This window comes from Labilibaculum filiforme (assembly GCF_002843315.1).
In the GTDB taxonomy this organism is placed as follows: domain Bacteria; phylum Bacteroidota; class Bacteroidia; order Bacteroidales; family Marinifilaceae; genus Labilibaculum; species Labilibaculum filiforme.
Window position 1 is genome coordinate 57,672 of sequence record NZ_MVDD01000005.1, and the last position, 57,671, is coordinate 115,342.

39 protein-coding genes, 1 tRNA gene and 1 pseudogene (2 of these 41 cut by a window edge) are annotated in these 57,671 nt (G+C 36.6%); 15 read left to right on the forward strand and 26 right to left on the reverse strand.

The window, feature by feature from the left end; translation table 11 throughout:
* From BZG02_RS08430 to BZG02_RS08470, 9 genes are all read left to right on the forward strand, one after another.
* Positions 1-237: the 3' portion of a NifB/NifX family molybdenum-iron cluster-binding protein gene (locus BZG02_RS08430; protein ID WP_101260989.1), read on the forward strand. 201 nt of this gene lie to the left of the window's left edge; the window shows 237 of its 438 coding nt (coding positions 202-438); its start codon lies off the left edge, out of view; the stop codon is at positions 235-237.
* Between the two features lie 25 nt (positions 238-262).
* A complete protein-coding gene (locus BZG02_RS08435; protein ID WP_101260990.1) occupies positions 263-625 on the forward strand; it encodes a CoA-binding protein in 363 nt (120 codons plus the stop codon).
* Between the two features lie 6 nt (positions 626-631).
* Positions 632-1,582, forward strand: coding sequence for an SLAC1 anion channel family protein (locus tag BZG02_RS08440; protein WP_101260991.1), 951 nt, complete (start codon positions 632-634; stop codon positions 1,580-1,582).
* A 23-nt stretch (positions 1,583-1,605) separates the two neighbouring features.
* Positions 1,606-2,109, forward strand: coding sequence for a DUF302 domain-containing protein (locus tag BZG02_RS08445; RefSeq protein WP_180335672.1), 504 nt, complete (start codon positions 1,606-1,608; stop codon positions 2,107-2,109).
* A 68-nt stretch (positions 2,110-2,177) separates the two neighbouring features.
* Positions 2,178-2,645: a DUF1847 domain-containing protein gene (locus BZG02_RS08450; protein WP_101260993.1), complete on the forward strand. Its 468-nt coding sequence runs from the start codon at positions 2,178-2,180 to the stop codon at positions 2,643-2,645.
* 242 nt (positions 2,646-2,887) lie between these two features.
* A complete protein-coding gene (locus tag BZG02_RS08455; protein ID WP_101260994.1) occupies positions 2,888-3,577 on the forward strand; it encodes a TapB family protein in 690 nt (229 codons plus the stop codon).
* An 87-nt stretch (positions 3,578-3,664) separates the two neighbouring features.
* Positions 3,665-5,173, forward strand: a complete 1,509-nt coding sequence (locus tag BZG02_RS08460; protein ID WP_101260995.1) for an ATP-binding cassette domain-containing protein — start codon at positions 3,665-3,667, stop codon at positions 5,171-5,173.
* A gap of 206 nt (positions 5,174-5,379) precedes the next feature.
* A tRNA-Ser gene (locus BZG02_RS08465) sits at positions 5,380-5,464 on the forward strand.
* A gap of 309 nt (positions 5,465-5,773) precedes the next feature.
* Positions 5,774-6,988, forward strand: a complete 1,215-nt coding sequence (locus BZG02_RS08470) for a site-specific integrase (RefSeq protein ID WP_101260996.1) — start codon at positions 5,774-5,776, stop codon at positions 6,986-6,988.
* Positions 6,989-7,450: 462 nt separating this feature from the next.
* On the opposite strand, the pseudogene BZG02_RS21305 reads toward BZG02_RS08470, so the two are convergent.
* The 3 genes and pseudogenes from BZG02_RS21305 to BZG02_RS21315 form a co-directional block, all read right to left on the reverse strand.
* Positions 7,451-7,618: pseudogene (locus BZG02_RS21305) on the reverse strand (TraG/VirB4 family ATPase); the annotation flags it as partial.
* Complete coding sequence (locus BZG02_RS21310) at positions 7,548-7,721, reverse strand: TraG/VirB4 family ATPase (protein WP_425432612.1); 174 nt, start codon at positions 7,719-7,721, stop codon at positions 7,548-7,550. The gene BZG02_RS21310 and the pseudogene BZG02_RS21305, both read right to left, overlap by 71 nt.
* A gap of 148 nt (positions 7,722-7,869) precedes the next feature.
* Complete coding sequence (locus tag BZG02_RS21315; protein ID WP_425432613.1) at positions 7,870-8,028, reverse strand: TraG/VirB4 family ATPase; 159 nt, start codon at positions 8,026-8,028, stop codon at positions 7,870-7,872.
* Positions 8,029-8,136: 108 nt separating this feature from the next.
* Here BZG02_RS21315 and BZG02_RS21205 point away from each other — a divergent pair, with 108 nt between their 5' ends.
* Together BZG02_RS21205 and BZG02_RS08480 are read left to right on the forward strand one after the other, a co-directional pair.
* On the forward strand, positions 8,137-8,265 hold the full coding sequence (locus BZG02_RS21205; RefSeq protein WP_281253667.1) for a hypothetical protein: 129 nt from the start codon (positions 8,137-8,139) through the stop codon (positions 8,263-8,265).
* A 670-nt stretch (positions 8,266-8,935) separates the two neighbouring features.
* On the forward strand, positions 8,936-9,988 hold the full coding sequence (locus tag BZG02_RS08480) for an IS256 family transposase (protein WP_101260998.1): 1,053 nt from the start codon (positions 8,936-8,938) through the stop codon (positions 9,986-9,988).
* Between the two features lie 389 nt (positions 9,989-10,377).
* On the opposite strand, the gene BZG02_RS08485 is transcribed toward BZG02_RS08480, so the two are convergent.
* The 4 genes from BZG02_RS08485 to BZG02_RS08500 all read right to left on the reverse strand — a co-directional run bounded on the left by BZG02_RS08485 (position 10,378) and on the right by BZG02_RS08500 (position 17,686).
* Positions 10,378-11,490 (reverse strand): TlpA family protein disulfide reductase, encoded by a 1,113-nt coding sequence (locus BZG02_RS08485; RefSeq protein ID WP_101260999.1) that lies wholly within the window; start codon positions 11,488-11,490, stop codon positions 10,378-10,380.
* A gap of 148 nt (positions 11,491-11,638) precedes the next feature.
* A complete protein-coding gene (locus BZG02_RS08490) occupies positions 11,639-13,048 on the reverse strand; it encodes a RagB/SusD family nutrient uptake outer membrane protein (RefSeq protein ID WP_101261000.1) in 1,410 nt (469 codons plus the stop codon).
* A gap of 11 nt (positions 13,049-13,059) precedes the next feature.
* Entirely contained in the window at positions 13,060-16,563 is a 3,504-nt protein-coding gene (locus BZG02_RS08495; RefSeq protein WP_180335673.1) for a SusC/RagA family TonB-linked outer membrane protein, read from the reverse strand.
* 202 nt (positions 16,564-16,765) lie between these two features.
* Positions 16,766-17,686, reverse strand: coding sequence for a FecR family protein (locus BZG02_RS08500; RefSeq protein WP_101261002.1), 921 nt, complete (start codon positions 17,684-17,686; stop codon positions 16,766-16,768).
* A 258-nt stretch (positions 17,687-17,944) separates the two neighbouring features.
* On the opposite strand from BZG02_RS08500, the gene BZG02_RS08505 reads away from it, so the two are divergent.
* Complete coding sequence (locus tag BZG02_RS08505) at positions 17,945-18,247, forward strand: transposase (RefSeq protein ID WP_101261003.1); 303 nt, start codon at positions 17,945-17,947, stop codon at positions 18,245-18,247.
* Positions 18,248-18,255: 8 nt separating this feature from the next.
* Positions 18,256-19,065 (forward strand): IS3 family transposase, encoded by an 810-nt coding sequence (locus BZG02_RS08510; RefSeq protein WP_281253673.1) that lies wholly within the window; start codon positions 18,256-18,258, stop codon positions 19,063-19,065.
* Between the two features lie 54 nt (positions 19,066-19,119).
* Here the strand turns inward: BZG02_RS08510 and BZG02_RS21320 are convergent, their stop codons facing one another.
* The 15 genes from BZG02_RS21320 to BZG02_RS08585 all read right to left on the reverse strand — a co-directional run bounded on the left by BZG02_RS21320 (position 19,120) and on the right by BZG02_RS08585 (position 50,493).
* Complete coding sequence (locus tag BZG02_RS21320) at positions 19,120-19,380, reverse strand: DUF6051 family protein (RefSeq protein ID WP_425432614.1); 261 nt, start codon at positions 19,378-19,380, stop codon at positions 19,120-19,122.
* A 172-nt stretch (positions 19,381-19,552) separates the two neighbouring features.
* Positions 19,553-21,631 carry a beta-galactosidase gene (locus tag BZG02_RS08520; protein ID WP_101261006.1) on the reverse strand — a complete coding sequence of 693 codons (2,079 nt, stop codon included), beginning with the start codon at positions 21,629-21,631 and terminating at the stop codon, positions 19,553-19,555.
* Positions 21,632-22,041: 410 nt separating this feature from the next.
* Entirely contained in the window at positions 22,042-23,118 is a 1,077-nt protein-coding gene (locus tag BZG02_RS08525) for an SGNH/GDSL hydrolase family protein (protein ID WP_180335674.1), read from the reverse strand.
* A 31-nt stretch (positions 23,119-23,149) separates the two neighbouring features.
* Positions 23,150-23,713: a hypothetical protein gene (locus tag BZG02_RS21015; RefSeq protein ID WP_218972190.1), complete on the reverse strand. Its 564-nt coding sequence runs from the start codon at positions 23,711-23,713 to the stop codon at positions 23,150-23,152.
* Between the two features lie 12 nt (positions 23,714-23,725).
* Positions 23,726-24,547 carry a sialate O-acetylesterase gene (locus tag BZG02_RS21020; RefSeq protein WP_218972191.1) on the reverse strand — a complete coding sequence of 274 codons (822 nt, stop codon included), beginning with the start codon at positions 24,545-24,547 and terminating at the stop codon, positions 23,726-23,728.
* 104 nt (positions 24,548-24,651) lie between these two features.
* Positions 24,652-28,740, reverse strand: coding sequence for a hybrid sensor histidine kinase/response regulator transcription factor (locus tag BZG02_RS08535; RefSeq protein ID WP_101261008.1), 4,089 nt, complete (start codon positions 28,738-28,740; stop codon positions 24,652-24,654).
* A gap of 68 nt (positions 28,741-28,808) precedes the next feature.
* Positions 28,809-30,986, reverse strand: coding sequence for a beta-glucosidase (locus BZG02_RS08540; protein ID WP_218972192.1), 2,178 nt, complete (start codon positions 30,984-30,986; stop codon positions 28,809-28,811).
* Between the two features lie 28 nt (positions 30,987-31,014).
* Positions 31,015-33,432, reverse strand: a complete 2,418-nt coding sequence (locus BZG02_RS08545; protein WP_180335675.1) for a glycosyl hydrolase family 95 catalytic domain-containing protein — start codon at positions 33,430-33,432, stop codon at positions 31,015-31,017.
* A 67-nt stretch (positions 33,433-33,499) separates the two neighbouring features.
* Complete coding sequence (locus BZG02_RS08550; protein ID WP_180335676.1) at positions 33,500-36,355, reverse strand: TIM-barrel domain-containing protein; 2,856 nt, start codon at positions 36,353-36,355, stop codon at positions 33,500-33,502.
* 86 nt (positions 36,356-36,441) lie between these two features.
* A complete protein-coding gene (locus BZG02_RS08555) occupies positions 36,442-38,124 on the reverse strand; it encodes a cellulase family glycosylhydrolase (RefSeq protein WP_101261011.1) in 1,683 nt (560 codons plus the stop codon).
* Between the two features lie 84 nt (positions 38,125-38,208).
* A complete protein-coding gene (locus BZG02_RS08560; protein WP_218972193.1) occupies positions 38,209-40,062 on the reverse strand; it encodes a hypothetical protein in 1,854 nt (617 codons plus the stop codon).
* Positions 40,063-40,080: 18 nt separating this feature from the next.
* A complete protein-coding gene (locus tag BZG02_RS08565) occupies positions 40,081-41,712 on the reverse strand; it encodes a RagB/SusD family nutrient uptake outer membrane protein (RefSeq protein WP_101261013.1) in 1,632 nt (543 codons plus the stop codon).
* 21 nt (positions 41,713-41,733) lie between these two features.
* Complete coding sequence (locus BZG02_RS08570; protein WP_245868070.1) at positions 41,734-44,934, reverse strand: SusC/RagA family TonB-linked outer membrane protein; 3,201 nt, start codon at positions 44,932-44,934, stop codon at positions 41,734-41,736.
* A 1,241-nt stretch (positions 44,935-46,175) separates the two neighbouring features.
* A complete protein-coding gene (locus BZG02_RS08575) occupies positions 46,176-46,901 on the reverse strand; it encodes a DUF6261 family protein (protein ID WP_101261014.1) in 726 nt (241 codons plus the stop codon).
* A gap of 484 nt (positions 46,902-47,385) precedes the next feature.
* A complete protein-coding gene (locus tag BZG02_RS08585) occupies positions 47,386-50,493 on the reverse strand; it encodes a type I restriction endonuclease subunit R (protein ID WP_101261016.1) in 3,108 nt (1,035 codons plus the stop codon).
* 260 nt (positions 50,494-50,753) lie between these two features.
* On the opposite strand from BZG02_RS08585, the gene BZG02_RS21325 reads away from it, so the two are divergent.
* Entirely contained in the window at positions 50,754-51,299 is a 546-nt protein-coding gene (locus tag BZG02_RS21325) for a ribosomal eL19 family protein (protein ID WP_425432616.1), read from the forward strand.
* A 392-nt stretch (positions 51,300-51,691) separates the two neighbouring features.
* On the opposite strand, the gene BZG02_RS08595 is transcribed toward BZG02_RS21325, so the two are convergent.
* The 4 genes from BZG02_RS08595 to BZG02_RS08610 all read right to left on the reverse strand — a co-directional run bounded on the left by BZG02_RS08595 (position 51,692) and on the right by BZG02_RS08610 (position 57,041).
* Positions 51,692-52,870, reverse strand: coding sequence for a restriction endonuclease subunit S (locus BZG02_RS08595; RefSeq protein WP_218972194.1), 1,179 nt, complete (start codon positions 52,868-52,870; stop codon positions 51,692-51,694).
* Positions 52,867-53,889, reverse strand: coding sequence for a virulence RhuM family protein (locus BZG02_RS08600; protein ID WP_101261017.1), 1,023 nt, complete (start codon positions 53,887-53,889; stop codon positions 52,867-52,869). The genes BZG02_RS08595 and BZG02_RS08600 overlap by 4 nt, the downstream gene beginning before the upstream one ends.
* The gene (locus BZG02_RS08605; RefSeq protein ID WP_101261018.1) at positions 53,886-55,433 is read right to left on the reverse strand and encodes a type I restriction-modification system subunit M; all 1,548 of its coding nucleotides are present in this window, start codon (positions 55,431-55,433) and stop codon (positions 53,886-53,888) included. The genes BZG02_RS08600 and BZG02_RS08605 overlap by 4 nt, the downstream gene beginning before the upstream one ends.
* Positions 55,434-56,096: 663 nt before the next feature.
* Positions 56,097-57,041, reverse strand: a complete 945-nt coding sequence (locus tag BZG02_RS08610; RefSeq protein ID WP_101261019.1) for an NAD(P)-dependent oxidoreductase — start codon at positions 57,039-57,041, stop codon at positions 56,097-56,099.
* 510 nt (positions 57,042-57,551) lie between these two features.
* On the opposite strand from BZG02_RS08610, the gene BZG02_RS08615 reads away from it, so the two are divergent.
* On the forward strand, positions 57,552-57,671 hold the start of the coding sequence (locus BZG02_RS08615; protein ID WP_101261020.1) for a hypothetical protein. The gene runs 1,104 nt beyond the window's last position; the window shows 120 of its 1,224 coding nt (coding positions 1-120); its start codon is at positions 57,552-57,554; its stop codon lies beyond the right edge, outside the window.

Genomic DNA, 57,671 nt, shown 5'->3' on the forward strand with positions numbered 1-57,671 from the left:
ATTAAACTTTTGCAAAAGAATCATGTTCAAGTTTTGGTATCCTTACAATTTGGGCGAAACATTACACTAATTAATAAACATTTTATTCCGGTGGCCATTCATAATTGCAATTCGGAAAATGTGTTTCAGGTTCTATCCAAACATATTAAATGGATTGCCGACGAACTAGAAATTAATCCTCCAGAATACCGGCTTTTCTCTATTAATCCGGGAGCTTTAAAAACTACGATAAAATAAACGCAATAATAATTAATAATTACCAATGAAGAATAAAACTTTAATAATTGGAGCTAGCTTAAATCCAGAACGTTACTCATATAAAGCCGCTGCCAAATTACTTGAAAACGGACACGATATTTATATGCTTGGCAATAAAGCCGGCACACTATTCGATCGTGAAATTGTAAAGGAACAAACTTCTTGTGCTGATGTGGATACCGTTACCATGTATGTATCTGCAAAAAACCAGGTTAGCTATTACGACTACATCATTTCTTTACAACCACGCAGAGTAATTTTTAATCCAGGCACTGAAAATACTGCCTTTGCAGAGAACTTGAATTCTCATGGAATAAAAACAGAAGAGTCCTGTACATTAGTGCTGCTAGCAACAAATAGTTATTGATTACACATGAAAGGTAAATTAAGATATTTCCCCATAACCGCCTATGCTATTGTTATGGGACTTGCCGGATTAAGCATTGTATTTGCCAAATTTCACCACATGCAATGGCTACCCAAGATATTCTACGAAATTATGCTGTTTAGTACTCTATTTGTATTTTTAGGAATATCCGTTTTGTATGCATTAAAGGCTATTCGGCATTTTGAAGAGGTGAAAATAGATTTTAATCATCGAATTCGTATTAACTTTTTCTCAGCATTCTCCATTTCAATTCTTTTGTTATCCATTGCATTCATGAGTTATTGGCCCTTTTTATCGATGAGCTTTTGGTGGATTGGAACCATTGTACATACGGCATTAATGCTTTACACTGTAGCCTATTGGATACAAAATAATTTTGAAATTCAATTTATGAACCCGGCTTGGTTTATCCCAATAGTTGGTAACATGTTAATTCCTATTGCCGGGGTGGAATACCTACCAAAACTATTTTCATTTTTCTACTTTGGAGTTGGATTTTTCTTTTGGATCATCCTATTTACGATTTTCTTAAACCGTGCCATTTTTCACCATCAGCTACCACAAAAATTTGTTCCTACCTTGTTCATTCTTATTGCGCCACCAGCAATTGGTTTTATTGCATACATTCGAATAGCGCAAAGTTGGGACACATTTGCCGTTTTTTTATTGCTGATTTCTTATTTCTTTGCCGTATTGCTATTGGTGTTACACAAAAGCTTTAAAAAACTTGAATTTTTTATATCGTGGTGGGCTTTCACGTTCCCACTAATGGCCATAACAATAGCTTCGGTAGTTGCTTTTCAAATTTCACATCAAGCTATTTTTAAATACTTGTCCTTCTTTTTTATGGCAATAGCTGTGCTCACAATTAGTTTTGTGGCCTACAAAACAGTCGGAAAAATTAGACAAGGTGAAATATGCATCAACGAAGAATAATATCTTATTTTAAAATTACACGAATGAAAAATATAACTATAATCGTATCCATTCTACTAGGTTTTACACTTGGAATCCTATTTACAGGAATTGCTCTAAGTGTATCTTCCGGGGAAATGATGATCAAAGAATTTAAAAGTCCATACGATTTTGAAAAATCAGTGGAAGTAATCAAAACCAGAATCAACGCAAAAGAAGGCTGGCATGTAACTACTATTATCGATCAGAACCAAGAAATAATCGACAATGGAGGAAAAGGCATTGGCAAGTATCACATTATAAAGTATTGCCATGCGGGATTTTCGGAGCGAATGCTAAATGACGACCGTCGGAAAAAAATTGGTAATATGATGCCAAAATCATTTGCCGTATACGAAAAAGCCGACGGCCAAGTCTTCATATCCACCATGAATGGTGCAATAATGGGGAAAATATTTGGAGGTGAGATTGAAAATATCATTGAAGAAGTATCTTTAGATGTAGAAGACATGATGCGATTTATCCACTTAAAATACAGCTTATTTTAATCGCTAAGATAAAATCAAAATAAATCAATAGCTCTTGAGAGCAATGTGCAATTCCTTAAAAAATTAAAATGGATGATAAAGATTTATATTCTGACCATGATATTTCGATCATGAAAAATGCGGCAGATTCCTTAAACCGGAATAATGATCGGATTCAGGAAATTATAGAATTTGCCAAAATATCCAATATTAAAATAATTGGAATTGCACATTGCACCACATTTACCAAACAAGCCAACCAGCTAAGAACCTTTCTTGAGCTAGCAGGATTTACTGTAGAACAAGTAAATTGCAAGATAGGAAAAGTACCTTTTTCGGATTTAGTGCCCAATTACAAAGGAATAAGCTGCAATCCGGCCGGACAAGCACACTATTTGGAAGAAAAAAACACAGAGCTAAATATTATGATGGGTTTGTGCCTGGGGCACGATCTAATTTTTAATGCAAAATCGAAAGCCCCGGTTACTCCCCTAATTGTTAAGGATCGAAAATTAAACCATCACAGCATCGAGAAATTAGATTCATCTGATTCCTAATTCAATTTTACCTCACCAATAAATGATATTTTTTCATTCCTTCTGGAATTACTAAATTGAATCCACTATATTCATCCTTTTTTTTACAAATGCATGAATACTTATGAATAGACACAAAACCAATGCCTGTATTTATTCAAAATATAAGCCTGTTTTTTAATTGTTTGGCAGACAGTTCCTGTTTAAGCACTTTAAACCATAACTATTCAAAGCACATTAATTAACCGTTTAAACCTTATTCTATGAAAAAATTAGTTAGCCTGACATTAGTGATCTGTGCCTCCTTTATTATGGCATTCGCCCAAGACTGCACCCTTTACATTCCCGGCGAAATTGGTACCGAACTTCATTATCAGATCACCAACGCAAAAGGGAAAATTGATGCTATTTATTCTCAAAAAGTAATCTCCATTAAAAATAATGGAGGCGAAACGGTTTATGATCTACTTCAAACCCATAGAGATCCAAAAAAATCTGATAATATCCTACTGCAGGATACCATAAGCTTTCGTTGCAAAGACAATGTTTTTTACATCGATATGGAAAGATATTTGAATCAGAAACAGATGGAAGGATTTAAAGGTATGGAGGTAAAGATTACTACCGATGATTTAATTTACCCTCCCAATCTTTCTGCCGGAATGGCATTAAAAGATGGCTCTATAAATCTCGAAATTGGCTCGGGAATTATGAACATTACCACCAATATTGTGAATCGAAAAGTGGAAGCCCACGAAGATATTACCACTTCGGCAGGCACGTTTACTTGTTACAAAATAAGCGAAGAGGTGCAAAGTAAAATGGGCTTTATAAATGTGCAATTGAATAATGTGGTTTGGATTGTGAAAGACATTGGAACCATCCGAAATGAATCGTACAACAAAAAAGGGAAATTGCAAAGCGTTACGGAGCTGATTAAGATCGTTAGATAAAAGACAGACGATAGTGTTTTTAGATAAAAACATCCTTAAATACACTAAAATCGCTACTTTTACCAGATGTGCTTAAAAGAACCAAGAATGATTCATGAAACTGTTATTTCCTTTGAAGATGTAAACGTACAATATCGCAATAGGATACTTCTTGAAAATATTACACTTTCGGTAAAAAGAGGGGAACAATGGGCTATAGTTGGTGCTGGTGGCTCGGGTAAAAGCGCTCTGTTAAGAGCTATTACAGGCAAATTTCACATTTCGAAAGGCGTTTTTACCCACCCCTACTTAAACCAGAAAGCCAAAAAGGAAAACCCAAATACTGCACTTTTTAACTGGAAAAATTTAATTAGTGAACTTGCTGCCAAACATCATTTCACCAATCTATCCAATACCACCAGCTTTTACTATCAGCAACGTTTTAATTCCTCCGATTCGGAGGACACACAAACCGTTGAGCAATATCTTTCCGAAACAAAAGCAGTTTGCCCCCCAGCAAGCTGGACATTAGAAAAAGTACTGCTTCGCTTACGTCTTCAGGACTTAAAAAAGAAACACCTGATTAAATTATCGAACGGAGAAACAAAAAGACTGCTAATTGCCAAGGCATTACTAAAAAATCCCAGCCTGCTTTTATTAGACAATCCGCTTACCGGACTCGATATCGCAAGCCGAACCGACATCGATCAGTTAATTACAGAAATTTCTGATTCTGGCATTAGTATAATTATGGCCACGTCGCCCTTTGAAATTCCTGATGCCATCACTCACATTGCCATTTTAGACCATGGAAAAATAGTACAAGTGCTTACGAAAGCAGCGTTTTCTCCCGAAAAAGTCCCTTCTTCGGTGCTTCCTGAAATGAATATTCCCGAACTTGAGAAACTTTTGACGCTTGAAAAACAACAAACGTTTCGAACTATTGTTGAAATGAAAGATGTGGTGATTAAATATGGCGAAAACACCATTATCGATCGTGTAAACTGGACAATTAAACAAGGCGAGCGTTGGGCACTACTTGGTGCTAATGGTGCGGGAAAATCGACCTTACTAAGCTTAATTAATGGAGATAACCCACAAGCCTATGCCAATCACATTTCCCTTTTTAATGTGAAAAGGGGAAGCGGCGAAAGTATTTGGGATATTAAAAAGAAAATAGGCTTTGTATCGCCGGAATTTTTTCAATATTTCCCGAACGGAAATAATTGTTTGCAGGTAATTGAATCGGGATTTTACGACACACTGGGCTTGTTCCGAAAATCGAATGCCGAAAAGGCGGAAATTTCGAAACGATGGATGCGACTGCTCGAAATTGAAGCCACAGCTCCCCTACGCTTTAAAGAGGTATCGGCAAGCACCCAGCGATTGTGTCTTTTGGCCCGTGCATTGGTTAAAAATCCTCCGTTGCTAATCTTCGACGAACCTACTCAGGGATTGGATACGCATCAGCAGGAAAACTTTAAACATATTGTGGAGAAAATTTGCGAACACAGCAATGTAAGTTTAATTTATGTGAGTCATTACCAACACGAAATACCAAAAAGTGTTACCAAAATTTTGAAATTAGAAGCAGGCAAACAAGTAGAGAATCTTTAAACCAAGCGTTGCAAGCAACGATTTAAGCAACATTCCACTTGCCTTTATTTGCAAATAAACAACATCCTTTTAAGACTTTAACAGAGGTAGCTTGTGCCGCAAATGGTGCTGCAAGCAGTTCCTTATCATTTTTATCGCATAATATTTTATAATCTGCAATTTTATTCTACTTTTGTGCCACGCAATTATCCAATAAGATGCTGTCTGGAGAAATGACAGAGTGGCCGATTGTGCATGCTTGGAAAGCATGTGTACCGCAAGGTACCGGGGGTTCGAATCCCTCTTTCTCCGCAACTTAGGATTTATCCTAAAGCAAAAGACTGTAAATCAAGGGATTTACAGTCTTTTTTGTTTTTACCCTATTCAATCTAGTATAAATAAAACCACTAGATACGAGAACTATCCGGTGAACAAATCGACACCCCTTCCTTGTTCACCAAAACCCTCATAACAAACTGAATCAAAATAGATTAAATCAAATCAATTTCGAAAATAAAATTTTTATTGTGCTTGAGTTTTAGTAAATTTATTAAACATCATTCAATAATTAATCATGATTCTGAAAAATACATATTTAGTACGAATTGATTTTATTAACGCATGAACACCTTTTCAAAACTGAATATCAGCTTCTTAATCAGAAAGAATCGCTCTAACAAACAGGGTGAGGTTCCTATTTATGTGCGTATCTCTGTAGATGTAGAACGTGTAGAGATTGCAACTGGAAGATATATTAATCTCCAAAAGTGGAACAGTAAACTGAATAAAGCTTTTCCAAAAAAGAAAGGTGGAGTTCAAATCAATCAATTTCTGGATGCTCTTAAAAATGGAATTTACGATCATCATACCGAGATGGTCAAAAATGGAGAGGATATTTCTGCTAAAAAACTCAAAGCTCGTTTTCTTGGCATTGATGAAGGTAGAAAAACACTTTTGGAACTATTTGAATACCACAACAAGCAAATATCTGAATTGGTTGGCATATCGTACTCCCCTGCTACCTTACAAAGGTATTTTACCACACTGGATCATGTTAAGAACTTTCTAAAGCATCGATACAACCTTAAAGATATTTCCTTACACCGAATTAAATATTCCTTTATTATTGATCTGGAACACTATCTCAAGACTGTTCGAAAATGCAATAATAACACAACTTATAAATACATCAAGAACTTTAAAAAGATCATTCTCCTTGCCATTAAAAATGAATGGCTAAACAAAGATCCTTTTACAAAGTATAAATCTACTTTGGTGGAAGTAAAAAGAGAATATTTAACCAAAGAAGAGCTTCAAAAACTTGAGGATCTAAAATTATCGATTCCCCGATTGGATTTTGTCAGAGACATCTTCTTATTCTCCTGTTATTCAGGATTGGCATATGTTGATGTTACCAATCTAACGATAGATCATATCAGAAAAGGAATTGATGGCAATAATTGGATCATTACACAACGAAAGAAAACAAAAATTCCTTCAAATGTTCCATTGCTTCCTATTCCGGAACAACTAATTAAAAAGTATAAATTGTCTCCTGGAAAGAAAATGGAGAACCTTATTTTTCCAAGTCTGAGTAATCAAAAACTAAATGCCTACTTAAAAGAGCTGGCTGATCTGGCCTCAATCAATAAAAACCTGACTTTTCATATGGCCAGGCATACATTTGCGACAACTGTTACCTTGGCAAATGGTGTTCCTATTGAATCCATCAGTTCCATGTTGGGTCACAAGAACATTCGTACTACTCAAATTTACTCCAAGGTTGTAAGTGAAAAAGTAAGTAGAGATATGAACAAACTTAGAAAGAAATTTTAATAGAAACCAGTTATTTCTATTGTGACTATGCTGTTTATTAAATATTCCTCCTAATCATAAATACATATAAGAAGGCCTTCATACTTGCGTAAGCATCCCTTTATCAAAAGCAATGATTTCGGCAAAAGGAAGCGGAATAAATAGCCTGTGCGCTGGAATGAAAATCATTTCAATGTGTTTTGAGTGGGCTTAGCAAAGTGCTATATCAGTTTTTTTTACTGATATAGCTTTTTGCTGCCTAAAGCCAGTGTGTTGGAAAAAAAACGCTTTGAAATAATTGGGCGCCTTTATGCCGTAGTCTTTTGTTGAAATCGGGGCCAAAATCAACTTTGCGATCGCATGTATCAAGGACAGTACCAAATAATTTAATATGGTTTAGAATTAGCACACAACATCAAACTATTTCAAGATTCTTATCCCAATCTACCTTATCTTGTCCTTTGGACAATCAAGCTTTTCATCCTAAGATGAAAAGTCCCTGCTGGAAGGCACAAGAGTTTTTGTGGAACAAAAACACATCTTGCATGCCTCTACCTCCTGGATAAACATCATTGCTTCTCTAAAAAATTTCCGAATGATTTTTAAAAGGTATTTCAGATAAGTGGTTATTTGAGGGGTTGATATCGCCTTCCAGGCCTCTTCTAAAACAAATCACCTTTCTCACGCCACTGAGTCTTCGCATTTTCTGCAGGAAAATATCCATAATGATCAGTGTTGCTAAAAGAAATATCACGGCATGATCCTAAATATTACCCAGTTCAAGTATAAAAAAAAACAGGCAAAGAACTCATCGATTTGTTCAGTAGGTAATCGTACTCCCCTCCTTCAAAATATTTGCTTAGGATAATAAAGTATTCATGGGAGTTGCTACTCCCTGCATATTATCGTAAATGAAGATTGAAAAAAAAAGATTTTCCTGATCCTGATCCGCCAATAATGAGTTTATTTTTGTTGTGAATCAAATGCTTTTTGAAGTGCCCCCGTAAACTTGGACGGTTATTATAAATTACAAAACGGATTATAAGAAGTGGGAAAAACAAATTGAAGATATACCTCTTTCCGAAACCAATTTACCCAACCAACCCATTGATGAATACACAGCTAGAGCAGAAGTTTTAGCAATTGAGGCTCTTAAAAACAAAGATGTATTGATTCAAGCTGGACTTGATGCGACTACAATAGATGAACTAACATCTTTATCGGGAGCATCGCGATTTTACCAGGCACAGTGGATGAGTGAGTATCGTGCTCGCCAAGAGGTCAAAAAGAGTGGATAGAACAATCTCCTGCTGCATATGATTTACGTGATGAAATGCTGCATCATTTTAGTTTTGCTAACTTCAACATACAAGTTGTTCAGAAAAAATTACAACGAATTCGAGAAGGTGGCGGGCATTCTAATATGATACAAGATATGGTTGAATTCTCCGCTTTAGGTGAGAAAAACCAAGATCCTTTAAATAAGATTGGTTTTGAACTTATCTCTTCACAGAATGCCCGTGCAACTTCGCATGCAAAAAGATGAAAGCAATTCGAATAAATTATTACACGATTAAGTTTATACTTTTCTTATGGAGCGGGTAAGCTCAATTCGTGAGTGTGGCCGCTATCTGTTTTGGAACAATGAAGAACAAAGGAATAAATACCTAAATGATTAAATTCTGAAACACCAGATTCTATTAATCTCGACGTAGCTCATACCCTCCCATCGGGACTTTTATGCATCCAATTGGTAACTTGGGACAATGAATTGGCAAGTTGCATCCGTCAAATAGTAATTTGATGACTCCCCGAGGCAAAAATTGATAGTCAATTGGCAAAAAGCTGTTTCCTATTGGCAATTTGATGGCTTCAATAAGCAGACGCTCTAGTTTTTACGATACTGTCTCAGATTTTGTGTAAAGGTTATAATTAATAAAATTTATCATCTTTACTAAAACTGTAAGTATGGACAAATCAGACCTAAAGGCTCATTTGGAGTCCCAAAAAAAATCAGGTAAGAATATTCATGATTATATGAATGACTTGTATCAAGAAGGCCTGCAAACTTTATTGGAAACGGAATTGGATGAACATCTTGGTTACCCTAAAAATGAAACCAGTAGTTCTGGGAATGCAAGAAATGGAAGTAGTAAAAAGAATGTTAAGTTAAAATCAAGTGCGTATACACTTTCTATACCCAGAGATCGAGCAGGAAGCTTTGATCCGCAAATAGTGCCCAAGCATAAGCGCGTTATTGACCAGATTGAGGATTATGTTATAACTCTTTATTCAAAGAGAATGAGTGTTCGTGATGTGCAAGACACCATACAAGATTTATATTGTATTGATATCGATAAGAGTACAATTTCCCGCTTTACAGATCGGCTATTACCTCGTATAGAGAAGTGGCGTAATCGTGCATTAGATGAGTTCTATTTTGTATTGTGGATGGATGGTATCCATATTAAAGTGAAAGAAAATCATCGCCTTGTGAGTAAGTGTGTTTACATTATAATGGGACTTAATACGCAGGGTATAAACGAAGTATTGGGCTTATGGATTGGGAAAGAGGAGTGTGCTTCCTTCTGGCGTGAAGTTCTTAATGATATCAAGGCAAGAGGCGTTAAAGACATCTTACTTACAGCAACTGATAATTTAAAAGGCTTCACCAAAGCAATTCAGGCAGCTTTTACAAAAGCCATTACACAGATATGTGTGGTTCATATGGTTCGCCAAAGTTTTGGCTACATAATTTCTAAAAAGCGTAAAGCATTTTCTGATAATCTAAAGATGGTTTATAAAGCCCCTAACAGAGAAATGGCAGAAGAATATCTTGTTAGTTTTGAAGCAAAATGGTTAGACCGCTACCCATCTGCAGTAAAGCCTTGGAGTGTTAATTGGAATTTATGGACCTGCTTCTTTGATTATACACATGAAATCCGAAAGATTATATATACTACAAATGCAATTGAGAATTTAAATAAGAATATCAGAAAGTACACTCGAAACAAAATGTAATTCCCAGATGATAAGTCTGCTATTAAATCAATATATTTAGCTTGTCTTAAGGTATCTAAAACATGGCATCAACCTATACCGGTCTGGGGGGCTATGCTTAATGATTTTCATATGGCATTCCCTGACAGATGTGGACATATTAAAATCAATTAAAGTCAATTACACAAAAATTGAGACACTACCTAATGATAAAATCTGAAAGCAGGGAGAAAAACAAGACTTCTCTTATTTAAATACTCTTCTTCAAAACCGATATTACAGAAATTACTACAGAACAAAAAGAGCTAGACTTATTATAGTCTAACCCTTAAAATTTTAACATATACGCCTATCAAATCATTCTTTAACAAGTCCAAAATTGTGCCAAAGCCAAATAACTATATAATACATCACTTCTGGCTGGCTTTATATCTAGCCAATGCTTCCTGATATTCATCAATTGTTGAATCATTGATCATTCCTTGGAGTTCCCCTGATGCTATGGCCTCTTTCCCCAGTTCAATGGCTTTTTCCTCAGATGCAATAGCATTGCTTACATCATCCATTTTAAAATAACACTGTGCCATATAATGAAAAATGACCGGTTTCACTGAATTATCAGATAACATTTCAGTAAAAATACCTACTCCATATTGATAAACTTCTTTGGAAAGTTCATCCTTTGAAGCAATAATAGACCCAATGAAAGAACTGGCAGAAGGCATCTTTTTCCACTCATTTGCAAATACAAGAGCCTTATGCACATCACACTCAAGAAGAGTTGTAAACTTCAAGCTATAAAAAGGTAACTGCTGTTCCGGATCAATTGTACTCATTGTACTATCAATATCATTAAGAGCTTCAGAATAATCTTCAGTTGCAATAGCTTCACTCACCCGTTTAGCTAAATCTTGAAAAGATACAATCGTTCTCTCTAACTTTTCATCTCTTTTCTTAGATTCATCCGCTTTCATTTTATAAGTACCTGTCATTACTTCTTCAATAATCTTATCCAGTTTTGTAGGTTGGCCAATCCAAATGATCTTTCCCTTTTTTATCAGGAATGATGCCGGGATACCATATTGACCAGATGCTACCATCCAGTTGTTTGCCATATACTGGTCGTTATTATCCATTAAAACATTGTACGCCATTTTATCTCCCATATTTAGAACAAATTTTTTAACGGAGGGTAAAGATGTTTCGTATAATTCTTTTCCATTTTTATGATCTTCCCAAACATTAACCCCAATAACATTAACCTTGTCGGCATATTTTTTTGCCAACTCAGACAAATGGGGCATTGCCGCCCTGCAAGGACCACACCATGTTGCCCAAAATTCAACAACATATAGTTTATCATTTTCAAAATATTCAACAGGAGTCCCTTTTATCCAATTTCCTCTAAGTTCGGGAGCTACATCACCAACTTTAAGTTTAACAGGACTTTGTCCAAAAACTGATAAAGCGAAGCAAACTGCTAATAATGGTAAAATACTTTTTTTCCAATTTTTATTTTTCATTGTTTTATCTTTGATTTATAAATTTTATTATCCCTCTTGCTTTTATTGTACAACCGTAGAGAAATATTCTTTTCGAGAAATTATAATAATTTATAACAAAGACAGGAACTTTTCATAATAGAGAAATACCCTGTCTTTGTTAAATGTGTTAATAATTTTGTGTTAATGTAGGATTATAATCCGTCGAACTCATAGGAAATGGGAATATCCATAAAGGTGAATCAGGTACTAATGTATAGGTTACCCCATTAATAGTCCTGGTAATTATTTGTTCGTAAATCCCTTCAGTATTCCATCTCTTTATATTTACAAAATTCTTCCATGTAAACAAATACTCAACTCTGGCTGTTTTGTTTAACACCTCCATAACCTCAGCCTCAGTAACAGGTGTAGCAAGAGGCTCGTATGGGTACACGCGTCTTTCCCTAATAAAGTTTATAATATCCATGGCTCCTTTTAAATCATTTGTTCGCGCAAGACATTCAGATTTTATTAAATACAGATCAGATGTAGTTATTCCCCCAGAGTTCTGCTGATAAGGAGCAAACCAAAGTAAAATACCAGGCATCCCAGATATAATTTGACCATATAGAGCGTTGTAAGCAGTAGTGTGATCTTTAATAATATTACCAGTTTCATAGTAATTGTTTAGAATTTCGAAACTAGGTGTAAAAAATTGAGGATAGTTTTTCCCATAATACGCATAAAATATGTTATCAGAAGCTTTGAGTCCGTCACGTGAAACTGATAAACCTGATCCCTCATCAACAATAGGAAGAAAAGGGCGATGATCTTCTAATACATCATTATAAGAAAGGCCTGTTTCTGCTGCAACCAAAGCACCTTCATAATCATGCATAGATATAAGTACCCATGCCTTTACAGCATAAGCAAATCCTTTCCCAATTCGCATACTATTATTTGGTTGATCAGGCAATGCATCTAAAGCAAAAGCAGCATCAATATCAGAAAGCATATTATCATACACTTCTTTCACAGTATTCTTGATGTTAAGTTCTTCAACATCAATATCACGAACATAAGGAATGCCACCATCTGTTTCTGCTGTAGAAGGATTATAAGCTTTAGCATATATATTTACCAATAAATAATGCATATAAGCTCTTAAGATGTAAGCCTCTGCTTTTAGTTGCCGAGCCAAAGTAGGATCACCACTGGCCTCATCTGCTTTAGCTAGAACAATATTGGCTACATTTGTAATAATCGGATAAAGTCCTTCGTATGGATCATCTGTTGCTGTCAAAGCTTTCCTGTCAATAGATTCATTGTATGTAACCAATGTATAATCCCAATTCCTTACAGTCCCACTAATAAGGTTAGGAACATTTACTGCATAAGGATACATATCATTGACCAATACAGACTGTTTAATAAAATTGAAACCATTACTCCCATACTCGTAATTCATCAATTGATCGAGGTCACGTACTTGATTCAGCAAATTTTTACCCTTGGGTGTAATCTCCGTGTAATTTTCACAAGCAGAAACCACAAACAGTGCGAGTATTACTAAAAAAGGATATATTTTCTTTTTCATTTTAATTTATTTTAAAAATTAACGTTAAGGCCAAAAACATAAGAAGTTGGAATAGGCAAACCTTGGGTTTCCGGATCAACATATATATTGTCTTCCTTTGTCCACAACGTCTTAGGGTTGTTTATCTGAAAACGCAGTTTAACACTTGAAGCCTTAATCTTTGCCGCAATATTAGAGGGCAGATTATAAGCCAATACAATATTTCTTATCTTGATAAAATCGGCCGGTCTCACTAAAAAATCAGAATAATCCAATTGAGCAACTGCGTTGGCTGTTTTGTAATATTGACCAGAAGCAGGGATGTCAGTATCGGTATTATTAGGAGTCCAACTATTCATTACATAAGAAGGCATAGAACGATATAATGGATATGATATGGGTTCGGGTATTGGCCTAGCCCTTAAGAAATGTCCTCCGTAGTAAACAGCAAAAACACTCAGGCTAAAATTTTTATATTTGAATTCGTTTGTAAATGAGATATTAAGCTTAGGTTCTGTCCCTCCTGAAAATACAAGGGCATCAATATCATCACTTCCAAGTGAAGTCTCTGATAAAGTACCATCAGCCTTATACCATAACGGTTGACCAGTATCGTTAAGGCCTGCATACTGGTAAGAGTATAAAGCCTTTACAGGATATCCTGTTTTAAAGCCATCTCCTGAAGCTAAACTGTAAGGACTCGTGGTTACCTCATCCACATAAGTTATTTTATTTTCATTCTGAGTTACAGTCACAGTAGATGACCAAGCAAAGCTATCTCTGCCAACTGGCCTTATCCAGTCATAACTCAAGCTTAGTTCCTTTCCCTTGTTCAGCATAGATGCATTGTTAATAACTACACTGCTAAAACCCTCAGAGGGATCAAGACGTTTCCTTGCAAAAAGATCTGTTCCTTTTCTACGATACCAGTCCAAGCTTCCCCTAAAACGATTATCAAACAAAGAAAAATCCAATCCAATATTTGTAGTTGTTGTTTTCTCCCAACGCAACTTAGAATTGGGTGGGTTAATTACACTTGCATTTACCAATTGTGTATCATTATTAATACCCGTTACTGCCGTAAGTACACTAGTTGTTTTAGCATCAATGTTTCCAGTTACTCCATAAGATGCTCTTAACTTTAGAGCGTTCACAAACTTAACATCGCTCATAAAATCCTCATTGGAAGCAACCCAAGAAGAACCAAGCGACCATAACGGACGCCCCCGGTATTTTTTATCCCCACCAAATAAATCGGCGTAATCTTTTCTAACAGAAGCAAAAAAATTGTACTTCTGGTTGTAGGTATAAGTTGCATTAACGTATGCTGAAGCATAACGGTGTCTGGTATCAGTATTAAGACCGTAAGCCCTTGAAATATACTTATCATAAACCAGATCACGAGGAGAATATCCCAAAGGTCTAAGAAATGTAGAAGTTACATTGTATAAATCAGCAAAATTCATATTGGTAATTTGTTGGGTTTGCAATTGCTCATCATAGCCAAACAAAGCTCCTCTGGTACCATGAACGCGAGTTTGACGAAATTCAGTACCCGCGATAGCATCAATAACATGCTTCCCAAATGCCTTTTTGTAATTGATCTGTGCGCGAGCAGTATAATTAGTACTTTTTATTTGTGAGGTAGCCAACTTTCCACCTACAGGTAATAAGTGAGTATAAGAGTAATCTCCTTCAGAACCGAATCGTGTGGTATAAACATTCTGCAACCACCGCATCGTATAACTTTCAGCCTCCGAATAAGAAGATACATCCGCACGATTATCTTCATATTGGAACATTGTATTAAATTTTAGCCCAGACATGACCCTAAACGTAAGATTTCCAAAATAGCGCATATTTAATGTGGAGGTATTCGTAAAATCCCGTTCCAATTCATCAAGATGATTAAATTTAAGAGAGTAAAGCTCAGGAGTTGTTTCGGTAATTGGATTATACATATTAAATCGTGAGGTGCTATAATGCGCCCTACTGCCGTCATCATTCAATAATTTAAGGTAAGAAGGAACATTAAAAGGGTCAGTAGCAAAATTATCATTATGGGATCTGACTTTACCCGTAACAATATTTACCCCATAGTCAACATCCAACCATTTGGTTACATTATATTTGCCATTTAAAAAAATATTTAACTGTCTGTTAAAAGCATTGATTATTCCTGAATTATCTGTCTTATAATTTAACACCAGGTTTGTCTGAGCGTTCTCGTTATTAGTCCTTATAGCCAAGTTGTATTGCTGAATCACTTGATTTAAGAGTGCATGATCTTTAAACTGTTGAGGAAAATTATTCTGTTTGTAATCTGCAAGTTGAGCATTTAGCTGAGAGGCACTAATTATGCCTTTTGCCAATTGGTAATAATCATATTGTATCGGGGTTATGGGAGTTCCCTGAGCAATATAATCATTTTCAAATGTCGTTATTGGGTTTTCAATAGTTTCATTGCCTTCACTAAACCACCAGTTATAATATTCACTCTCCCAATCTACCTGCTGAGAAGGGGTCATATAGTTCATATAACTGTAATCGGGCTTTTCGTTAATGGTTAAATCACAGGAAAACTCTACGGCAATCTTTTCTTTTCCTTTTACACGTTTGGTCGTTATCACAATAACACCGTTCGATGCTCGTGCCCCATATATAGCAGCTACTGCAGCATCCTTCAATATTGTAACATTCTCTACATCGTAGGGATTAATATCTTCGATAGATCCTTCTATCGGCAAACCATCCACAACAACAAGTATATCAGAATTTGCATTCATTGTTCCAAGTCCACGAATCGTGGTTGTTCCATTATAACGAACAAGACCGGTAACTTTCCCTTCCAAATTATCCAAGACATTTGTTACACTCCTAGTCTCCAAATCTTTCGCATCAATTGTAACAACAGAACCGGTTACTTTTTCTTTCTGCATTGTTTGATACCCCGTAGAAACAACAGTTACTTCACCCAACAACGAAACATCATTCTGCAAAACCACATTTATTTCAGAAACACCAGCGGTAACATTAAATTCTTTTTTTTTCATTCCAACGAATGTAAAAACTAAAACAGCTCCCTCAGGTGTTTCAATAACATAATTCCCGTCGATATCGGTAATCACACCAATCGTAGTTCCTTTTACTACAACAGAAACCCCTGGCAGAGACGCCCCATCTTTGTCGGTAACCTTTCCAATAATCTTTTTTTGCTGAACGGCTTGTTCAATTACCGGGGCTTTCTTTGTAATTACAACAAACTCATCTATAATTTCATACTTGAAAGGAGTTTGCCTGCAGATTTCATCCAGAACTTCTTCTAAACTTCCTCTATCCATATTCAATTCAACACTTACGCGATCATCAACATCCTCTTTGTTGTACATGAAAATATTTCCGGTTTGATGATTCAAATTTTCCAGAATAGTTCCCAACGAAGATTCTCCGAATTGAACACTAACTTGTTGGCCAAGGGATACCGATGCAGAAAGCTGCAAGGTACAAACCAACATTAATAGTAAACTTAGCTTCATAGCCAGTAGGGTTTTTCTAACAGCTGGTGATAAACACCGCCATTTCAGGTTTTTTTTCATAACTTTATGGTCTAGATTAATACTGCCATTGATTTCATAACTCAATGGATAGTGTCTACTAAACAGGGAATGTGTCCGCATTTCCTGTTTTTTTTATTGATATACCGTCAAAATACCGCAACTCCCGGCAAATTGACATTTGCTAATTGGGTTTTCCTACTATTATTTTATCTCCCTTTATGGCAAACTTAACATCAGCCATTTTCTCTATCATCTCCAGAGTAAAATCAAGAGATCTATCTTTTTTTGCAGCACCTGCAAATCGTAAATTTCGGTATTGGTTCTCTGTAAAAAAGAATTCAACATTATACCATCTGCTTAACTGATGGCAAATCTCCTCCAAAGATTGATCCTTGAATTGAAATACTCCATTTCTCCAGGAAGTATATAAAACGGCATTTACCTTGTTTACCTGAAACTGATTACTGCCTCTTTTAACAACTGCCTGGTAACCCGGCTCCAATAATTCAGAATTGCCCAGACTGCTTACCTGAACGCTTCCCTCAACCAATGTTGTTGTAATATCCTCTTCATCATTGTAAGCCGATACATTAAACTTGGTTCCCAACACTTTCACCTCGGTATCATGCGATTCAATAATGAAAGGTTTCAACTTATTATGAGCAACTTCAAAATAGGCTTCACCAGTGAGTTCCACCTTACGGATTACCCCAATAAACTGAACCGGATATTTTAACGACGATTCAGAATTCAACCAAACTTTAGTGCCATCGGCCAATGTTAAAGAATATTCTCCACCACGGGGTATATTAATCTGATTGTAAATTAGTTTATTGGGCAGTGAATTACTCTTCCTGTAAGTTAATGCATTTGATGAATCGTTTTGAATCAAAGTCCCATCAACTTCAGCAATTACGCTATCCAGATTCTCTTCCAGATTCATTGCATTGCCATTATTCAATATTAAAACTGCCTTTTTAGATCCAATAGTCGATATTTCGGCAAAATTGTAATTCCCATCGAAATTGTAATCTTTCCCAACCTGATACACCATTAAATATCCAACCACACACATCACAACAACTGCCGCAGCATAAGGCAACCACAGGTGTATTTTTTTTGGTTTCGCTTGTACCTGGCAAGTTGATAAGGACTTACTTATATTAGTCCATGCTTGTTCTGTTTTGATTCCAGCAAAATCCCCAATTGTTTTACTCTCTTTTAGTAAAGCCAGATAGTTTGCAAACTCACCGGCATTAACTGGGTCCTCTGCTAACCATTTCTCTAATTGTTTTATCCCTATAATACTCTAGGAAAATTGGACCAGGAGCTTAATTGAAAAATAGTGTAAATTAAACTCATGGAAAAAATGAAAAGAACACGTCGAAAATTTACTTCAGCCTTTAAAAGTAAAGTGGCCATAGAAGCCCTAAAAGAAAGAGAAACACTAGCAGTACTAGCAGAACGTTTCGAACTTCATCCTAACCAAATTTCTCAATGGAAACAGGAATTTCTAGAGAATTCATCACAAATTTTCGAAGGTAAAAACACTACAAAGGAAACTGAAGGGATTGACACAGAGAAGCTCTATTCAAAGATTGGCAAGTTGGAAATGGAGAATGAATTCTTAAAAAAAAACTTAAAGATATTGGGAAAACTATAGATTTAAAACTGTTAGTAAATTTAACTTCAAATATCAGTATTCGAAACCAGTGTGATTATTTAGGCATCGCCAGATCTTCTTTTTATCATGTTCCCAAAGGAGAATCTGATGAAAACTTAAGAGTAATGCAATTAATGGATAAACATATTTTAGAAGAGCCTACAGCTGGTGTTTTAACAATGCAGTCAATGTTAAAAGACCATGATGTTCATTGCTCTTACGAACGAGTACGCCGATTGATGAGAAAGGCTAATATTCGTGCCATTTATCCCAGAAAACATCTTAGCGTTTTGGGTGAAAAAAAATATATTTATCCTTACCTGCTGCGCAATCAAGAAATTAGTAAAAGCAATCAAGTTTGGGAAATTGACATTAGCTATATTCCCATGCAACATGGATTTATGTATTTGACAGCTATTATTGATGTATACAGCCGTTATATTGTGGGTTGGGGACTAAGTAACTCTTTGGATGCTGATTCTTCTTTAAAGGTTGTTAAAGAAGCTGTGGCTACTCATGGGAAACCAGAAATTTTAAACAGTGATCAGGGATGTCAGTTTACCTGTAAAGCATATGTCGAGTATCTTAAAAGGGAGCGAATACAAATTAGTATGGATGGTAGAGGAAGAGCTTTGGACAATATTTATATTGAAAGATTTTGGAGAACTATAAAATACCAGTACATTTATCTTAATCCATCAGATAATGGTTTAGATCTTTATCAAGGAATTAAAAAATGGATGGAACGATACCACAATCGTGACCATCAAGGAATCGGTAGAAACAAACCAGCATTAATCTATTGTAATGCTGCTTAAGTTCAACTTAAGAATAAGATTTTCTGGTCCAATCAATCGAGGGTACTATATTTTTCAAGCCTTTTTTTCTCTAATGATACTAAATTTTTTAACAATAAATGGATGCCTCCCTTGTATACAGGAATTTACAAAGTCAATTACATCACAATAAGTTTGTAATCCTGACCATATAAATCTTTGAGACATGGAATAAAGACACATATTTATAGCCACGTTCGAAAGAGTAGAAAATACTACATTGGGAAATCGATTTTTTCGATCTTCACTTAACATGAATATTTCCCTTTCATCACTCCAATAGAGCTGATAGATAATTGTAGCATACCACTGTTTGAATCAAAAATAAGTTGGATTAATCGTCATAGTGTTTTTTTTTAGAAAAACTCATTTAATATGTTCAACCCACCATGCTTTAATAATTTTAAATTTAAACACTAATCTCTTAAATAAATCAATTTTCTATCCTCTAAATAGTATATATTAGAGTTTATTTATCAATCTGCCAAACAGCTACACCAGCTGGTTTCAATACCTTGTCTCCTATAAGGTAATCTCCATTATAATCTAAAATATACTCTTCAGAAGAATAATTAACAGCCACCATAAAACCATCACGATACTGAACAAAAACACCTTTGGGATAATTCTCTACCCCAATATTATTTTTCTGATAGATATTTCTCAAAAGATTTCGTTCCAAATCCCCATCAACAGATTCTGCTCCAATATACCAAACTTGCCCATTACCAATTTCATTTTTCAAGATGCAGGCAGTTCCTTTGTAAAATTGATCGGTATAACTAGCTACGACCTCAGTTCTATCTTCTGGTTTAATTAAATCTCCCCATGAACTCCATTTGTAACTTTTTCCATCCATTAAAATATTCCCAAATTTACCAACAGGAAGCATATCAAATGAATGGATTTCACCACCAATTAGATCATTCATAATTCCAGACAAATTACTTTCCCACAGATGAACATTCTTATCTTTAGCTCCGGTTCGTGGTGAAATAATAAGCTTCCCTCCTTTTGCAACATACTTTTTCCATTTCTGAACCAACGCCTCATCTACCATTTCGTAAGCAGGAACTACAAGAAACTCGTAATCATCAAAATCATCATCTTCTGAAATAAAACTAACAGGTGCACCAAACGAATGAAGAATTTCCTGATAACGCTGCATGTGTTTCCATGTATCCCACTGGTAAGTTTGTTTCTGTCTTTCCAGATTCCAAAGATTATCAAACGACCACATAACAGCCGTTTTTCTTTTCTTAATGCTTGCAGGAATTTTAGAATTCTTGCTATAATTCTGCCTTAACTTATTCATTTCATTAATAACCTGAACATACTCTTCTCCTCCTTGACTTAAGGTAAGTCCATCTGTTGTTACGATACCATGATGGTATTGCTCCGCTCCAAAAAGTACTTGCCGGTAACGATAGGTACATGCGAAAGAATTCCCACCAGCAAAACAATGCCACAACCACATGCGAACTGTACCTGGCTGCAATAATGAATTATAATTAGCCCAATTTACCTGTCCGGGCTGCAATTCCATAACTCCTGTAATACCGTTTATCGACTTATAATAATCATTGGCATACATTAGCACCGAATGATCACCTAAGCGAAATCCCAACTCTCCAATATTACTGCCGCCATAATTTGGATAAGCTGTAAATGAAGCAAAATCAAGTTTTTTACTTCTTCGCGGATCCGTCTGGTTTCCTTTTGCCACATAGTTTGTAGTTACAAACTGTGATTCATCAATATATCTTCGTAATTCTTCTGCCTGAAAATCTAAAAAAGATGCTTGCATATCCGCTGTAAAGCGTTTGAAATCTAATAAAGCAATAGGATTTGCTCCCCACCAACCTACATTTTGAGCATTATGAATGTTAACTTCTTCAAAAGATGAATACAATTGACTCCAAAAGGATGTTCCCCACGCCTTATTCAGTGCAGTAATATTTGCATATTTATTTTGCAACCATTCCTGAAATGCCAATTGCGCAGACGGACTGTAATCCTCTTTAGCTTCTGGTTCATTGTCGATTTGCCAACCAAACACAGCTTTGTTGTGTGCGTAATGCTTGGCCATTGCCTCAACAATCTTTTGTGTATACTCCAAAACTATTGGGTTAGACAATGACAAATTAGCGCGGGTTCCATGTTCTTTAGATTGATAGTTACCATCTTGCATGTATATTTCAGGATACTTAATTCCAAGCCAAACAGGAGGACATGGGGTTGGTGTACCCAAAATAACTTTCAGCTTATTTTTATCAGCTATCTGAATTACTTTATCGAGCCATGAAAAATCATACTTGCCTTCAGATGGTTCCATCTGAGCCCATGCAAATTCTGCCATATGAATAAATTCGAATCCATTATCGGCAATATTTTTAATGTCTCTCTCCCATTGTTCAGGTGACCATTGCTCCGGATAATAATACACACCAATAGACAGCAAATCCTTTTTAGGGAAATAATCCTGTGCCGATAAACACGCGATACAACCAACTATTAATAAAACTGCTAAATTGACTTTCTTTACCATACTATAGTTTTATGAGGCTAACTCTTTATTCTAATTTCCTTTTTAACACAATTTATCAAATTCAGGTTAAGAATTTTCTAAACCCGTGTCAAGATCTATTTCCCATCTGAATTCCTCGCTTTTATTAAGCGTTGTTGTTTTTCATCTTATTGCTATCAAAAAAAGTAGCAAACCTAAAAGGTTTATATTTAAACAGAATAAAAGGCAGTACCGATTTCCCAATACTACCTTTTATTACTTTGGTCCAATAAAATTGCTAATAAGATCAATCTAAAAATATGATATTATAATATTTTAGATTTATCTCCGGCAAAATTACAAACTGAAGCCTGAAGCATACTGTCCCAAATGTTAACAAAGTATGTTAAAATGATACTTTCACTCTAAATCAGAGGTGAATTAAATAGAAATTACCATTCAACATTGTCTTCAATAAATCCTATTAATTTGTCAGCCATTGCATGATGTTCATTAACATTGGGATGCCCTCCTGAATTTTTGAATGGGAAAAAACAAGTGTGTACTTTAGAATCATTCAACTGATCAACAGCACTCTTCACATACTTTGGCCAAACAGATCCTTCTTTAGTTGCATCCATGCTTCCCAGCGTGCATATAATTGAAGCATTGGGATATTTATCCCGAATGGAGATTATAAAATCCGTATAGGCAGAAATAATGCGAATAGAATCCGGTTCTTGCGTCCCAAATCTATTTTTAAACTGCTCATTTTTTGGAATGTTAACTATCCACGAATCATTTTGAAAGAGATTGATGACTACCACATCGGGTGTATATTTGGAAAAATCCCACTTCGAAGTTGCATCGTTTGGATCGGTTCGATCATACATTTCAGGCATAATTAATGGAAACCAACTAACTATGACACCTATACCACTTTTTGAAATACAATGGTATTGAGCATTAAAATGTCTTGCCGTAATAGCTGCGTATGATTCATAGTTATTTTGAAAATAACCATACGGACGATCTTTTCCACTAGTATCTTCATTTCCATAGGCAGAGGTAATGGAATTTCCGTAGAACTCTATTTTTCTCTTTTTTGGCGTTTCCGCCAGCAGAAGTTTTGCTCCCTCTTGTAATTCAAAACCATAAAACAAAGTTTTCCCTTTATCCCATTCCGTGCGCTTAAACAATTTCACCTGATGTTTTCCTTCCGTCAAACCTGAGGCAAGTATGAATTTCCTTTTCAGTGTATCGGTATGCAAGTTTGAAATTACCTGATCATCAACAATTACATTATAATAATTTGCCGTATCTAAATCCTGTAAAATGGCAGCAATACCACTTCCTTCAAATTGTATATTTACAGATGTTCCTGACCAGAAAAGCTCTGCAGCATCAGAACGAAAACCAATTCGACCTTCATAACTTAGGCTTGGATTGTCAAATGCAATATTCTTGTTCTCAACAGAACAAGATCCTAAAACAAATACCAGAGACAGGTAAAAAAACTTTCTAAACATAATTCTCTTTTATAAATTGTTATTTTTCTTTTTAAAAATCCGATGTCGTAAAACAAGAAGCTGGTAAATTATTTTTATTAAATAGCTTAGGTGTAGCAGTATTAGTCCACGCAAATCGTACATTTACAGGATGCTTAACGGCTTTGGACAGAATAATTAATTTATTATTTTTTATGCGGGCGTCGGCTGAATACCAGACTCCATCTTCACCAGCTAATTCAAAACATTTCAACTTATCTTTAGCACAATGCAAGCCTTCAGCATAATCAAAAGTAACTTCAACCTCTGCTCCTTTAACCGTAAAGCCTTTGAATAGCGGTCCTAATGCAGGAAATTCATCTAATCCATAAGATTTATTAAGTGCCAGACTTGTAAAACGTTCCCCAGCATCAATTTTATTACGCGGATGAATATCAAGAGTGTCACCAATATCACTCATTACAACCATCCCCGAATTTGGAATAGATTCTAAAGCACGGCGTTGAGCTTCACGAACTTTAACCCCGGCATCTGAGGCATAGTGCTTATAAGGAGCAATTTGAGCGTAATAAAAAGCAAAATCTGTTTTAAAACCTTCCCGCCAGCTTCTTACCATAGTTTCAAGTGATTAGCTATAAGTTTCTGCATTATCGACATTAGCTTCTCCCTGATACCATAAAACTCCTTTTATAGGGTAAGGCATAATTGGCGCAATCATAGCATTGTAAACAAAGCCCGGCATATTAGGCGCCCATGGAAAATAAGGTACTTTTTGGGCCGATTCTGTTAATTCATTCGAAGCCAAAATTTCATTTTTAGGAATCCATGTTTCAATCGGCGTTCCTCCCCAGTTAGAACTGATTAATCCAACTGGAATTTTAAGTGTGTTATTCAGCCTTTTCCCGAAAAAATATCCGATAGCACTAAAATCCAACATACTTTCCGGTGTGCATTTAGTCCACTGCCCGGAAACATCAATGCATTCTGTTGGCGATGTTTTAAGTATGACAGAAAAAAAACGGATTTCATTATTTAAAGCCTTTTTCACCTCTTCTTCGCCATTTTTAATTCCAAAGCGAGTTGTCCATTCCATATTCGACTGACCTGAAAGTAACCAAACTTCACCCATCAAAATATCTTCAATCACTACCATATTATTTCCCTGAATTGTAATTGAATGCGGTCCACCAGCTTCAGGAGTTTTTAATACAACCGACCATTTAGCATTATTACTGGTTACAGAATTTAGGGTATCATTGTCCCAAGAGTTAATTACTCTAATTTTTTCCATCGGCTTCCCCCAGCCCCATAATTTCACTTCAGAATTTTGTTGCATTACCATATGATTCCCAAAAATTGCAGGTGTTGAAACATTGGAATAAGCGAGCTTTGAAAATAAGCATACAACAATAAGCACAAAGCTTAGCCTGATTACAGATTTTAAACACATAATTCTATTTTTATTTTGTAGATAATGTAGTACCGCCCTTTGTCTTTCGACTCAGCAATCATTTCCCTAAAGGCATAAAAGGTTAATCTTTCAACAAACAAATTCTATTCTGTACCTTCTTCATGTTTTTTCACATACTCAGTTGGCAGCATACCATACTCTTCCTTAAAGTACTTGCTAAAATAACGCGGGCTATTAAAGCCAACTTCATATGCAACTTCAGAAATATTCATTTGACTTTTTTTAAGAAGCTGAGCTCCTCTTTTTAATCTGATGATACGAATAAACTCAACCGGGGATTTTCCTGTAATGGAAACTAGTTTTTTATAAAGATAAACACGACTCATCCCTAACTCCTTACTTAAATCTTCTACTGAAAAACCAGCTTCTGATATATTTTTTTCAACAGTTCCAATTGCCTTTTTAATTAATTTTTCATCCATCGAAGTGATTTGAACTTCACTTGGGTTTATGTCGACTGTTTTTTGAAACTGCTTTTGCAGCTTACTTCTTTTATCCAACAACTTATGAACCCGTAAAATCAGTAAATCCATATTAAAGGGTTTGGTTATATAGTCATCAGCACCAATTTCCAGTCCTTTAATTTTATCCTCATCAGCAGTTCGTGCAGTTAAAAGGATAAACGGAATATGAGATGTTCGAATATCTTCACGAAGCATTCTACACAATTTAAGCCCATCAATATTAGGCATCATTACATCGCTGATAATTAAATCCGGATGTACTTTATGAACTATATCGTATCCTTTTTGACCATCCTGAGCCTCGTAAATCTTAAACTGTTCCTGCAAAGTCTCTTTCATAAATGATCTGAAATCAACATTATCTTCAACCAATAAAATAATTGGTTTTTTGCTTTTCTCACTAATTTCAAACTCTTGTTCCGCCCTAATAAAATCTTCATCTACTTTTTCCAAAGCCTCATTATCTATTGCAACTGTTTTATCAATTGGCAAACTCACTGTAAATTTAGCTCCCTCGCCCAGCTTGCTTTCCACCTCAATAATTCCTTTGTGCAATTGAATCATCTCTCGGGCGAGGTTCAATCCAATTCCACTCCCTGACAATCCAAGTTTTTTATTGCTCTCTGATTGATAAAATCGAACGAATATTTTATCGATATCCTCTTCATTTATTCCAACACCATTATCCTGGATTATAATTTCAATAATTTCATCTTTTACTTCCAAGCTTAATTTAACACTTCCCTTCTCACGAGTGAACTTTAATGCATTGGATAACAAATTCATAATAACCTTTTGTAATTTCTCCTTATCAAAATTGAATATAAAGTGGTCAATCGAATGCTCAAATGTGAATGCAATATTCTTTTTATTAAAAGCATCTTCAAAGTTATGAATCACTTCATTTATAAAAACGACAATATCTCCATATGATGGATTATAACGTAACCCGTGAAGTTCCAACTTGCGAAAATCCAACAATTGATTCACTAAATCGAGCAATTGTCTGGCATTTCTATCAATTGTATCAAGCAATTTTTTATCCGATATTGATTTTGTTTGTTTCAACAACTTATCTAAAGGCGTTAAAATCAATGTTAAAGGCGTACGAAACTCATGACTAACATTGGTTAAAAATCGGAGCTTCATCTCATCCATTTCATGATTACGCTTTACTTGTAACTGTTCTTGCTCAATTGTAAACTTAAGGCGTTCTTTACGAAGCATTGAATATCTGAAATAGACTAAAATACTCATAATTAACAGTATATATAAGAAATAAGCTAATGGCGTTGCATATAAAGGAGGCAGCACTACTATATGTAATTCAGCATAATTGTCATTCCAAATTCCATCATTGTTGGATGCTTTAACTTTAAAATAATAGTCTCCCGGAGAAAGATTCGTGTAGGTTACTCGATTTCGGTTAGCATCTAATGACATCCAGCTATCATTGAATCCATCTAACTTATATTGATATTTAATTTTATTCGGAATAAAAAAGTTAAGTGCTGTGAAATCAATTGAAAAAACATTCATTGAGTACTTTATCTCAACAGATTTAGCTGAGGTAATCGATTCCTTAAGAATAATTTTGTTATTAATTAGGCTATTGGGTTTAACGCTTTTATTAAAAATTTGAAAGTCGGTAAATACAACTTTTGGTGAAATTTGATTGTATTTGATATTTTTGGATTGAAACATATTAAACCCATTGCTCCCTCCAAAAATCAGTTCGTTTTTAGACGTTTTGTATGCAGCTTGTGTGTTAAACTCTCTTCCTTGCAGGCCATCCTCCTCGGTGTAATCAAAAATAGAAAATGAATATTCCTCTCCCGGTAAAGTCTGATTAACTACCACTTGACTTAAACCACTTGATTTACTTACCCAGATTGATTGAAACTCATCTTCTAAAATACAACTAATAAAATCTTCTGATAAGCCATCTGACACAGTGAAATTCTTAATGAAATCTGTATTTGGGTTCACAACAATCAGACCTTCACGAGAAGCAATCCAAAGCAAACCGCGAGTGTCTTCATAAACCGCATTAACAGTCTTATTACTAATAGGAAGGGGCGTTGATCTAGCAAGCAATGGATGATGCTTGTAACGTTGTTCTTTAACATCGTAAAACACGACACCTCTCTCTGTTCCAATTAAGAAATTGCCATTATTTAATTTATAAATCTGCTTAACAAATTTTGTCGGCAAATTTACATTGCCTTTATTCGGAACAGGCTTAAAAATATCCTTAGCCCTATCGTAAATTACAATCCCACCACCCAAGATTCCAATCCAAAGGTTAGAATTACGATCTTCATTAATTGACCAGATATTATTACCTGAAATTCCTCCAACAGAATTTTTATCGTATTGATATCGTTTAAAAATATTCCCATTAAAACGATTTAGGCCTCCCGTAAATGTTCCTACCCACAGTTCATTTTCACTATCAATAAACAAACTTACAACGATATTGTTACTTAAAGAGTTTGGGTTATCTTCTTGATATTGATATTTTTTAAAAGTGTCTGCCTGACGATTGAAATAAATAAGTCCTCCTCCATTTGTTCCGATCCATAAATTCCCGTTTTTATCTTCAACGAAACAATTTACATCGTTATATGGCAGGCTTGATGTGTCAGACAGTAAATGTCGGTAATGAGGAAATTTATGAATACTCTCATGATAATAACTTAATCCATTTTTAAATGTCCCAATCCAAACTATGTTATTATTATCAATGTATAAATCAGTAATTGAATTCTGAGCTATACTTTTATCGTTATCGGATTGATGATATATTTGAGTTACTTCACCGGAAAACTTATTAATTATATTTATACCTCCATGGTCGGTACCCACCCAAATAAGTCCTTTATCATCTTGTATAACTCTTTTTACAATGTTGCTTGTTAAACGTATTTTTTTTGAATGAACCGTGTAATGATCCCACTTTTCATTTGATGTTTGGTATTTATAGAGTCCTTCATTATTTCCATATAACCAAATATCATCATCGGTATCAACAAATATGGCTGTACTTAAACTATCAGCTCCCAGCTGCCCTAATAAATGATCATTTCTAAATTTAAGATTGTAATTCTCGCCATCGTAACATTCAATAATACCATTACTTAAAAGGTAATAATAATCTCCATTGGCTTGCTGAAAATTCACAACACAACATTCTTCTTTTTCACGTTCAGGAAAAACACTTATCAATTTACTTGTAGCAGAATCAACTCGCTGATAATTATTCTGATTATATGTCTTAATCCATTTCTGTTTATTCTTATCAATGTATAAAACCTCAATATTTTCGGAAGAACTTTTGGGTTCAATAAACATTGATAAATCCCTATAAAATATCTCCTTATTTACATCAAAAACAACATAGCCTTGCAAAGTTCCAATCCACAAATTCCCACTAGCGTCTTCCTGTATGTTTTCAATATAGTTATCTATTATTGTTGCTGAATCTTTTGTTGTATGTCTATAATTAACAAATTCAAAACCATCAAATCGACTTAGTCCAGCTCTTGTTCCAACCCAAATAAAGCCTCTTGTATCCTTATAAATACAATTAACATGATTATTGACTAATCCATCAACATTATTAACCTTCAGAAAGGAGTATTGTTTTTCAGCCTGAATTGACAAACAGGATAAAACAAAAAGTAGAATTATGCCAAATGATTTCATGGTAAGCTATTGTGAAGTTCCTAGAGCATTAAAATACAAAAGGGATGGCAAATACCACCCCATTTTGTTTATTCTATATTTATTTTATGTTTTTGGATAATCTTATCTGATGCATTGCCCACATAAATAACGTACGAACCTTTTTCCAGATTCCAATCTGATATTGATTCATCGTAAAAAGCTAAAGCATCAACAGATATTTCAATTTCTACCTGTTCTTCGTTACCTGAACCCAAAGAAACCTTTTTAAAACCTTTCAACTCTTTTAGAGCCCGGTTAACTTTAGATTTTGGTTTTCCTATATACACCTGAACTACTTCAGCACCTTTTACATTTCCTGTATTTCCAAGCATACAGCTAACTTTTATCTTATCCCCTTTGGTATAAATCTGCTTATCTGTAGTAAGATCCGAAATCTTAAAATTCGTATAGGATAAACCGTAACCAAAGGCAAACAAAGGTTTAATTTTTTTTGTATCGTGCCAACGATAACCAACTAAAATATCCTCTTTGTAGTACTGATTAATACTATCGCCCGGGTATGAAAGGTCTCCAAAATAATGAGCCGCATTATCTTTTAGTTTAACAGGATATGAGTAAGGTAATTTTCCCGAAGGATTCACATCACCGGAAATAACATCAGCTAAAGCATTTCCGGCCTCACTACCGTTGTACCACGACTGCATTAATCCATTAACCTGCTCTAGCCAAGGCATCTCAACCGCATTTCCACTCACCAAAACAAGCCCTAAATTGCTATTAACTTTTAATAATTTATCAATCAACTCATTTTGCCCAAATGGCAATTCAAAATGCTTGCGATCACCACCTTCACAATCCTGAAAATGATTTTTATTGAGTCCTCCAATAAATAAAACAACATCTGCTTTTGAAGCCACATCAATTGCGGCTTTCACCAACGAATCGGCATTCAATTCGGAAGGTATTTCACGACCATAAGCTGATGGCCCTGAAGCATAGCCTATGGAATGAAGAATCGTTGCATTTTTGAAACGGTTTTTAATGCCTTGCAATGGTGATATTTCATATTTTGCTTTTAATTCAGATGAACCTCCACCAACAGTCATTGAACGAGTTGCATTTTCACCAATTACAGCAATTTTACTATTCGTGTCCGGATTAATTGGAAAAAAATCATTCTTATTTTTCAATAACACAATCCCTTCAGTAGCCACGTTTCGAGCTACCTGAGTATGCTCTGCATTATTCATTCGACCAAGAGAACGATTTAAGTTCATATTGGTTCTGTACATCAATCGCAAAATCCGTCGTACTTTATCATCGACAACCGACTCTTCAATTTCACCATCTTGAATCATTTTCAAAAATGGATCAGCTAAAAAATAGTTATCATACGCAAATTTAGTTGAAGCTGTTAATCCGTTGGTCCATGTTCCCATTTCAATATCCAAACCATTTAAAGCGGCTTGTTTGGTGTCATGTGTTCCACCCCAATCCGTAATTACAGTTCCATCGAAATTCCATTCTCCTTTCAATATTTTATTCAGCAACAAATCACTGTGACAACAATGTTCACCCCGAAGCTGATTATAGGCTCCCATTATAGACCAAACATTGCCTTTTTCAACTGCTGCTTTAAAGGCTGGTAGATAAATTTCATAAAGAGCTCTATCACTTAAATTTACATTGATATGTCCCCGCCATTCTTCCTGATTATTTAGTGCAAAATGCTTAACACATGCTGCAACACCATTCTCTTGTACTCCTTTAATATATGGAACAACCATAAGCGATGCTAAATAAGGATCTTCTCCCATGTATTCGAAATTACGACCATTAAGCGGTGTTCGGTATATATTAACGCCAGGTCCCAACAACACATCCTTTTTTCTAAAACGTGCTTCCTCACCAATAGCCACACCATATTCATGCGAAAGTTCTGGATTAAAAGTTGCAGCCAAACAAGTTAGTGCTGGAAATGCAGTTATCGAATCGTTTGTCCAGTTAGCATATCCCCAATCGTCCCAGTTTATTTCACCTCGAACTCCATGAGGACCATCAGACATCCATAGTTCAGGTATTCCCAAACGAGGAATACCTGGAGAACTAAATTTTGATTGCGCATGACACATCGCCACTTTCTCTTTTAGTGTCAATTGATTGATTATTTCATCAATTTGCTTTTCAATTTTAGCATCACTTTGTGCATTTACATTGGTCATCACACCAAGTGTTAATCCTATATATAATAGTATATTTTTCATATTCATTCCTTTAATTTTCTTTTTTCGCTTACTTTAAACGGGAAACCTCAATTTCGACAATTTTATCTTTACTTAAATAGAGCATTAACTTACCATCTTTTATTTTATATTTTGCTCCATTTACACTAAAATTCTTCAATTGAATACCATTTCCGATTTCCAATGTTACCTCCTGTTCGTTTTGTGATGACAATTGGATTTTAACTTCCCGTTCATCCCATTTAATGCGGTTTATTTTAATATTTCCACGTGCTAAAACACCAGATAACTCGCCACTTCCCCAATCATCAGGCAAAGTAGGAAAAATGGTAATATATCCAGATCTGCTATTCACAATCATACGGGTTATTAAGGAGGGAAAACCTCCACTAATATCCATATTAAAGAGATTACCTGGATTGTGTGTGGTTGCCATACCATTTGTCCAATAAAAACGAGACAAGTATTCCAATATATCTGAAGCTGTTGCTTTATCCTTCATATTTACTGCAGCAAAACCCAGATGACACATTCCAAAAGCCATTTCCCCTCCTTGATACTGCTTTCTAATATTCATGCGTTCATTAATGGTTTTTTTAGCCGCTGTTTGTAAAGCTTCGGACGCCAATATATCTTGATCGGGTACTTCGTATAATCCATATAAATGAGAAGCATGACGATGAACTTGATTATCAGTTAATCCATCCCAAAGCCATTCGCGCAAAACTCCATCTTTACTTATCTGATAATCTGGCAAATGACTTAAAAAATCTTCTTTCCTCAGGATCTCTTTACGACTAATACCCAACACCTTAGCTGCAGATATCCAATTACGGGTTAGTTCCTTAATAATCATGACATCCATTGTTGCATTGATACAATTCTGCCAACGATGCTCCAATGGATTATTTTCAGGAGAATAAGAAGGTACAACTATGTATTTTCCATCAGCTCCCATTGTCAAGAAATCTTCCCAAAATAGTAATGCTTCATTCATAAAAGGAAAAGCTCTCTTCTTCAGAAACTCTTTGTCTTTTGTGTACAAATAATAATCATAAAAATAAGAAGCAGTCCAACCAGCTCCACCATTCCAATACTCCATGCACCATGTTTCATCGTAATGATTATTGAACCCATGCGTACTGGTATGAGCTGCAATATGAATGCCTCTTGCACCATAAAATTGTTTGGCATTAATTCGGTAATCATCCATTAAGCGCTCATGATAATCAAAATAAGCCATCATCAATTCGGACATATTGCCATTCAGCAAATTTGAAATAGACACTTCCACATTCCCATCATGTGTAAAATCTCCCGACCATGGCGGTGTCCAAGTTCCACTCCAAATGCCTTGTAAATTTGGTGGATTAGTTCCCGTTGAACACAAGATATTGTATCGAGAAGCTTCAAACTGACGCTGCATAATGCCAGGACTTGTACCACCTCTAACTGAAGACACCAGTGTTTCCGAAGTCAATTCTTTTTCTTCTTCAGAAACGTTCAATTTTAAAGAAACTCTATCGTACAATTCACCATGGCTACTTATTTGCCTGTTCAGCAAAGCATTATAATCATTGCCCGCATTATTCAATCTGTTTTTAATGGCTAACAATGATTCTTTGTTGGTTCCTTTATAAGGTTCAATGCTGGTAAGAATAATTATTTCCTGCGCATTTTCAATTTTATAACACCCCTTAATTTTTGAAAGCTTACCTCCTTTGGTAATCACTTTTAAAAGACCATCATAACCATCCGGAGAATGCGAATGCGGCTTAGCATACTCAACATGATAATGCATCAAATCGCTTTCAATATTTGTTTGCGTTTTTTTAATCAGTGAATCAATTAAACCATTCTGCTCCCAAGTGTGCGGATGTTGATGCAAAGAGATTTGAGCATTTATTGGTGCTGTACCTTTAATTTGAGTTACAACAACACCATCTGCCCTTGAAACAAAAGTTTTCCTGCTAAATGTTCCATTTTGGTCCGTCCATTCAACTACGGCTTCCGCTGTTTCATAATTTACCATTCGCCGGTAATTCTTTACGTTTGACGCCGGCATCTCAATAGTTAAGTTAGCTGCAGGCACATAGGAATCTGTCCATTTTTTCTTACCATAACCAGCATCTTTCCAAATTTTCACACCTAATTCGGCCACTTCCTGATATTTCCCTTCAAAAGATAAACGTTTAATTTCGTCTAAATAAGGAGTCATATCCGGCGGTATTACAGGAGCTTCATTAGGCAAGTACAACAAAGCATGATTGAGAATAATAGTTTCTTCAAACGGATTCCCCATCACCATAGCTCCCATAGTTCCATTACCCGACAGTAAAGCATCTTCCCATTTGGCTGCAGGCAGCCAACTTACAAATCCTTTTTCGGGTACACTTTCCTTTTGTGCATAAGTTGACACTTGAATTAGCATTGCCAACAATAACAAAAATATTATTCTGATATTCATCATACTTACCTTAAAAAAATCCCGGCAAACAATTGCCTGCCGGGATTATATTACTTGCTATGGCTTATTACAATTCAACTTGAACTAATTTGCCATTGTACTTAACTTCTTTGCCTTTGTGGTCATCAAAATTAAAATCTACTTTATTGGTTTCAGACGCAAACACAATAGTAAATATTCGTTCCTGCGGCATTCCTTCAAACTCACCTTTCCGCTCTCCAATAGTCAGCTTTTGGTCATTTTCAGACCATTTGATTGAGATTGTACTATACTTGCCTTTTTCGTAATTAAAGTTTAGTCCTTCATCTTCATACAATTCAAACTGAGCATCAGCACCAGTATAAATAACCAACTTTATTGGTGCATTTAACTTTTGGCTGGTGTACTCAATCTCCGGACCTACAGGTAAAATTGATCCTGCTTTTACAAAAAGAGGCATCTTTTCATAAGGAGCATCAGCATTAATCGTTTGTCCGCCTTTTAAAAGTGAGCCATTGTATGCATCATACCAATCGCTTCCCTCAGGTAAATAAACCTGACGCTCACGTGCTTTAAATTTAGAAACCGGACACACCATTATTGAAGGCCCAAACATGTATTGATCATCAATATCATTTACCTTGGTATCCTTGGTAAAATCCATTACCAGTGCACGCATAATGGTGTAATCGTCAAAATATACATGTCCTGCCAAAGAATAGATATATGGCATTAAACGATATCTCAACTTGTTGTAGTATAATATACTTTGATATGCTTTATGAGATTTGGGTGCAATATTATAAACTTCGCGGTATGGATACTGACCATGGGCACGGAATAAGGGCACAAATGCACCAAACTGATACCAACGAGTGTTTAACTCACGCCACTCTTTTAAATCTTCACTTCCTTCTTTAGCTTTTTCGTAACGTTTTTCAACACAAAAGCCACCAATATCCATTGTCCAATAAGGAATACCCGAAATAGCAAAATTCATTCCTGCTGTAATCTGCGCTTTCATATCTTCCCATCTCGTTCCAATATCACCGCTCCATGTTGCTGTACTATATCGCTGCAATCCGGCAAAACCAGAGCGAGTTAATAAGAAAACCCGCTTATTGGGATCTACACTACGCTGTCCGTTATAAATGGCCTTTGCATTCATTAACGCATAGGTATTAAAAAACTCTGTTGATGAGCCGATAGCAGTTGGTGTCATTAGCTTCTTACGGTATTCCATGCTCGAATTAGATACAATATCTGGTTCAGAAGCATCCATCCACCAGGCATCCATTCCAAAATTATAAATGTTACTTTTCATCTGATTCCAGAAAAGCTGGCGTGCCTCTTTACAATATGGATCGTAGAATGAGCCAATGTGTCCTTTCCCAATCCAGTCGCGCACACTATCTTTTACCGCTTGCTGATACATAAATCCTTTTGCATCGAGTTCCTTATAGTTATCAGTGTTTGTATAAAACTTAGGCCAAACAGAAATCATAGCATGTCCATTCATAGCATGAATATCATCCATCATTTTTTGTGGATCGGGAAAACGTGAAGCATCAAATTTATGACTTCCCCACTGATCCTCTTCCCAGTATGACCAGTCGATTACAATATTATCAATCGGTATTTTTCGCTTACGAAATTCGGCTAAAGTACCTACTACTTCTTTCTGGGTTTTATAACGTTCACGGCTTTGCCAAAAACCATATGCCCAACGAGGCAAAATAGTTGCTTTCCCAGTTAATTGACGGTATCCGCTAATCACCTTGTCCATATTATCGCCATGAATAAAGTAATAATCAAGCTCTTGTCCCATTTCTGACCAGAGAGCCAATTTACCTTGTTCTTCTGCAGGACGAGGACTTAATGCTTTCAAACTGATATAAGAAATACCACCATCAGGTTTCCAATCCAATTTAACAGGAACACGTTCTCCTTTTTTAAGTTCAACGGTAAACTTATAAGTATTCGGATTCCATGCTGTTCTCCAACGTTCCCCAACTACTTCTTTACCACCAATCGAAACACTGGTATATCCGGCATAATACAATTTAAAATGATAAATACCTGATTCCTTGGCTTCAATTTCTCCTTCCCAAACAATTTTGGAATTATTAAAAGGAAAATCTGCAGGAAACTTCTTCACTGTTTCCAAATTTTCATAATCAATATCTGCTTCATCCCTTTTTGCAAATTCTTCACCCTTTCCTGTTGTATATGTTGCAGTTAAAGCACCTTCTTTTCCCTCTTTATTGTACAGCTTAAACTGTGACAATTGACCGTAATCATTAGGGTTGCCAAAACGTGTTAACGAATAATTATCCCAAAGAAGACCGTAATTTTTATTCGAGACAACAAAAGGGATAGATACTTTGGTATTGTACTGATACAACTCCTCATTTTTACCTTTGTAGTTCCATTCATCACTTTGGTGCTGACCCAAACCGTAGAACGCCTCATCTTCAGGAGAATCAAAAACCTGTTGAAAAGAATATCCTTTACATCCATCAGCTGAAATAGGTGTGAAATTTTTAGATACTCCATCGGCTTCTTTTAAAAGCACATTACCATCCAAATCATAAAATGCGACCTCGCCTGTTGCTAGAGAAACTTTAGCTTTGATAGTTGCAGTGGAAAGTATTATTTGGTTTTGATCCTCTTCAACGGTATAATCTGTTTTACTCAATTGAGGTAAAACAACCAAACTCTCCCTGGAGGGAAATGATTTTTCAGGAGTAGAACTAACGCGAATAATCTCGTCAGAAACAACTTCCAGTTTCACTAATGCCGCATCTGTATTTTCAATCTTATTTAGAGAGACAATTATGCCATTGTCTAACTTTTTATATTTGGACTGCGAACAGGAAGTGACTAAAGCCAGCATTCCCAAAACCCCACATAATGCGACTATTCGTATTTTCTTAATTATCATTATATTTTGTTTTAAATTCTTCTACAAGCACTATTATTAAAATAGATAAAAACTAGATTATTGAGTTTGCTAATAGTGAGCAACATCTAATTTCCAGCACCTTCAATTATAGCGTCAATAGCATCAGAATGAACTTCATTACCAGTACTCCTGTCGAACAAACCAAAGCTATTATTACCCGTACCTCCATTATCCCAAATAAAAGGAATCATTCCGTTTGCTTTAGCTGCGCTTGTAACTATTTTCAAATAATTATTCCTTGATTCAATATGAGTTGTTAATGCATCTCCTGTCAAATCAGCACGTAACATGGCTCCGTATTCGCCTAAGATTACAGGAATACCTTTATCTGCATACTTGGTTTTCATGGCTCCAAATTGTTCATTTAGGTAGTCTTCTTGTCCATAACTGGAAACATCTGTATAGCCAGCTCCCCATTGGGTTTTGAAACCGCTTTCTTCCTGTCCGCAAAAATCCCAAGGATCATAATAGTGTACTTCAAGCATTAACCGATCTGCAACTTCATCGGTAGGCATTTCATGAAAATTAACTCCATGAGCAATGTTGGTATTATAAGTTTGAACCACTAAGTTTCGGTAGGCATTCTTTCCTCCTGTAGATCGAACAGCATCAACAAATTTTTGATTAAATGATTGCTGAACAATAATGTTTTCGGTTGAAGGTGTACCATAATCAGCATGCACTTCATTGGTTCCTGCAAATAGTAAGTGCTCATCATATTCTCTGAAATACACAGCAATTTGTTGCCAAAGGGCATATTGTTCTTTATTTATTTCGTCTTGTTTATCGTAAGTTGGATTGTTCTCTAACCATCCACCATCCCAGTGGATGTTTAAGATAGCATACATTTCATTTTCGTAACAATAATCAACCACTTCTTTTACTCTGACAAACCAAGCATCCGAGACCCTGTAAGTTTCTCTATCAGTAATATAAGAATCCCATGCGCATGGAATACGAATTGCATTAAACCCAGCAGCCTTAACTCCATCTATTAGTTGCTTGGAAACAACCGGATTTCCCCAGCCTGTTTCTCCTCCGGTTACCTCCAAAGAGTTTCCAATATTCCATCCAGCTATCATTTTACCGGCTAAAGTCACGGCATCACTTTCAACACCGGTTTTGTCAGCAGGAATGTTCACATCGATTCCATTTTGATTAATCGTTGCAATTTCAGTAATATCATCTAAAGTAAATTTGATGCTGCCTTCCCGTGCGATAAAAGATTCATTTGCACTTATGATAAAGGTCTGAGATCCATCAACTATACTTTTTGCTTCTTTCTTTGTAATCCAATCTCCGTCAATAGCAATTTCTACCGTTCCTGATGTTTGAAACCCGATACTTAACTCCTGGTTATCAGCAGTAAGGCTGAAAACACTTTGTTTTAGTAATAATGCATAATCCGGAGCCTGAACCACCTGAATTTCTTTAATCAGGTTATCTGCTTTTACTGTAAGAGTAGCTGATCTTTCATCGGTATCAGCATTTGCCTCAACAGCAACTTGAACGGGATTTGTTGCGGCTCCTCCAAATTCAGGCGTAACTTTACACCACGATTCTGAACTTTCGATCGTCCAATCCACATTACTTTTAACATGAATGGTTTTTGTTTCCCCGGCTTTTGTTATATCCAGCTTATCAACAGAAACTACCAATTCCGGATCCACACTGGTTTCATCCTTCGAACACCCTCCAAAAACCATTAACCCAATTAAAATGGATAGTAACATATGGTGTAATTTCATTGTTTGTAATTTTGATTTAAAACTAATCCCGCCCACAATGGGGCGAGATTAGTTTAATTATTATTAGATCTATATGACCATCGATCAATACATTACAACTTTATCCACTGTTACTGAAACTGCAGTAAGATCCGATAAGTCTGGTATTAAATCAACAACATCCACACAAAACACAAGAGCTGTTTCGTAAGGACTTGAAGGAGTCCAGCTTACGGTATAGGTTCCATCTCCAGTAATTGTTGTTTCACCAGCACCAGTTCCATCCCCCCAATCTGAAATAGACCAATCAGCATCAGCCATCTGAATAGCTGTTTTGTAGCTTCCTGCTGCACCGTCAAGCAGAGTGATCCCCTGAAGTGTAAAAGTAATTTCAATGCTATTTTCAAATACAACATCAGCTGGAACTACAGGAGGAGCAGATTGTGTGTCTCCATATTCATTATAAATTTCTATCCGGAACTTATCATTATTATCTTCCAGATTACCAAACAATAATTTTGTATTGTCGACATCCAATTCCGTTCCTGATGCATCAGCCTCTGAATTACCCATTTGTGGAACTAACTTATAACACATATATTCTGGCTTTTCTGTTGATAAAGCACCAACCCACATTCCGGTTACATCGCCTGAAAGATTTTTTTCAATTGAAAGAATTCTCCATTGATTTTCTGCAGTTGTAGATAAATTCACCCATGAGCAGATATTAAACTCAGGAGTAACACCTGAAAATGTATATATTCCTTTCTCATCTAACTCAAATGTTCCACTTGATTCTGTGCCGTCAGGCAATACCATTTCTACAGTATTATCTTGAGAATTAGTTGTTAATGAAAAATTACTATAAGTCTCTGGAATAGTAGCATTAAAACCTGTCCAATCAGGATATGTTTCAGGTGAAACCCAATCGCCATTCATTAAGGAACCATCTAAATTCGCCCAATTAAAAGGAGTTTCAGGAGATAATACCCATTTAATATCATAACTCACTACTTTAGCAACATCATCCTGCCATCCATCAGGTAAAATTGGTTCAGGATCTGGTAAATCTTCCGGCACATAATTCTCCGCGTATTCATCAGAAACAAAATTCCAAACATACAGGTAATCTCCTTCATCATTTGTTCTTCTTACGCCAACCATCAACTGATTTTCTGTTAGCTCCAAAATAGCCAAATTCTGGTTCCAGTTAGTTGCATTGGCAATAAAGTTGTTGGAACGAAGAATGGTAGCATCTGTAGTAGTTATAGTATGATTATCTACATCCAGTGAAAAAGTTCCTTCCTCATCCACTCCTTCGGTAACTTTATGTGTAGTTATCTCAGCACCGTCAATCAGGCTAAAAGTCATTCTACTGTCTTTATCAGCTTCTTCTATAATCCATTCATTACCAACCCATGCAGGAGCCCATCCAATTGAGGCAGTACCGGCTTGCCATTCATCCCAAGTTGTTTGAGGTTCACAATAAGTTAAAGGTCCTGCAGCAAGGCCATAAGAACCATAATCCAGTCGCCACGTTTTTTCATGTCCGACACCTCCAGTTAAATTAGTCCATAGTATATGATCAACGAAACCAGAATAGAATTCATCAATTACAAATTCTGCAGAATCGGCGGCAAACACAACACCGCCTCTTGTATTCACACCAAAAAGAACCTTATAAACACCTGGAAATGCAATCTTTAACGTATCCTTTTGCGTTTGACTTCTTCCTTGAGGATGACTCCATAAAGACTGATAATTTGATTCCATCAAACTTGTTAAATAAACGATATTTGGATTTTCAGTATCATGTGTTATCGTATAGGCTATGCCTTCCACCAAATCTTCAGATTTGATATCGGTTTTTTCCAGATCGTATTTATCAGGTGTACAACTCGTATACACTACAGCTGATAGAATCAGAAATGTTAATAAATTATATAGTTTTTTCATCATATTATATTTTTAAAACTACTACCATCCTGCATTTTGCTTTAAAACACCATTCGAAAGAGTAATTTGTGTATTTGGAATTTGCATAAAACCATTTGTTTTTTTGATGTTTGCCTCTGTGATTGTAATAAAATCAGACACATTAGCACTTAATACCTCTGTATTATTTTCTGCAATTGCAGCGGCAGCCACATCAATTCCCTGACGCAATAAATCCCAATATCTTATTCCTTCAAAAGCAAACTCTACCCTACGTTCTGCCATAATGGCTTCCTTCGTTACGGTTTTAGTACCTAAACCTGCCCGTCCTCTCACTTCATCAAAATATGTTTGAGCCTTTGCACTGCCCAATTCAGCAGCCATCAATAAAACATCAGAATAACGCATCACGATAAAATCCTGAAATTGTGAAATTTGGTTATCACCCTCACCTAAACCGTCAACAATATTAGTTCCATCAGGAAGGGCAAGAGGTATGTACTTTTTATTACAATATCCGGTATATTCCCTCCACTTGGATAGATCAACATCTTCTATCACACCTTCAGAAACCATATCAATAACCGATGCAGTTTTCCGCTGATCATCAGTATCAAAACTCTGAGCGGTTTTTGGATTTACGGTGCATAATCCCCATCCGTAACCATAAGGCGAAGAAGTAGTTTCTCTTAATCCCATCATCACCAACCATCTGTTTCCATCAACATTACCATTATAATCGGAAGTATAATTGAATTTTTGTGTAAATACTGCTTCAGAGTTTCCTCTTCCGGCCCAAGTACTTGCTAAAGTATTATCTTCAGATACTGGTGTAGTCGAGGCTGCTTCCCAAAGATTTTTGTATTCCGAAACTAATGAAAAACCTCCTTCGTCGATCACATTCTCAAGTCCTTCCAACACATAAGCTTTATCAACCACTCCTTCTAAGTCAGCAGTACCATAATAACCTGTATAAAATAAGAATACTCTTCCCAACACGGCTTTTGCAGCCCATTGAGTAGCCCGTCCGTCATTTGCTGTCGCCCATGAAAGGGAGTAAGCCGGCTGATTGATATTTTCAGCAGCAAACTTTAAATCTTCTGCAATTACTTTATAAATAGCTGCCGGTTCCGATTGCGGCACATTATCGGTAGTTGGTTCAAGCAACAAGGGCACTTTATTGAACAATCGTGCCAAATCGAAATACAATACCGCACGTAAATAACGAGTCTCACCTTCTATTCTGTTACGAGTATCTTCTTTTCCTTCCCAGCTAATACCATCCAGTTTCGTTAGCAACTTATTACAACGAAAAATTCCAGCATAATAGGATTTCCATGTCTCGTTAAAAATATCGTTGTAGGAAGGTGCCTGACTTAAATCAAATCGATCTAAAAGTTGATTGTTTCGATCATCCCCCGCACCTGCTCCACCAAAACATTCATCTGATAGAAGCTCTGAAGCTATGTAGAAAGCTGTTCCTCCATCGGATGTTGTTCTCTGATATCCGTCGTAACAACCGACCAAAGCCATTTCAAAATCAGCCTCTGTTTTGTAAAAGTTACTATCAAAAATGGAGGTCTCCGGTTCTACATCCAGGAATGATTCTGAGCAAGAGAATAATCCCAGACCCGCCATTCCTAATGTTAGAATATTTAATTTTATTTTGTTCATAATTCTAAATCTTTATCAACATTAAAACTTAAGATTAACACCTATCAGGAAAGTACGAGGACGTGGGTAGTATCCCAAATCAACACCCGACACCCAACTTTCTGTTCCATATCCTATTTCCGGATCCATACCATCATACTTTGTAAAGGTAAAGGCGTTCTGAACAGCGGCATATAATCTTAACTGACTGAATAGTGAGTTTTGAGTTAATCTGCTAAAATCATATCCCAGTGCAATATTGCTAATTCGCAAGAAGTCTCCATTTTGAATATAAAGATCAGAGAATTGCCAGTTTACATTAGTTTCTGAAACACGTGGCATGTTATTGGAGGTTCCTTCACCAGTCCAGCGCTGCAATATGGCTGTTGTGTAATTGGCTTTCTTATTTCCCTGGTTCCGGTACGACTGTACAATTTCATTACCTACAACACCATTAGCAGAAATTGCCAAATCAAATCCTTTGTAGTCCAAATTAAGATTAAAGCCATAAGTCAAATCGGGAATACCACTACCTAAATCTATTTTATCGTCAGAATTTACAATTCCATCTTTATCCTGATCTACATATTTCACATCGCCTGGTTTTACGCCGTCCTGCAAAATCCCATTGCCCGCATCGCGCCAGGCTTGTATCTCAGCTTCATTTTGGAATATCCCTGCTGTTTCATAGCCCCAGAAATATCCAATAGCATGACCATTCTCAGCCCGGTAAAACTCCGGTGAATTATCATACAACATATTTGATAAGCCATGAATAATTCCATCATCAGTAGGAATTTGTCCCACCTCGTTTTTATTATAAGCTCCATTAACACCTATATGGTAGTGTAAATCTCCTATATTATCAGACCATGACAAGGCTAACTCAATCCCGGTATTTTTAACATCACCACCATTAATAACAGGAGCAGATGCGCCTGCAGTTGCTAAAATTGGTGCTGTAACCAGCCAGTCCTTAGTTGTTTTTACATAAAAATCAGCATTAACACCCAAACGACTATTCATAAAATAAGCATCTACACCAATATTGGTTTGTTCTGAGGTTTCCCACTTTACATTCGGGTTGGATAATCTACTTGGATAAGCTCCCGGTGTATTTACCAATGCAGTACCAAACACATAATTAGCCGCTGGATCAGATCCTGAAAAATTAGTTGATGTATTAATAGGTGCTGCATATTGAAAATCATCAATAGACTGGTTCCCTACTTGTCCCCAACTTACGCGAACCTTTAAAAAGTCCATCCACTCATTAGCACCTTCCATAAACGACTCATTTGTTGCTACCCAACCTGCTGAAACAGATGGAAAATATCCCCAACGATTTCCTTTGGTAAACTTTGATGAAGCATCTGCACGCAAAGTCGCATTTAGCATATATTTCTCTTTGTAGTTGTATCCCAAACGACCAAAATAGGATTGACGACGTGATTTTACCGCCGGTCCACCTCCAACTGTACGTTTCTCAATAACTCCTTTTACGTCACCAGTTTCCGGATCTTTATCTAACTCTGCTTGTCCACTTGTATTATTAAGATAAGCTCCTCCGAAATTGTTAAACTGTGAGAGCAAATCCCAGTTCGAAGCATTTAAATCACTTCCCTGAAATCGAACAACTTCCATACCTGCCAACACATCAAACTTATGCACTTCATTAATATCAAAACTATAACTTGCTGTATTGGTCCAAGTCATGGTATGTCCTTTACTCATACTTTGATTCACTGTAGTGTGATCATTGTTGTACGAATAAATAGAGAACTGATACAATGGTGAATAACTTCTATATTCAGAAGCATAATAGTTAAAACCAAACAATGATTTGATTTTTAAATTTTTAACAGGCTCTAACTCCGCATAAATATCAGCAAGCATCTTTTGCTGATCATTAGCATTTTTATTGTTAGTCATTAATGCTCCGTAAGGATTACCATCGCCAGTATTCCATTGTGAATTAGATGTGTCGTTATAAGGACTCTCATAAATATTATTATCACTATAAACTGGTGATAAAGGAGACGTACCAAACGCACCTCTTAAGCTATTGCTGTATTGATTGCCAACTGCAACTCCATTATTCTTAATATAATTGAAGTTCATATGCTGCCCAATCTTTAAAATATTTTCATACAATTTGTGCTCTGTATTAACACGGAATCCATATCGTTCATAATTCGATACATCAGATCCGCCAACAACACCTTCCTGATCAATATAGGATAAGGAAATAGCATAAACAGAAGCATCTGTTCCTCCGGTAATTCCAAGTGAATAATTCTCAGTTACAGCATTGTCATCAAACATTTGATTCACCCAATCGGTATCGGCCCCACCTTCAAAAACACTTGCATCGTACAAAGCAGACCCTGAGTTTAAGGCTTGCTCCTGCATGATTGAAATGTATTCATTACTGTTCAGCATATCAGTGGTTCTTGCTACATTTTGCACACCATAATAAGCATCAAAGGAAATTTGAGCCTTTCCTGCTTTTCCTTGTTTTGTAGTAACCAAAACTACACCATTAGCGGCCTGAGAACCATAAATGGCGGCAGACGCAGCATCTTTTAACACATCCAGACTTTCAATATCCGAAGCATTAACCGTTGTGATATCTCCTTGAACTCCATCAATAATATAGAGTGGTTGAGAGTCCCCAACCGTACCAATACCCCGAATTGTTACTCTCATGTCAGATCCTGGTTGCCCAGAAGTAGACGCAATATTAACACCGGCCGTTTGCCCCTGCATGGCTTGTAAAGGGTTAGTTGCATTTTGCTTTTGAATTGCATCTCCCTTCATCTGAGAAGTAGCACCAGTCACTAATTTTTTCTGTTGAACACCATAACCAACAACAATTACTTCATCAAGGTTGGATACATCTTCAACCAATATAATATTTACTACCTGCTGATTGGAAATAAGAACTTCTTGAGATCTAAAACCAATAAAAGAAAAAACTACGACATCGTTTTCGTTAACTTGAATAGAAAAGTTTCCATCGATATCGGTACTTCCACCAATCGTAGTTCCTTTTATAACTACATTCGTACCTGGTATTGGCGTATTGTCTGTCGCAGATACAACAACACCAGTTACGGTTCGTTCTGTCTGCCCATATGCCACAGTTGCAGAAAGCAACATTAGCGCAATTCCAGTAAAAATAAGCAACTGCCTTGATAAGGATTGCACCGGAATCTTTTGTTTCGCTTTTTTAATCATCATAGAAATCAGATTTAAATAAAACTCGGTTATTAAACATGTTGCAAATATATTGCGGACTTACCTCTAACTTGTTAAAAATTGTTAACGAATAAGGGTTCAAATGATAACAGACATGTAACTAATGATACCATTATATGTTAGAAATGTTAATACATAAAATAAGAAAAACACAAAAACACACACATTACCAACTACATAAGAAGAATTGTAAATGATAAAACTTTAATTTGCAATTAAAAGATATCTAAATACGAAAATAGAGATATTGGGATTCTAAATGAGCTACTAATCATTCCGACTAATAGTTGTGTGAATAGGCAAGCAAATTCATCGTGAATATGAACAGATACATCACACCAAATTAATTGAAACATACATATTTTTGGTAACAACTAAATTTATTCACTATTCGACGATGATCGCAAGAACCATGTTTGACAATATGTTTAGGCTTACTAATACAGGAGATGTACTTATTTTGGGATTAAGCTACGATAACAACCAAATTGGTGAATTTAAAAAGATGCATGGAAAATATGACATTCATTAATTGTCAACATTAGTGAACACTCAGGTGAACTCAACTTTCAGAACATTCAAATCACCAACAATCAAAGCATTGTCAAACATAAGTTCTACTCCCTCTTTCTCCGCAACTTAGGATTTATCCTAAAGCAAAAGACTGTAAATCAAGGGATTTACAGTCTTTTTTGTTTTCAAGCTATTCATTCTTGTATAAATAAATTAGAATCGAAAATAAATCCTAAAAATAATCCCACTTCAAACAAATAGTTAAAGTAGGATTATTAATTACAATTAATCAGTAACACCTAATTGCATTACCTACCACATATCTTTCACAAACCACACGATACTATCGTACGAGGGAGTACGCTTGCTTTCTTATTTCCTGTTTCTTGTTCCTCATCTCATCTACCCCTAAATGGACTTCGTCGATTTCCACTTCGTTCCAATTCCCTAACGGGGACTCTCCCAAACCGATTACCCTTTTAAGCCCCTTTAGGGTTTGGGGTAATGCATAACTTCGACTTCTCTTCTATTCTTTTTACTTCACTTCTCATTACCCCTAAATCCCCTGAAGGGGACTTTCCCAAACCGATTACCCTTTTAAGCCCCTTTAGGGTTTGGCGTTATTTCAACATAACTTCAACTAGCAGAAAACAAAAAAAAACTACCCATTTTTACAAGTAGTTTTTTTATTCTTATTGGTAAGAAGTAGCTTATGCAACAGGGGTTTCTTCCTGACTGGCACTTCTGTTTTTTAATAACTGATTGTATTTTCCTATTAACTCGTTCGATGAATTAATTACCTGACCATAAGTTGGCTCGTCGCCAATAATTGCATAGGCTTGCAGTAAATCATTTAAATCATCGTAAGTTTTTGCAATTTGCTTGCGCAGATCAATGGTTCTAATATCCAATTGACTTGCATCCGTATCGACCCGATCGATATAGTTTGCCCGGAACAAATCGTTCTGTTTTTTTATTTCGTTCACCCAGTCGAACAGATTTAATGAAACCAAAGCATCGGTTAATTCACTGGTGCTTAACCAACGTTGACTAAGGTTATCGAGAACCTGAGTTTCCTCCTGATAGCCGAGCCTTTGAATTCCTGTTCCATAGGTGCGTAAAGAATTCCATAATAATTCAGCCTTCATTTTAAGTGCACTGTCGAAATGATGACAATAACCTTCAATAATTAAATCGATACCCGCAATTAAATTGTCGCGTTCGGCATCAACCTCCTGCAATTTTCCGGTTAATTTACTGCCCAATTCTGGTTTAAAAACACTGTCTACCTGCTTAACCAATAGAATTAGCTCATTCAGCTTTTCTTTTACTCGAGAGGCGCTTATGCTTTTACCCTCAACCAACTGAATAAGAGTTTTAAAAAACTCAATGAATTCGCTGTTTCGCAAGTTCGACAGCTTTACTTTTTCGATCATAATAAAAGTTTTAAATTTTAATAACAGGCATGAATATAGTGTTTTTTTAGGTGAACAAAAAAAAATTTTAATATTTGTATTATGTTTTTATGAAAGTTAACTGCTGCAAAATAGAACCGCTTTGCTGGCTGATGGAAGGTCCATGCAGCCTTGCGACAAGCTTCCATCGGCTGATGGAAGGTCCATGCAGCCTTGCGACAAGCTTCCATCGACTGATGGAAGGTCCATGCAGCCTTGCGACAAGCTTCCATCGGCTGATGGAAGGCCCATGCAGCCTTGCGTCAGCTTCCATCGGCTGATGGAAGCTGGTGAGCCCTCTAAACCAAGCTTAATGGGTATTTTTTCGAGGAAGCCTTGCAGCAACTGCTTATTCCTGGTTGCCTATTGTATTGTGCAAAAAAAGCCTGCAAACAGAAAATTTGCAGGCTGTACCAATGCTTTAAAAAAATTTTCTCCCGAAAGAGCTAACTAACTGTTTTTTTGCCTAAACATGTCCCCCCACTCCCTTAAATTTCTCCACAAATGAGGCAATCTTTTGAAAAACACTTTGTTTCTTCTGTAAGTATTTCGGATTTAAGGGACTCATTTTAGGTAAAATAGCATTGAGCTCTGTACCATTTTCCGATGCGTATTCCCGCTTTAAGGAGGCGGTAATGTATCGTTTCGCTTCTTCTTCATTTAAGTCCTCCTCTGCAATTATTTCGCTAAGCTCCTGTTTTTGCTTCGCTTGAGCATAAGTAAAGAAAGCATCAATAATACTTGCTTTATCGTGAATGGTATCTAAATCGGTTTCATGGATAAAAGCAACCACTAAGCTCTCTTTTGCCCGGTTGCCTATGCTGGCACGAATCATACGACGAACCTCTTCTATTAAGGAGTCTTTGTCTTTTATTTTTTTATTGTGATCAAAAATCAATTCAAGAATATAATCCAGGTCTATCTCCTGAGATTTGAGCAAATCTACCTCAAAAACAACATCGTCCCAATCTATTGCCGATTCCTCGGCCTCCTTGCCACTTCTCTCTTTACGCAGCCAATCCCGAATATCGTTATAGGTAGATCGGTAGTCTTGTACGGTTCGTTCTGTAGGCACATCTACCTCCTGCATAGTCGCTATTTCCTCATCGCTTACAAAGTACGTATCCTTAAAGTCTTCAATCGCTTTAGAATCTTCCTTGTTAAGTGCTTTTAGCGCTTTTAGGCTCACAAACTCATCATAGTTTTGGAGGATATTTTCAATGCGAAGATACTCACCAAAGAGTTTCGCAAATTCTTTTTTATCTTTTTCTGTTACAATCTCATCGGGGCTTGGGAATTTCTCATTCAATTCCTTTACCACATCGATGTATCCACGACGAGCTTCTCCTGTTGCAATATCCGTAAAGCCTTCTAAATACTCTTTATAGCTTTTCTCCAGCACTACATTTTTGGTACTGCTATCCCCAAAAAGGGTAATGGCATCAATCGTTGCCTGTTCCAAATCTCTAAAGGTGACAATATTGCCAAAGGTTTTGGTGGCATCATAAATACGATTGGTACGCGAAAAAGCCTGCATTAAGCCATGATAATGCAGATTTTTATCAACAAAAAGAGTATTTAAGCTTGGCGCATCGAAACCCGTTAGAAACATTCCCACTACAATAAGCAGATCAATATCTTTATTTTTTACCCGCTTGGCAAGATCCTTATAGTAGTCCTGAAAGCCTTTACTATCGATGCCATAATTCATTTTAAACATGCCATTATAGTCATTAATAGCCGCGCTTAAAAACTCTTTTGCGCTGGTATCCATAGCAGCGGTTTCGAAAGACTCATCGGTAATTTCTCCGATGGCATTTTGTGCTTCGTTGGCGGCAAAGGAGAAGATAGTGGCAATCTTTAGAGCTTGATCGCTTGCTTGCTGCAGCTGGTTTATTGCTTGGTAGTAGCATTTTGCAGCATCAACACTGCTAACAGCAAACATGGCATTAAACCTTTTTTTACTTCCTTGTGTTCTATGGGTTTTCTGCCTAAAGTTTTGCAGAATATATTTAGAAATCTCGTTGATACGAGTTGGGTGAAGCAATGCTTCCTTATTTTCTGCTGCGCTTAACTTCTTCTCATCTAGTTCGGTTTCAAAAGCCTTAAAATGGGGGCGAACATTATTGTAGTCTACCTTAAACTTCAATACTTTCTCGTCTCTAATGGCATCGGTAATTACGTAGGAGTGCAATTCGCGACCAAAAACACTGGCCGTAGTCTCGGCACCCAACGCATTTTCGGGAAAAATAGGCGTTCCTGTAAAACCAAATTGATAGTACTTTTTAAACTTCTTTTTTAGGTTCTTTTGTGCCTCGCCAAATTGTGAACGGTGCGCTTCATCGAAAATAAAAACCACTTGCTTTTGAAAAATTGGGAGCTCACTCTCCCCTTTCATCAGGTTGTTCAGCTTCTGAATGGTGGTTACAATAATTTTATTATCCTCCTTATCGATATTTCTTTTTAAGCCCGCTGTGCTCTCCGAACCATTCACACTATCGGGAGAGAATCGTTGGTACTCTTTCATGGTTTGGAAATCGAGATCTTTTCGATCGACCACAAAAAATACTTTATCGATAAATTCCAGTTCGGTAGCCAAACGTGCTGCTTTAAAACTGGTAAGGGTTTTTCCCGATCCTGTGGTATGCCAGATGTACCCGCCACTTTCCGATTTAGACCACTTTTTGGCTTGATAGGAACTTGCTATCTTCCATAAAATTCGTTCGGTAGCAGCAATTTGGTAGGGGCGCATTATTAAAAGCGTGTTGCTTATATCGAATACCGAATAGTTAAAAAGAACATTTAAAAGCGTTCTTTTTTGAAAAAAGGTGATCGTAAAATCCTTTAGGTCTTTAATAAGGGAATTATCCGACTTCGCCCAGTTCATGGTAAAGTCGAAACTATTTTTATTTCGCTCTACAGTATTGGCAAAATAGCGGCTGTCGGTACCATTCGAAATCACAAAAATTTGTAAGTACTTAAAAAGAGAATTTTCGCTGTTAAAGCTCTCTTTGGTGTAACGGTGCACCTGATTAAAGGCTTCGCGAATGGCAACTCCTCGTTTTTTTAGTTCTATTTGTACCAAAGGCAAGCCATTTACTAAAATGGTTACATCGTAACGGTTTGCCTGAGTCCCTTTTTGCTCAAATTGTGAGATGACCTGCACTTTATTACGAGCAACATTCTTTTTATCTGCCAGGTAAATATTTTGAATATGTCCATCATCAAATACAAAATCGTAGATGTAGTTATCGTGCAGTTTTTTTGTTTTGTCGATAAGGTTATCAGCAGGTTTGTCTAAATATTCCTCCACAAAACGAGACCATTCTCCCTCTTTAAACTCCATTTTGTTGAGCGTTTGCAACTGCAGCCTTACATTGGCGAGCATTGCCTCGGGAGTGGTAAGCTTAGGCAGGTATTCATAACCTTGATTGCTTAAATCCTGAATCAACTCTTTTTCTAAACTTGCCTCGCTTTGATAGATTACAGGTGCCTCATTCACCTCCGAAAACTTCGTGTAGTTGTCTAAAACAATAAAATTGTTTGTTTCGGCTATGGTTTTGTAGTTGCTCATAATGTTATATCATCCAGGGTTCTTCGTTATATGGTGTTGGTGTTTCCATCACAACATTTCCATCACCACCGTTTAATTTATCGTTTTTCCATTTTTGTGGATTATCAATTATGTATTGCGAAATGCGTTGGTATTCGTTTTCATCACGAATAATATGTTCCCAATAATTGCGTTGCCACAATTTACCATTAAATCGTGGCCAATTGTTTTGTTTTACCCCACGAATATATTCATTTGTGGTCATCGTTTTTAACCATTGTATGATATGCCGTAGGGGCGAACCTGTGTGTTCGCCCAATACATTGGCGGGTGCGCCCAATACATTGGCGGGTGCGCCCAATACATTGGCGGGTGCGCCCAACACATTGGCGGGTGCGCCCAACACATTGGCGGGTGCGCCCGATACATTGGCGGGTGCGCCCAATACATTGGCGGGTGCGCCCGATACATTGGCGGGTGCGCCCAATACATTGGCGGGTGCGCCCAACACATTGGCGGGTGCGCCCGATACATTGGCGGGTGCGCCCAACACATTGGCGGGTGCGCCCAACACATTGGCGGGTGCGCCCAACACATTGGCGGGTGCGCCCGATACATTGGCGGGTGCGCCCAATACATTGGCGGGTGCGCCCAACACATTGGCGGGTGCGCCCAATACATTGGCGGGTGCGCCCAACACATTGGCGGGTGCGCCCGATACATTGGCGGGTGCGCCCGATGTCGGAACATCGTTCGTTTTATTAGGGCAGACACATAGGTCTGCCCCTACGTTAATTCCGGTATTTTGGATGATGAAATGGATATGATTGGGCATTATTATTAATTCGTGGCATTTTATATCGGGGAATTTGTTTTCCAATTCGTAATACCATTTTTCAATCATTTTGCCTGCGTCATTCAAAATCATTTTCCCATTATTGATATCGCCAAACATACGGGCCCGGTTTTGCGTGCAAATGGTAATGAAATAGAATCCTGCCTGCGAATAATCGTACCCTTTTAATCGGATGGATTTGCGGTGGTGTTTTTGTGGATTGTATTGCATTTTTATTTTTTTTATTCGTTGAGGCAATCCCGTCGGTTACCTTTTTCATTATTTGGAACGACCATTTTATTTTGGGCGACCATCATTATCAATGGGCGACCATTTTATTTTGGGCGACCATCATTATCAATGGGCGACCACGTAGGGTCGCCCCTACGGTTTGTTAAATGTTAATAATTTATCGCGGTAATATTCGTATTGTTTTTTGCGTAATTCTATTTCTTTTGGCAATCCTTCGCTGATGGATGCCGTGAGGGTATCGAATTTGTCGAGAATGGAAACGATGCGGGATTGTTCGGCTAGCGACGGCACTGGTAATTTATAACTTGAAATCATCTTTAGATTAAGACCTCCACGAGTCCCACTACCAGATGAAATCTGTCTGAATTTCTCATACTGTGTTTTCATAAAGTGATAAACATAGTCAGGATTAATCTTAAATTTATCAAAAGTAAGAGAGGCTAACGATTGATTTGTTGTTAGTTCAATTCTAATACGTGCAACTTTACCTCGAGTTTTACCTTGCCCTGCTAATGCAATTACTATTGAATTAGCAGGAACAAGTTTCGCACTTGAATTTTTCAAACCAGATTCAGTAATAAATTTTTCAGTTTGATATACATTTTCAAGATTTACTTCACCTGAACTCATCCATGGAATTGTTCCATCTACCCAATATTCCAAAATCCCTGTTTTAGGAGTTCCCCCAGAATAGATTTTCTCTGAAACTTCCCCCAAAGTCTTCCATTCGACTTCGCCATCTTCAAAGCTCAGCAATTGCTCCCGATAGTAGTTATACTGCTTTTTACGAGCTGTAAGCTCAGCTGTGAGCTCGGCTGTGAGCTCGGTAAAGGTGTCTAGAATGCGAACGATCTCTTTTTGTACGGAGAGAGGGGGGATGGGAATTTTTATTTTATTCAAAATAGTTTGTGTTAAACTTGGTACACCACCTGCTTTATTTAATTTCTCAAGGTTTTGCGTTTGTAGGAAATAATAAACAAATTTTGGTTCAATAACATCAGTATTTATTATTGTCCAAAATATTGTATCTACAGTCCAAAAAGGAAAGTCGACATAAAATAAATTGCCAAGTGAACCTTTCCTAGGTATTAAAACTGATGGTTTATTGTAGACTGCTGTATCTATATATTTCATCACACCTCCAGAGCCATAAACTGGGATATTCCCTACTTGAAATTGTTTATAATCTTTCCCGTTTTTAATTTTCAATACTTCCCCTAAAGTTTTCCATTCCACCTGCACACCGTCAAGGAGTTTTTCTATCAATTGTAATTTTTGTTTATCTGTGTTCATTTTTGGTTTTACACTCATGCCTTATTGTTGTTTTTACGGCTTTGCTTTTTTGCCTGTTTTTCCAATAGAGAAATTGTTTTTAGATACTCTTCTTCTACACTATCCAGTGTTTTGGCTTGGTATTTCTTATACTCAAGCTTAGCTTTCTCTTTTGCTTTGCTAGCAGAGATTTGTCCTGCATTCTCTAGCAGTTTTCTTCTGGCTGACGAGAGTATGGTATCTAGTTCCCTAACAAAATCTGCCATTTTCATTTCTCTTTCTTCAATGGCATTCAATTCAGCTAAATCAAAATAGGCTGAAACAAGGTTATTAAGGACTTTCAGTTCTTTCTCACTCAAATAATTTTTGGCAATCATCGCTTCTGCTTGTGTTGGCTGACTACCTTTAAAGCTGGTTAGCCCTGCAAAGGGTTTATCACTATCAACACGCAGATAAATAACCTCACTGGCAGTATTTCCGTGGGCTGCAAAATGGAGTTTGTTTTGAACGATTTTAAAAAAGGTGATACTCTCTTCACCTTTAGGGTCGTAATCGGTTGCTGTAGAATATAATTCAAGTACCTGACGATACATAACCTTTTCACTGGAACGAATATCACGAATACGATCGAGCAGTTCTTTCCAGTAATTGCCACCACCAAGGTTTTTAAGACGTTCATCGTCCATCGTAAAACCTTTTATAATATACTCTTTTAGGCGTTGGGTAGCCCATTGGCGAAAACGTGTCGCAATCTTTGAATTAATTCTATATCCTAGAGCAATTATCAAATCAAGATTATAGTAATCTAATTCGCGAGACACCTCTCTATTGCCTTCTTTTTGAACTGTTCGGATTTTCCGAACAGTTGCCTCTTGATTTAGTTCCTCGTCGGCATAAATATTTTTAACATGCTCACTTACAGTTGACTTTGCCGTTTGGTATAATTCAACAAGTTGTTTTTGAGTTAACCAAACATCTTCATTTTTTAAATGAACAGAAAGTTCAGAAAGTCCGTCAGAACTTTTATATATGATTACTTCTTTGGGTTCTTCGCTCATGCCTCAATCTCCTTTACTATTGCATCAATATCGGTACGCAGTGCGTTAATCTTCTCTACAGTTTTTGCAATCTCAGTATTCAGCACTGCAATATCAACCTTCTCCCGATTATCTTCCGCTTCTACATAAGAGCTTACCGATAGGTTGTAATCGTTGTTGGCTATTGCATCAAAATCGACCGACCTGGCAACATGGTCCACATTCTTTTTGCTGTCGAACAGTTGCATAATGGCCTCGATATGGGCATCTTCCAACACATTGTTATTGGTTGCTTTCTTAAAGAATTTCTCCCCACTGGCATCAATAAATTGTGTGGTAGTATCGCTCTTGTGTTTGGAGAGAACCAGAATATTTACTGCTATGGAGGTTCCAAAGAAAAGGTTGGGAGCTAAGGAGATAACCGTCTCTACAAAGTTGTTATCTACCAAATACTTTCTAATTTTTTGTTCGGCACCACCCCGGTAAAAAATACCCGGAAAACAGACCAAAGCTGCTCGCCCTTTGCTGGAGAGGTAAGAAAGTGCATGCAGCACAAAGGCAAAATCTGCTTTCGATTTGGGAGCCAAAACACCTGCGGGGGCAAAACGGTCGTCGTTAATAAGGGTTGGGTCGTCGCTGCCCACCCAATTTACCGAGTAGGGAGGATTGGATACAATGGCATCGAAGGGTTTATCGTCGCCCAATTGCGGAGCCATAAGGGTATCGCCAAGCACAATATTAAACTTGTCGTAATTCACATTGTGCAAAAACATATTCATACGAGCCAGGTTGTAGGTGGTATGGTTGATTTCCTGACCAAAAAACCCTTCTTCGATAATGTGATTGTCGAAATGTTTTTTTGCCTGCAAAAGCAGAGAGCCGGAACCTGCGGCAGGGTCGTAAATTTTATTCACGCTCTCCTGTTTGTGCATGGCCAGTTGTGCAATGAGTTTTGAGACATGTTGTGGCGTAAAAAATTCTCCTCCCGACTTGCCGGCATTGGCTGCATAATTAGAGATCAGAAACTCATAGGCATCGCCAAAAAGATCAATATGGTTGTCTTCAAAATTGCCCATTTTTAATCCTTCTACTCCCTTTAAAACAGCAGTTAAACGGCTATTTTTATTTTCAACGGTATTTCCGAGTCGATTACTGGTCGTATCAAAATCAGCAAACAATCCTTTTATATCCTCTTCGGATGGATAACCATTGGCAGAACTTTCAATGGCTGCAAATATGGCTGCTAAATCGGTATTCAGGTTTGTATTGGTTTTGGCATTTTTAGCAATTGTTACAAAAAGCTGACTAGGATAAATAAAGTAGCCTTTTGTTTTAATGGCATCCGCTTTAATCTCAGGGGTTATTACCTCATCTGGGGTATTCGCATAGTTCACACTCTCGTCGCCACCTTCGATGTAACTAGTGAAATTTTCACTAATAAAGCGATAGAATAGCGTTCCTAACACAAAGTGTTTAAAATCCCATCCATCTACAGAGCCACGCACTTCGTTGGCTATTTTCCAAATTTGCGCTTGTAACTCGGCTCTTTGTATTGTACTTGTCATTCTACTTTTTTTATGTCATTATTTCCAAATGCTGGAATTCTATTTCTATATAATCGTTTTGTATACTTCCCAATACATGAGATGCAAACACAAATATAAACAAGATTGTGTTTATTCGCTTGCTATTTCAACAATTAAGTAAATTTAATGATTTTCTATATAGCCAAGTTTGGCCAGTGTATTCCGTTTTCTTATTATGGTGTATTGTTGCCAATTGGTGCCAGCTGCTTTCCCCCTTATTTTATCCCAAATGCAGAGTAGGAAATCTCTCCTGTATGGGCAAAAAAAAGAGCAGCTAAACCAAGTTTAGCTGCTCTCAATGAAAACCACCACTACTAACTAGGATAAAAGCCTAACTACTTGCTTTTATCGGTACAAAATCTTTTTTGTTTAAAGTTTGCCTCTGCGAATGGCCCTAAAAAGAAGGGCTAGGAATAAGGTGGCGAAAGCAAGAAAGAATAGCAGGGAGGTATAAAATTTCCCATTAAATAGTTCCAGCCTTATTTGGTTTACAAAAACAGCAGCGCAAAAAAAAACAATAGTAAAAGTGCGAATCTTGTTTTCCTATTCATTACAACATTATTAATGGTTTCAACAAAAAAACAAAAAGGAGAAAATGCCAATACCTCTTCGCACTTTCTCCTTTTTATAAAATTATGGCTCCTAATTCATCATATTCCGTGGTTTTCCTTGTAACCACAAGCGAATGTTTTCCATCACAATATCAATGCGTTTATCGAAGGATTCGTGACTTGCAAATGCCAAATGCGGCAGCATAATTAGGTTTGGTGCGGCAAACAAAACGTGTTCTTTCGCCAATGGTGGTTCTTTTTCGTACACATCCACTGCGGCTCCGGCAATTTCGCCATTTTCGAGAGCTTCGCAAAGTGCATCGCTATCCACAACCGGTCCGCGGGCGGTATTCACCAAAATAGCCGAAGACTTCATTATTTTAAATTCTTCCTTCCCTATTAAACCTTTGGTTTCAGTTGTTAAGGGAACATGAAGCGAAACCACATCGGCTTCTTTTAATAAAGTAGCCATAGAAACGAATTCTACGCCTTCTACGCTCTTTTTGCTTCGGTTAAAAGCAATCACTCTGCAATTAAAAACTTTTGCAATCTCGGCCACTCTCAGACCAATTGCACCTGCTCCAACAATTCCAATTGTTTTGCCATTTAACTCCGTTCCTAAAAAACCGGCTCTATCGCCACCAAAGCGAGTAATTGCATCGCCCGAAACAATCTTTCGGTACACCGATAAAATCATGCCGATAGTTAATTCGGCCACCGATTCGGTCGAAAATCCTGCTGCATTACTTACCAAAATGTTTCTCTCTCTACATGTGTTCATATCGATATGATCTACTCCGGTAAAAGCAACCGAAATCATCGACAAATTAGGACAGGCATCTAAAAAAGTTTTTGTGATGGGAATGTTGCTGACAACAATTGCATCGGCACCTTCGGCACGTTTAATTAACTCTTGTTCCTGCTCTTTTCTATCTGTAAAAAAGATCAACTCATGTCCAAGAGTCTTAAATTCCTGTTTTAACTCTTCGTATTTGCAGGCGGTAATGCCAATTGGTTCCAGTATAGAAAATTTCATATGATTATTATTTTATGTTTTTGCCATATGGAACTTACCATGCTGGGATAATCATCTCCCTGCGTGTCAAAATTGCTTTGACATGGACGTTTCATATGATTATAATTTGTTTTTTAGTTGCCATATGGAACTTACCATGCTGGGATAATCATCTCCCTGCGTGTCAAAATTGCTTTGACATGGACGTTTCATATGATTATTATTTTATGTTTTTGCCATATGGAACTTACCATATAATCATCTCCCTGTGTGTAGAAAGCTTTATACATGGACGTTTCATATCGTATCTATTTTAAAGTAAAACAAAAGTATTCCTTAATTAAAGCTGATTTTAGTCAAGCCAAAGTAAAAAAATCAATTGTCACTATCAATGGCTTAGTTCCTATTCTTCAACATCAATGCAAAAGTCCGTTTTAACAAGCAATAAGTTTCGATTAACGATTTTTACTTTCTTGTCTCAAGTATTTTTTTGAACTTGTTGCTAATTAACCGTTCCATATTTTATTTATCATGATTAATCATGCAGCACTTTACCGTAAAGTGCAAAATCAATTTATCGCTACTTGGGAAAATTGTCCAGAGCATTTTCCTGCTCCGAAAAAGCGATTTTCCTATTTCGAGAAGCGAATC

Bases quoted from the DNA above. Each gene is read 5' to 3' on its own strand.
- BZG02_RS08555 (WP_101261011.1), bottom strand. From the start codon at position 38,124: ATGAAATTACACCATATGTTACTATCCATTTTAATTGGGTTAATGGTT.
- BZG02_RS08585 (WP_101261016.1), bottom strand. From the start codon at position 50,493: ATGAGCAACTACAAAACCATAGCCGAAACAAACAATTTTATTGTTTTA.
- BZG02_RS21325 (WP_425432616.1), top strand. From the start codon at position 50,754: ATGATATGCCGTAGGGGCGAACCTGTGTGTTCGCCCAATACATTGGCG.
- BZG02_RS08435 (WP_101260990.1), top strand. From the start codon at position 263: ATGAAGAATAAAACTTTAATAATTGGAGCTAGCTTAAATCCAGAACGT.
- BZG02_RS21015 (WP_218972190.1), bottom strand. From the start codon at position 23,713: ATGGTAAGAAGCTGGCGGGAAGGTTTTAAAACAGATTTTGCTTTTTAT.
- BZG02_RS08470 (WP_101260996.1), top strand. From the start codon at position 5,774: ATGAACACCTTTTCAAAACTGAATATCAGCTTCTTAATCAGAAAGAAT.
- BZG02_RS08525 (WP_180335674.1), bottom strand. From the start codon at position 23,118: ATGTTTAGAAAGTTTTTTTACCTGTCTCTGGTATTTGTTTTAGGATCT.
- BZG02_RS08535 (WP_101261008.1), bottom strand. From the start codon at position 28,740: ATGAAATCATTTGGCATAATTCTACTTTTTGTTTTATCCTGTTTGTCA.
- BZG02_RS08540 (WP_218972192.1), bottom strand. From the start codon at position 30,986: ATGAAAAATATACTATTATATATAGGATTAACACTTGGTGTGATGACC.
- BZG02_RS08520 (WP_101261006.1), bottom strand. From the start codon at position 21,631: ATGGTAAAGAAAGTCAATTTAGCAGTTTTATTAATAGTTGGTTGTATC.
- BZG02_RS08600 (WP_101261017.1), bottom strand. From the start codon at position 53,889: ATGAGCGAAGAACCCAAAGAAGTAATCATATATAAAAGTTCTGACGGA.
- BZG02_RS08550 (WP_180335676.1), bottom strand. From the start codon at position 36,355: ATGATAATTAAGAAAATACGAATAGTCGCATTATGTGGGGTTTTGGGA.
- BZG02_RS08485 (WP_101260999.1), bottom strand. From the start codon at position 11,490: ATGAAAAATAAAAATTGGAAAAAAAGTATTTTACCATTATTAGCAGTT.
- BZG02_RS08440 (WP_101260991.1), top strand. From the start codon at position 632: ATGAAAGGTAAATTAAGATATTTCCCCATAACCGCCTATGCTATTGTT.
- BZG02_RS08450 (WP_101260993.1), top strand. From the start codon at position 2,178: ATGGATGATAAAGATTTATATTCTGACCATGATATTTCGATCATGAAA.
- BZG02_RS08575 (WP_101261014.1), bottom strand. From the start codon at position 46,901: ATGATCGAAAAAGTAAAGCTGTCGAACTTGCGAAACAGCGAATTCATT.
- BZG02_RS08490 (WP_101261000.1), bottom strand. From the start codon at position 13,048: ATGAAAAAGAAAATATATCCTTTTTTAGTAATACTCGCACTGTTTGTG.
- BZG02_RS08480 (WP_101260998.1), top strand. From the start codon at position 8,936: ATGGACAAATCAGACCTAAAGGCTCATTTGGAGTCCCAAAAAAAATCA.
- BZG02_RS08605 (WP_101261018.1), bottom strand. From the start codon at position 55,433: ATGACAAGTACAATACAAAGAGCCGAGTTACAAGCGCAAATTTGGAAA.
- BZG02_RS08445 (WP_180335672.1), top strand. From the start codon at position 1,606: ATGAAAAATATAACTATAATCGTATCCATTCTACTAGGTTTTACACTT.
- BZG02_RS08495 (WP_180335673.1), bottom strand. From the start codon at position 16,563: ATGAAGCTAAGTTTACTATTAATGTTGGTTTGTACCTTGCAGCTTTCT.
- BZG02_RS08570 (WP_245868070.1), bottom strand. From the start codon at position 44,934: ATGATGATTAAAAAAGCGAAACAAAAGATTCCGGTGCAATCCTTATCA.
- BZG02_RS08565 (WP_101261013.1), bottom strand. From the start codon at position 41,712: ATGAACAAAATAAAATTAAATATTCTAACATTAGGAATGGCGGGTCTG.
- BZG02_RS08455 (WP_101260994.1), top strand. From the start codon at position 2,888: ATGAAAAAATTAGTTAGCCTGACATTAGTGATCTGTGCCTCCTTTATT.
- BZG02_RS08545 (WP_180335675.1), bottom strand. From the start codon at position 33,432: ATGAATATCAGAATAATATTTTTGTTATTGTTGGCAATGCTAATTCAA.
- BZG02_RS21020 (WP_218972191.1), bottom strand. From the start codon at position 24,547: ATGTGTTTAAAATCTGTAATCAGGCTAAGCTTTGTGCTTATTGTTGTA.
- BZG02_RS08610 (WP_101261019.1), bottom strand. From the start codon at position 57,041: ATGAAATTTTCTATACTGGAACCAATTGGCATTACCGCCTGCAAATAC.
- BZG02_RS08595 (WP_218972194.1), bottom strand. From the start codon at position 52,870: ATGAGTGTAAAACCAAAAATGAACACAGATAAACAAAAATTACAATTG.
- BZG02_RS08460 (WP_101260995.1), top strand. From the start codon at position 3,665: ATGATTCATGAAACTGTTATTTCCTTTGAAGATGTAAACGTACAATAT.
- BZG02_RS08560 (WP_218972193.1), bottom strand. From the start codon at position 40,062: ATGATGAAAAAACTATATAATTTATTAACATTTCTGATTCTATCAGCT.
- BZG02_RS08505 (WP_101261003.1), top strand. From the start codon at position 17,945: ATGGAAAAAATGAAAAGAACACGTCGAAAATTTACTTCAGCCTTTAAA.